The organism is Falsiroseomonas sp. E2-1-a20 (assembly GCF_051433195.1).
Lineage (GTDB): Bacteria > Pseudomonadota > Alphaproteobacteria > Acetobacterales > Acetobacteraceae > Falsiroseomonas.
In genome coordinates this window covers 1-53,949 of the sequence record NZ_JBHMFT010000003.1, presented here as the reverse complement: position 1 = coordinate 53,949, position 53,949 = coordinate 1, and the positions used below count along the sequence as shown (strand labels likewise).

General features: G+C 70.8%; 53 protein-coding genes, 1 tRNA gene, 1 pseudogene and 1 riboswitch (1 of these 56 only partly in view). Of the genes and pseudogenes, 31 read left to right on the top strand and 24 right to left on the bottom strand.

What is annotated here, in order from left to right; all coding sequences use genetic code 11:
- Positions 1-693, top strand: the 3' portion of a protein-coding gene (locus tag ACFHPP_RS04865) for an isochorismatase family protein (RefSeq protein ID WP_437162139.1). Its footprint begins 9 nt before the window's first position; 693 of the gene's 702 nt are visible here — the last part of the coding sequence; its start codon lies off the left edge, out of view; it ends in the stop codon at positions 691-693.
- On the opposite strand, the gene ACFHPP_RS04860 is transcribed toward ACFHPP_RS04865, so the two are convergent.
- Positions 694-1,683 (bottom strand): nitrile hydratase subunit alpha, encoded by a 990-nt coding sequence (locus tag ACFHPP_RS04860; protein WP_437162138.1) that lies wholly within the window; start codon positions 1,681-1,683, stop codon positions 694-696.
- Positions 1,684-1,799: 116 nt separating this feature from the next.
- On the opposite strand from ACFHPP_RS04860, the gene ACFHPP_RS04855 reads away from it, so the two are divergent.
- Complete coding sequence (locus tag ACFHPP_RS04855; RefSeq protein ID WP_437162137.1) at positions 1,800-2,798, top strand: Bug family tripartite tricarboxylate transporter substrate binding protein; 999 nt, start codon at positions 1,800-1,802, stop codon at positions 2,796-2,798.
- Positions 2,799-2,806: 8 nt separating this feature from the next.
- On the opposite strand, the gene ACFHPP_RS04850 is transcribed toward ACFHPP_RS04855, so the two are convergent.
- A tRNA-Pro gene (locus ACFHPP_RS04850) sits at positions 2,807-2,880 on the bottom strand.
- 104 nt (positions 2,881-2,984) lie between these two features.
- Here ACFHPP_RS04850 and ACFHPP_RS04845 point away from each other — a divergent pair.
- Both ACFHPP_RS04845 and ACFHPP_RS04840 read left to right on the top strand, forming a co-directional pair.
- Positions 2,985-4,529 carry a sulfatase gene (locus tag ACFHPP_RS04845; protein ID WP_437162136.1) on the top strand — a complete coding sequence of 515 codons (1,545 nt, stop codon included), beginning with the start codon at positions 2,985-2,987 and terminating at the stop codon, positions 4,527-4,529.
- A 56-nt stretch (positions 4,530-4,585) separates the two neighbouring features.
- Positions 4,586-5,563: a Bug family tripartite tricarboxylate transporter substrate binding protein gene (locus tag ACFHPP_RS04840; protein ID WP_437162135.1), complete on the top strand. Its 978-nt coding sequence runs from the start codon at positions 4,586-4,588 to the stop codon at positions 5,561-5,563.
- A gap of 15 nt (positions 5,564-5,578) precedes the next feature.
- Here the strand turns inward: ACFHPP_RS04840 and ACFHPP_RS04835 are convergent, their stop codons facing one another.
- Entirely contained in the window at positions 5,579-6,061 is a 483-nt protein-coding gene (locus tag ACFHPP_RS04835) for a DUF192 domain-containing protein (RefSeq protein ID WP_437162134.1), read from the bottom strand.
- On the bottom strand, positions 6,058-7,230 hold the full coding sequence (locus ACFHPP_RS04830) for an acetoin utilization protein AcuC (RefSeq protein WP_437162133.1): 1,173 nt from the start codon (positions 7,228-7,230) through the stop codon (positions 6,058-6,060). Before ACFHPP_RS04830 ends, ACFHPP_RS04835 begins: the two co-directional genes overlap by 4 nt.
- Before the next feature lie 78 nt (positions 7,231-7,308).
- A riboswitch (TPP riboswitch) is annotated at positions 7,309-7,417 on the top strand.
- Here ACFHPP_RS04830 and ACFHPP_RS04825 point away from each other — a divergent pair.
- The 4 genes from ACFHPP_RS04825 (at position 7,408) to ACFHPP_RS04810 (ending at position 10,347) form a co-directional block, all read left to right on the top strand.
- Positions 7,408-8,169, top strand: coding sequence for an ABC transporter ATP-binding protein (locus tag ACFHPP_RS04825; RefSeq protein WP_437162132.1), 762 nt, complete (start codon positions 7,408-7,410; stop codon positions 8,167-8,169). It overlaps the preceding riboswitch by 10 nt.
- Positions 8,166-8,924 (top strand): ABC transporter permease, encoded by a 759-nt coding sequence (locus ACFHPP_RS04820; RefSeq protein ID WP_430671310.1) that lies wholly within the window; start codon positions 8,166-8,168, stop codon positions 8,922-8,924. Before ACFHPP_RS04825 ends, ACFHPP_RS04820 begins: the two co-directional genes overlap by 4 nt.
- Complete coding sequence (locus ACFHPP_RS04815) at positions 8,921-9,883, top strand: ABC transporter substrate-binding protein (RefSeq protein WP_437162131.1); 963 nt, start codon at positions 8,921-8,923, stop codon at positions 9,881-9,883. The genes ACFHPP_RS04820 and ACFHPP_RS04815 overlap by 4 nt, the downstream gene beginning before the upstream one ends.
- A complete protein-coding gene (locus tag ACFHPP_RS04810; protein WP_437162130.1) occupies positions 9,880-10,347 on the top strand; it encodes a YaiI/YqxD family protein in 468 nt (155 codons plus the stop codon). The genes ACFHPP_RS04815 and ACFHPP_RS04810 overlap by 4 nt, the downstream gene beginning before the upstream one ends.
- Here ACFHPP_RS04810 and ACFHPP_RS04805 read toward each other — a convergent pair.
- Positions 10,344-11,483, bottom strand: coding sequence for an alpha-D-ribose 1-methylphosphonate 5-triphosphate diphosphatase (locus tag ACFHPP_RS04805; protein ID WP_437162129.1), 1,140 nt, complete (start codon positions 11,481-11,483; stop codon positions 10,344-10,346). The genes ACFHPP_RS04810 and ACFHPP_RS04805 overlap by 4 nt on opposite strands.
- Entirely contained in the window at positions 11,484-12,248 is a 765-nt protein-coding gene (phnF, locus tag ACFHPP_RS04800) for a phosphonate metabolism transcriptional regulator PhnF (protein ID WP_437162128.1), read from the bottom strand. It abuts the gene before it with no gap.
- A gap of 124 nt (positions 12,249-12,372) precedes the next feature.
- Here phnF and phnG point away from each other — a divergent pair, with 124 nt between their 5' ends.
- The 8 genes from phnG to ACFHPP_RS04760 are packed head-to-tail and all read left to right on the top strand — an operon-like array spanning position 12,373 to position 18,720.
- Positions 12,373-12,852, top strand: a complete 480-nt coding sequence (phnG, locus tag ACFHPP_RS04795) for a phosphonate C-P lyase system protein PhnG (RefSeq protein WP_437162127.1) — start codon at positions 12,373-12,375, stop codon at positions 12,850-12,852.
- Entirely contained in the window at positions 12,849-13,415 is a 567-nt protein-coding gene (phnH, locus tag ACFHPP_RS04790; protein WP_437162126.1) for a phosphonate C-P lyase system protein PhnH, read from the top strand. The genes phnG and phnH overlap by 4 nt, the downstream gene beginning before the upstream one ends.
- 3 nt (positions 13,416-13,418) lie before the next feature.
- Complete coding sequence (locus ACFHPP_RS04785) at positions 13,419-14,555, top strand: carbon-phosphorus lyase complex subunit PhnI (protein ID WP_437162125.1); 1,137 nt, start codon at positions 13,419-13,421, stop codon at positions 14,553-14,555.
- On the top strand, positions 14,552-15,403 hold the full coding sequence (locus tag ACFHPP_RS04780) for an alpha-D-ribose 1-methylphosphonate 5-phosphate C-P-lyase PhnJ (RefSeq protein WP_437162124.1): 852 nt from the start codon (positions 14,552-14,554) through the stop codon (positions 15,401-15,403). The genes ACFHPP_RS04785 and ACFHPP_RS04780 overlap by 4 nt, the downstream gene beginning before the upstream one ends.
- Positions 15,404-15,444: 41 nt before the next feature.
- The gene (gene phnK, locus ACFHPP_RS04775) at positions 15,445-16,215 is read left to right on the top strand and encodes a phosphonate C-P lyase system protein PhnK (RefSeq protein ID WP_437162123.1); all 771 of its coding nucleotides are present in this window, start codon (positions 15,445-15,447) and stop codon (positions 16,213-16,215) included.
- Positions 16,212-16,910, top strand: coding sequence for a phosphonate C-P lyase system protein PhnL (phnL, locus tag ACFHPP_RS04770; RefSeq protein WP_437162122.1), 699 nt, complete (start codon positions 16,212-16,214; stop codon positions 16,908-16,910). Before phnK ends, phnL begins: the two co-directional genes overlap by 4 nt.
- Positions 16,907-18,049: an alpha-D-ribose 1-methylphosphonate 5-triphosphate diphosphatase gene (locus tag ACFHPP_RS04765; protein WP_437162121.1), complete on the top strand. Its 1,143-nt coding sequence runs from the start codon at positions 16,907-16,909 to the stop codon at positions 18,047-18,049. The genes phnL and ACFHPP_RS04765 overlap by 4 nt, the downstream gene beginning before the upstream one ends.
- Positions 18,046-18,720: a DUF1045 domain-containing protein gene (locus tag ACFHPP_RS04760; RefSeq protein ID WP_437162120.1), complete on the top strand. Its 675-nt coding sequence runs from the start codon at positions 18,046-18,048 to the stop codon at positions 18,718-18,720. Before ACFHPP_RS04765 ends, ACFHPP_RS04760 begins: the two co-directional genes overlap by 4 nt.
- On the opposite strand, the gene phnN is transcribed toward ACFHPP_RS04760, so the two are convergent.
- The gene (phnN, locus tag ACFHPP_RS04755) at positions 18,659-19,237 is read right to left on the bottom strand and encodes a phosphonate metabolism protein/1,5-bisphosphokinase (PRPP-forming) PhnN (protein ID WP_437162119.1); all 579 of its coding nucleotides are present in this window, start codon (positions 19,235-19,237) and stop codon (positions 18,659-18,661) included. The genes ACFHPP_RS04760 and phnN overlap by 62 nt on opposite strands.
- A gap of 86 nt (positions 19,238-19,323) precedes the next feature.
- Between phnN and ACFHPP_RS04750 the strand changes: the two genes are divergently transcribed.
- The 3 genes from ACFHPP_RS04750 (at position 19,324) to ACFHPP_RS04740 (ending at position 22,971) form a co-directional block, all read left to right on the top strand.
- A complete protein-coding gene (locus ACFHPP_RS04750; protein WP_437162118.1) occupies positions 19,324-21,111 on the top strand; it encodes a gamma-glutamyltransferase family protein in 1,788 nt (595 codons plus the stop codon).
- Positions 21,112-21,204: 93 nt separating this feature from the next.
- A complete protein-coding gene (locus ACFHPP_RS04745; RefSeq protein ID WP_437162117.1) occupies positions 21,205-22,173 on the top strand; it encodes a Bug family tripartite tricarboxylate transporter substrate binding protein in 969 nt (322 codons plus the stop codon).
- 93 nt (positions 22,174-22,266) lie between these two features.
- Complete coding sequence (locus ACFHPP_RS04740; protein WP_437162116.1) at positions 22,267-22,971, top strand: calcium-binding protein; 705 nt, start codon at positions 22,267-22,269, stop codon at positions 22,969-22,971.
- Between the two features lie 38 nt (positions 22,972-23,009).
- Here the strand turns inward: ACFHPP_RS04740 and ACFHPP_RS04735 are convergent, their stop codons facing one another.
- The 3 genes from ACFHPP_RS04735 to ACFHPP_RS04725 are packed head-to-tail and all read right to left on the bottom strand — an operon-like array spanning position 23,010 to position 29,029.
- Positions 23,010-24,683, bottom strand: a complete 1,674-nt coding sequence (locus tag ACFHPP_RS04735) for a thiamine pyrophosphate-dependent enzyme (RefSeq protein ID WP_437162115.1) — start codon at positions 24,681-24,683, stop codon at positions 23,010-23,012.
- A 56-nt stretch (positions 24,684-24,739) separates the two neighbouring features.
- Positions 24,740-27,901 (bottom strand): efflux RND transporter permease subunit, encoded by a 3,162-nt coding sequence (locus tag ACFHPP_RS04730; RefSeq protein ID WP_437162114.1) that lies wholly within the window; start codon positions 27,899-27,901, stop codon positions 24,740-24,742.
- A gap of 15 nt (positions 27,902-27,916) precedes the next feature.
- Complete coding sequence (locus ACFHPP_RS04725) at positions 27,917-29,029, bottom strand: efflux RND transporter periplasmic adaptor subunit (protein WP_437162113.1); 1,113 nt, start codon at positions 29,027-29,029, stop codon at positions 27,917-27,919.
- A 257-nt stretch (positions 29,030-29,286) separates the two neighbouring features.
- On the opposite strand from ACFHPP_RS04725, the gene ACFHPP_RS04720 reads away from it, so the two are divergent.
- Entirely contained in the window at positions 29,287-29,541 is a 255-nt protein-coding gene (locus tag ACFHPP_RS04720; protein ID WP_437162112.1) for an Lrp/AsnC ligand binding domain-containing protein, read from the top strand.
- A 6-nt stretch (positions 29,542-29,547) separates the two neighbouring features.
- On the opposite strand, the gene ACFHPP_RS04715 is transcribed toward ACFHPP_RS04720, so the two are convergent.
- A complete protein-coding gene (locus ACFHPP_RS04715) occupies positions 29,548-30,528 on the bottom strand; it encodes a Bug family tripartite tricarboxylate transporter substrate binding protein (protein WP_437162111.1) in 981 nt (326 codons plus the stop codon).
- 206 nt (positions 30,529-30,734) lie between these two features.
- Between ACFHPP_RS04715 and ACFHPP_RS04710 the strand changes: the two genes are divergently transcribed.
- On the top strand, positions 30,735-31,004 hold the full coding sequence (locus ACFHPP_RS04710) for a hypothetical protein (RefSeq protein ID WP_437162110.1): 270 nt from the start codon (positions 30,735-30,737) through the stop codon (positions 31,002-31,004).
- 15 nt (positions 31,005-31,019) lie between these two features.
- Here ACFHPP_RS04710 and ACFHPP_RS04705 read toward each other — a convergent pair whose 3' ends face one another.
- The 3 genes from ACFHPP_RS04705 to ACFHPP_RS04695 form a co-directional block, all read right to left on the bottom strand.
- The gene (locus ACFHPP_RS04705) at positions 31,020-32,516 is read right to left on the bottom strand and encodes an amidase (RefSeq protein ID WP_437162109.1); all 1,497 of its coding nucleotides are present in this window, start codon (positions 32,514-32,516) and stop codon (positions 31,020-31,022) included.
- Between the two features lie 100 nt (positions 32,517-32,616).
- Complete coding sequence (gene ggt, locus ACFHPP_RS04700) at positions 32,617-34,224, bottom strand: gamma-glutamyltransferase (RefSeq protein WP_437162108.1); 1,608 nt, start codon at positions 34,222-34,224, stop codon at positions 32,617-32,619.
- A gap of 83 nt (positions 34,225-34,307) precedes the next feature.
- Positions 34,308-35,069, bottom strand: coding sequence for an SDR family NAD(P)-dependent oxidoreductase (locus ACFHPP_RS04695; protein ID WP_437162107.1), 762 nt, complete (start codon positions 35,067-35,069; stop codon positions 34,308-34,310).
- A gap of 101 nt (positions 35,070-35,170) precedes the next feature.
- Between ACFHPP_RS04695 and ACFHPP_RS04690 the strand changes: the two genes are divergently transcribed.
- Together ACFHPP_RS04690 and gpt are read left to right on the top strand one after the other, a co-directional pair.
- The gene (locus tag ACFHPP_RS04690) at positions 35,171-35,509 is read left to right on the top strand and encodes a tRNA-binding protein (protein ID WP_437162106.1); all 339 of its coding nucleotides are present in this window, start codon (positions 35,171-35,173) and stop codon (positions 35,507-35,509) included.
- 15 nt (positions 35,510-35,524) lie between these two features.
- Positions 35,525-36,013, top strand: coding sequence for a xanthine phosphoribosyltransferase (gene gpt, locus ACFHPP_RS04685; RefSeq protein WP_430671282.1), 489 nt, complete (start codon positions 35,525-35,527; stop codon positions 36,011-36,013).
- Positions 36,014-36,127: 114 nt separating this feature from the next.
- Here the strand turns inward: gpt and ACFHPP_RS04680 are convergent, their stop codons facing one another.
- Complete coding sequence (locus ACFHPP_RS04680) at positions 36,128-37,429, bottom strand: hemolysin family protein (RefSeq protein ID WP_437162105.1); 1,302 nt, start codon at positions 37,427-37,429, stop codon at positions 36,128-36,130.
- 122 nt (positions 37,430-37,551) lie between these two features.
- On the opposite strand from ACFHPP_RS04680, the gene ACFHPP_RS04675 reads away from it, so the two are divergent.
- From ACFHPP_RS04675 to ACFHPP_RS04655, 5 genes are all read left to right on the top strand, one after another.
- Complete coding sequence (locus tag ACFHPP_RS04675; protein ID WP_437162104.1) at positions 37,552-37,980, top strand: DUF3429 domain-containing protein; 429 nt, start codon at positions 37,552-37,554, stop codon at positions 37,978-37,980.
- A gap of 86 nt (positions 37,981-38,066) precedes the next feature.
- Positions 38,067-38,369 carry a hypothetical protein gene (locus ACFHPP_RS04670; RefSeq protein ID WP_437162103.1) on the top strand — a complete coding sequence of 101 codons (303 nt, stop codon included), beginning with the start codon at positions 38,067-38,069 and terminating at the stop codon, positions 38,367-38,369.
- Position 38,370: 1 nt separating this feature from the next.
- A complete protein-coding gene (locus ACFHPP_RS04665) occupies positions 38,371-39,210 on the top strand; it encodes a MurR/RpiR family transcriptional regulator (protein WP_437162102.1) in 840 nt (279 codons plus the stop codon).
- 49 nt (positions 39,211-39,259) lie between these two features.
- On the top strand, positions 39,260-39,889 hold the full coding sequence (locus ACFHPP_RS04660; RefSeq protein WP_437162101.1) for a bifunctional 4-hydroxy-2-oxoglutarate aldolase/2-dehydro-3-deoxy-phosphogluconate aldolase: 630 nt from the start codon (positions 39,260-39,262) through the stop codon (positions 39,887-39,889).
- Positions 39,889-40,809, top strand: a complete 921-nt coding sequence (locus tag ACFHPP_RS04655; protein WP_437162100.1) for a sugar kinase — start codon at positions 39,889-39,891, stop codon at positions 40,807-40,809. The genes ACFHPP_RS04660 and ACFHPP_RS04655 overlap by 1 nt, the downstream gene beginning before the upstream one ends.
- Here ACFHPP_RS04655 and ACFHPP_RS04650 read toward each other — a convergent pair.
- Positions 40,799-41,248: a GNAT family N-acetyltransferase gene (locus ACFHPP_RS04650; protein WP_437162099.1), complete on the bottom strand. Its 450-nt coding sequence runs from the start codon at positions 41,246-41,248 to the stop codon at positions 40,799-40,801. The two genes, ACFHPP_RS04655 and ACFHPP_RS04650, sit on opposite strands and share 11 nt — an antisense overlap.
- A gap of 108 nt (positions 41,249-41,356) precedes the next feature.
- The gene (locus ACFHPP_RS04645; protein ID WP_437162098.1) at positions 41,357-42,859 is read right to left on the bottom strand and encodes a M81 family metallopeptidase; all 1,503 of its coding nucleotides are present in this window, start codon (positions 42,857-42,859) and stop codon (positions 41,357-41,359) included.
- Between the two features lie 80 nt (positions 42,860-42,939).
- Between ACFHPP_RS04645 and ACFHPP_RS04640 the strand changes: the two genes are divergently transcribed.
- On the top strand, positions 42,940-44,193 hold the full coding sequence (locus ACFHPP_RS04640; RefSeq protein ID WP_437162097.1) for an alpha/beta fold hydrolase: 1,254 nt from the start codon (positions 42,940-42,942) through the stop codon (positions 44,191-44,193).
- Positions 44,194-44,208: 15 nt separating this feature from the next.
- Here ACFHPP_RS04640 and ACFHPP_RS04635 read toward each other — a convergent pair whose 3' ends face one another.
- Genes ACFHPP_RS04635 through ACFHPP_RS04610 form a run of 6 tightly spaced genes read right to left on the bottom strand, consistent with a single transcriptional unit; the run spans position 44,209 to position 51,759 of the window.
- Complete coding sequence (locus tag ACFHPP_RS04635; protein ID WP_437162096.1) at positions 44,209-45,447, bottom strand: M20 family metallo-hydrolase; 1,239 nt, start codon at positions 45,445-45,447, stop codon at positions 44,209-44,211.
- A complete protein-coding gene (locus ACFHPP_RS04630; protein ID WP_437162095.1) occupies positions 45,444-46,733 on the bottom strand; it encodes an ArgE/DapE family deacylase in 1,290 nt (429 codons plus the stop codon). Before ACFHPP_RS04630 ends, ACFHPP_RS04635 begins: the two co-directional genes overlap by 4 nt.
- 7 nt (positions 46,734-46,740) lie before the next feature.
- Complete coding sequence (locus tag ACFHPP_RS04625; RefSeq protein WP_437162094.1) at positions 46,741-48,342, bottom strand: ABC transporter ATP-binding protein; 1,602 nt, start codon at positions 48,340-48,342, stop codon at positions 46,741-46,743.
- Positions 48,339-49,187: an ABC transporter permease gene (locus tag ACFHPP_RS04620; protein WP_437162093.1), complete on the bottom strand. Its 849-nt coding sequence runs from the start codon at positions 49,185-49,187 to the stop codon at positions 48,339-48,341. The genes ACFHPP_RS04625 and ACFHPP_RS04620 overlap by 4 nt, the downstream gene beginning before the upstream one ends.
- Positions 49,184-50,170 (bottom strand): ABC transporter permease, encoded by a 987-nt coding sequence (locus tag ACFHPP_RS04615; RefSeq protein ID WP_437162092.1) that lies wholly within the window; start codon positions 50,168-50,170, stop codon positions 49,184-49,186. Before ACFHPP_RS04615 ends, ACFHPP_RS04620 begins: the two co-directional genes overlap by 4 nt.
- On the bottom strand, positions 50,170-51,759 hold the full coding sequence (locus ACFHPP_RS04610) for an ABC transporter substrate-binding protein (RefSeq protein ID WP_437162091.1): 1,590 nt from the start codon (positions 51,757-51,759) through the stop codon (positions 50,170-50,172). The genes ACFHPP_RS04615 and ACFHPP_RS04610 overlap by 1 nt, the downstream gene beginning before the upstream one ends.
- Positions 51,760-51,846: 87 nt before the next feature.
- Between ACFHPP_RS04610 and ACFHPP_RS04605 the strand changes: the two genes are divergently transcribed.
- Both ACFHPP_RS04605 and ACFHPP_RS04600 read left to right on the top strand, forming a co-directional pair.
- The gene (locus tag ACFHPP_RS04605; protein WP_437162090.1) at positions 51,847-52,878 is read left to right on the top strand and encodes a histone deacetylase family protein; all 1,032 of its coding nucleotides are present in this window, start codon (positions 51,847-51,849) and stop codon (positions 52,876-52,878) included.
- Between the two features lie 31 nt (positions 52,879-52,909).
- A pseudogene (locus ACFHPP_RS04600) lies at positions 52,910-53,020 on the top strand (magnesium chelatase domain-containing protein); the annotation flags it as partial.
- 22 nt (positions 53,021-53,042) lie between these two features.
- Here ACFHPP_RS04600 and ACFHPP_RS04595 read toward each other — a convergent pair.
- A complete protein-coding gene (locus tag ACFHPP_RS04595; protein ID WP_437162089.1) occupies positions 53,043-53,684 on the bottom strand; it encodes a recombinase family protein in 642 nt (213 codons plus the stop codon).
- Positions 53,685-53,949: the final 265 nt, after the last annotated feature.

Sequence of the window (53,949 nt, the reverse complement as noted above, 5' to 3'; positions counted from 1 at the left end):
CCCCTCGAGAAGCTGGAGAAGTGGCGCGGCTTCGTGCCGGATGAGGAGCTGGAGACCTACCGCAAGGGCGGCTTCGCCCGCCGCATCGGCATCGGCCGCCGCCCGGCCCTGCTGAACATCGATACCACCTACATGTTCGTCGACCCCGCCTATTCCCAGTGCGGGCGGGAGGATCCGGCGCTGGTCGCGGCGCTGACGCGGCTGACGGCGCTGTTCCGGCGCCTCGGCCTGCCGATCTACTACAGCCGGCGCGACGACCGCACGCACCCCAGCTACCGCGGCATCTGGAACCTGAAGCTCGGGACCGCCGGGGATTTCCAGTACAGCCGCGACAAGCGGGCCGATGAATGGCCCGAGGCCTATGCCCCGCGCGAGGAGGATCGCGTGGTGATGAAGAACAAGCCCTCCTGCTTCTTCGCCACGCCGCTGGAGGCGTTTCTCCGGTACGACGAGGTGGATACGGTCATCATCTGCGGAGTCTCGACTTCCGGCTGCGTCAGGGCGGGCGCGATGGACGCCTTCTCGCACAATTTCCGCGTCGTGCTGGTCGAGGAAGCCTGCGGCGACCGCAGCCCGAGCGCGCATCGGGCGAACCTGTTCGACCTGGACATGAAGTTCGCCGATGTCGAAAGCCTGGACTATGTCGAGCGCGAATTGCAGGCGAAGTTCGGCCTGGCGCGCGCGGCGGAGTGATCAGGGGCTTCGCGCGAGGGTGACGCCGATCATCGAATCGCGCGTCACCAAATTCGCAAGGCGGGATGCGTCCCAGCCTTCGGTGCCGGCGGGCCGCGCCGGCACCACCAGATAGCGCAGCTCCGCATTGCTGTCGTGCACGCGCAGTTCCGTGCCCGGCGGCAGGGTGGTGCCGAATTCGGCCAGGATGCCGCGCGGGTCGCGCACGGCGCGGGCGCGGTAGGCGCGGCTTTTGTACCAGGCCGGCGGGCGGCCGAGGATGCTGCGCGGGTAGCAGGAACACAGCGTGCAGACCACCAGGTGATGCCGCGCCGGTGTGTTGAACAGCGCCGCAAGCTTCGTCCCCGCCGCATCCAGGCCCAGCTCCGCGGCGGCGGCCACCGCATCCTCCGCCAGCCGCGCGGCGAAATCCGCGTCGGTCCAGGCGCGCGTCACCAGGGCCGCGCCGTTGTGCGGTCCGCGCGCATCCATGCGCTCGATCTCGGCGCGAATCTCCGCCGCCGTCAGCACGCCCTTCGCCAGCAGCAGGTTGCGCACGGCGACGCCGCGCAGGCGCAGCGGCGACAGGGTGTCCTCGGTCGCATCATGGTCGGCCTGGTAGGGATGGTCGTCATGGTCATGGTCGTGGTCATGGTGATGCGCGCCGGCCGGCTCGCCCTCGACCCGGTCGAGACCCTCCGTGCGCAGCCGCGCTTCCTCCGCCAGCAGCGTGGCCTCCGGCAGCAGCCCCTTCTCGACCACCAGGCTGGAGAAGGCGAGGATCCAGCGTTCGTAGTAGGGCATCGCCCAGTAGGTCGCGGCATCCAGCTGTTCCTGCACGCGGCGGCTTTCATCCGTGGTGAACAGGCGGCGCCTGCCGTCCGACAGCAGCATGCGGATCGCATCGGCCTCCTTCTCCCAATGCGCCGCGTCATGTTCCTCGCGCTGCACCGGGCCATCGAAGCGGCCGCCGGCATCGTGCGGCGGATGAGCGTGCGGCAGGTCGGTCATGGCGGCGTGTCCCTCGCGGTGCCCGGCCAAGGCTAGCCGTCGATGCGTGGCCCCGGAAGCCTCGACAGGCCCGGCCGGCTGCGCAAAGCTTTGCGCAACACAGGGAGCAAAACGGCATGACGAACTTTTCCGCCGCCTTCGGGCGCCGCATCCTGCTGGGCGCCGCCGCGGCATCCCTCGCCGCCCCAGCGCTGGCCCAGGCGCCGTGGCCCTCGCGCGACGTGCGCCTGATCGTGCCCTTCCCGCCCGGCGGCACCACGGATGTGGTGGCGCGGCTGGTGGCGCTGGCGATGCGGGACCGGCTCGGCCGGCCGGTGGTGGTGGAGAACCAGCCCGGCGCCGGCAGCACCACCGCCGCCGGCCGCTTCGCGCGGGAGCCGGATGACCACGCGCTGTTCCTGTCGCAGATCGCCTCCCACGCCATCGGCCCTGCGCTGTACCCGACGCTGCCCTACGACCCCGAGGCGGATTTCCGCGCCGTGACGCTGCTGGTGACGGTGCCCAACGTCTGGGTCGCCAATCCGCGCAACGTGCCGGATGGTGATGTGCGCGCGCTGCTGCGCGACGCCCGCGCGCGCCCGGGCATCCGCACCTTCGCCTCCGCCGGCAACGGCACCTCCACCCACCTGACCGGGGAGCTGATCGCGCAGTTGGCCCGCGCGCCGATGCAGCACGTGCCCTATCGCGGCGCCGGCCCGGGCATGGTCGCGGTGATGGGCGGGGAGGTCGACACCTTCATCGACAACCTGCCGACGGCGCTGCCGCAGATCCGCGCCGGCACGGTGAAGGCCCTGGCCGTGACCTCCCCCGCCCGGCTGCCGGACCTGCCCGATGTGCCCGCGATGTCCGAACTCGGCGCCGAATTCGGCATGGCGGGCTTCGCGGCGGAGGCCTGGTTCGGCCTGCACGCGCATCGCACCGCCCCCGATGCGGTGGTGGCGCGGATGGCGGAGGCGGCGCGCGCGGCGCTGGCCGACACAGCGGTGCAGGCGCAGCTGGCGGAACGCGGGACCCAGCCGAAAGGCGGACCCTCGGCGGAATACGCGGCGCTGGTGACGGCGGAGCGGGTGCGCTGGCGCGACGTGGTGCGGGACGGCAACATCCGCGTGCAGTAAAGTCAGGATCGGGGTGCCCGGAATCGAACCGAGGACCTCCTGTACCCAAAACAGGCGCGCTACCAGGCTGCGCCACACCCCGTGGACCGCGTGATTAGCCGAAGCCGCAGGGCAAGGCCAGCCGGATGACCGATCGGACCGCATCACCTGCGGTCGAGCGGCCCGGCCGAGGGAGCGAAAAGAGCCATGCGGGTGATCTACATCCTGTTCGACAGCCTGAACCGCCATGCGCTGGGCTGCTATGGCGGGCAGGCGGTCCCGACGCCGCAGTTCGACCGGCTGGCCGCGCGCAGCGTCAGCTTCGGCACCCACTACGTAGGCAGCATGCCCTGCATGCCGGCGCGGCGGGACCTGATGACCGGCCGCCTGAACTTCCTGCACCGCGCCTGGGGGCCGCTGGAGCCCTTCGACAACGCCTTCCCCGAGATCCTCCGCGCCGAACGCGGCACCCACAGCCACCTGGTCACAGACCACTACCACTACTTCGAGGATGGCGGCGTCGGCTTCCACGGCCGCTATTCGTCCTGGGAGTTCTTCCGGGGCCAGGAGAAGGACAAGTGGAAGGGCGTCGTCGCCCCGCCGATGGAGCGCTGGCGCGGGACCTACCACCCGACGCAGTTCGATGGCCGCACCGACCAGAACGCCAACATGCCCTACTACGTCTCGCGCGAGCGGATGACGGAGGAAGCCGCGTTTCCGATCGCGCTCTGCACCGAGGCTGCGCTGGACTTCCTCGAGACCAACAAGGCGGCTGACAACTGGCTGTTGCAGCTCGAGTGCTTCGACCCGCACGAGCCGTTCTTCGCCGCGGCGCGGTTCCGTGAGGGGCTGCCCACCAACTACCGCGGCCCGGTGCTGGATTGGCCGCGCTACGGCCAGCCCGGCTACGCGCCGGAGGAGGAGGCGGAGCTGCGCGCCAACTACCTGGCCCTGGTCGCCATGTGCGACGACTACCTCGGCCGCGTGCTGGACTGGATGGACGCCAACGAGGCCTGGTCGGACACCGCGCTGGTGGTCTCGACCGACCACGGCCTGCTGCTCGGCGAGCATGAATACTGGGGCAAGAACCGCCCGCCCTTCTTCGACGAGGTCGCGCGGATCCCGCTGTTCATCCACCACCCGGACCACGCGGCGCAGGCCGGGTCGCGGCGGATGGCGCTGACCCAGACCATGGACCTGATGCCGACCATCCTCGACATCTTCGGCGCCACGACGCCGCCGGAAGTGCTGGGCCGGTCCCTGATGCCGCTGCTCGCGCAGGATGCGCCGCTGCGGCCGGGGGTGCTGTTCGGCCAGTTCGGCGGCGCGGTGAACGTGACCGACGGGCGCTTCGTCTACATGCGCCACCCGGAGGGCGCGCAGTCGGCGGTGCCGCTGCACCACTACACGCTGATGCCCGTGCACATGCGCAGCTTCTTCGAGGCGCGGGAGATCCAGGGCGCGACGCTCGCCGGCCCCTTCGGCTTCACCAAGGGCATGCCGGTGCTCAAGCTGCCCCTGGTGGCCGATGCCGCCGCCAACATGATCCACCGCTACCCGCTGCTGGACCCGCACACGGCGCTGTACGACCTGCACGCCGACCCGGCGCAGGCCGCGCCCGTCGATGCGCCGGCGGAGGCCGCGCGCATGGCCGCGTTGCTCACCGCCCTGATGGCGGAGCACGAGGCGCCGCCGGAAGCCTTCGCGCGCCTGGGCCTTCCGGCGCCGCGTTCCAGGGCGGCGGCTGATTGACCAGCCGAGGCCGCCGCCGCCATGCTGGCGGAAAGCCCCCGGAGGAAACCGAAACCATGATCAACCGCCGCACCCTGACGGGCGGCCTCGCCGCGCTGCCCCTCCTCCGCGCCCGCGGCGCCGGCGCGCAGGCGCGCTATCCGGATCGCCCGGTCCGGATGATCGTGGGATTTCCCGCCGGCGGCGGCGTGGACCTGACGGCACGGCCCCTGGCGCAGAAGCTGTCGGAGCGCTTCGGGCAGCAATTCGTGGTCGACAATCGCGGCGGGGCCGGTGGCAACATCGGCATGGACCTGGTCGCCAAGGCGCCGGCCGATGGCTACACGCTGCTGGTCGGCAATGTCGGCATGCTGGCCATCAACCCGGCGCTGTACAGCAACCTGACCTTCGACACCCTGACCGACTTCGCCCCGATCGCGCAGATCGTCGCCGTGCCGCTTGCCGTCGCCGTGCCGGCGGACCTGCCGGTGCGCAACCTGGCGGAGTTCATCGCCATGGCCAAGGCGCGGCCTGGCGCGCTGAACATGGGCTCCGGCGGCAATGGCGGCATCCCGCATCTGGCGTTCGAACTGCTGAAGCGCCGTGCCGGGATCGACGTCGTGCACGTACCCTACCGCGGCAGCGCGCCGGCGTTGCAGGACCTGCTGGGCGGCCGTCTCCAGTTGATGATCGACGGCTACAACCTGATGCGCGCGGCCGCCGAATCCGGCCGCATCCGCATCATCGCGACGACGGGGCGGGAGAGGCTGCCGGCGCTGCCGGACGTGCCGACGGTGCAGGAAAGCGGCGTGGAGGGGTTCGAGGCGGTGGGCTGGCAGGGCATCCTCGCCCCGGCCGCCACGCCCGCCCCGATCCTGGCGCAGCTTGAGGAAGCCATCGGCTGGGCGCTGCGCGACACCGACCTGCTGCGCACCTACCTGGCGCAGGGCCAGCTTCCGATCTTCCAGGGCCGTGAGGCCTTCACCCAGACCGTGCGGCGCGAGCGCGAGCAATGGACGCGGGTGGTGCGGGAGGCGAACGTCTCCCTGGATTGAGGCCGGGTCGCCGGATCAGGGCGCGGTGCCGAAGATCCGGTGCAGGACGCGGTCGCCGACGCGGATATCCAGCTTCTCCGTGATCCCGGCCTGCAATTCCAGCGTGGCGCGGACCGGGCCGCGGCTGTCGATCGGTGTCAGGCTCTGCGGCACGGTGCGTTCGGCGATGCGGTGGATGCGGCCATCGGCGGCGATGAACAGCATGTCGAGCGAGGCCAGGGTGTTGCGCATCCACATGCTGCTCTCGCGCGGCTGGCCCCAGTCGAACAGCATGCCTTCCTCCGCACCCACGGTCGGGCGGAACATCAGGCCGATCATTTGGTGGTCGGGGCTGACCGCCATCTCCACCTGGAAGGTGTGGCGGGTGCCGTTGCGGCCGAGGATGACCAGCGGTTCGGTCGGCAGCTTCGGCTGCGGCCGGTCCACGCCCGGCTGGGCCAGGGCGGCGCCGGCCATGAACAGGCCGAGCGAGGCAAGCACGGGGCGTCTTTTCATCATGGCCCGAGCATAGCACCGGCCGCGAGGCTGGCGAGGGGCGGCTCCGGCAGCCCCTCCAGCGTCCGGGCCGCCAACGCCCATATCTCCGGGCGCACGGGGCCGGGGCGGGGCTCGTCGGCGATGGTGGTGAACCAGTGCTCCGGCGGGTTGCGGCCGGCGGCGCGGTGGAAGGACAGGCCGCGCAGCACGGCCTCCGCTGCGGGCGGGATGCGGGGTGGGATCGGCAGGCGGTTCAGCGTGGCCCAGACCCCGGCCCAGCAGCGCGCCACCGACCACGGGTTGTAGCCGCCGCCACCCAGCACGATCAGCCGCGGCGCCATCCCCATCAGCGCCTGCGCCACCGCGCGATGCGCGCCGTTGGATAGTGCGAGGCGGGAGAGCGGATCCTCCGCGATGGCATCCGCCCCGCATTGCAGCATCACCGCCTGCGGCCGTCGCTGGCGCAGGATGGGCAGGATGGCGTGGCGCAGCAGCACGTCCATCTCGCTGTCGTTGAAACCCTCGGGCACCGGCAGGTTGCGGGCATGGCCGCCGGCGCGGTTCTCGGCCGGGCCGGTGTTGGGCCAGCGCCCGGCCTCGTGCACGGATACGGTGAAGACGCGCGGATCCTCCGCGAAGGCCTGCTCAACCCCGTCGCCGTGATGCGCATCGATGTCGAGGTACAGGATGTTGTCGAGGCCGAGGTCCAGCCAACGCAGCAGGCCCAGCACCGCGTCGTTCAGGTAGCAGAAGCCGCTGGCACGGTCCGGCTGGCCGTGATGCGTGCCGCCGCCCGGCACATGCACGATGCTGGCCGCCGGCCCGGCATCCCGCGTCAGGCCTGCCGCCAGCATCACGCCACCGGCGCCGGTGGCGGGGCGGGAGAACACCTCCCGGTACACCGGGTTGCCATCGGCGCCGATGCGGTGGCGCGCCTTGTGGGCCGGGTCCACCTGCTGCGTCGCCTCGGCGGCCATCAGTGCGGCGATGTAGTCCGGCGTGTGGAAGCGCAGCAGGTCTGCCGGCGTGGCGCGCGGGCTGTCACGGTACTGCGCCGGCGCCACCCAGCCCATGGCGCGCACCAGGTCCAGCATGGTCGAGACGCGCGGGATCGCCAGGGGATGCTTCGGGCCATAGGTGGAACCCCGATAGATCTCGGAGCCGATCAGCAGCGGGCGCGGGTGGATCATCCACCGGGATATGTGGGCACCCGCGGGGTTGCGCCAGCGCCCCTCTTGCGGCGGCCGGCGCCGCACCGCATACATCAGGGCGTCATCGGGGGGAGCCCATTGGGGGCTGAGAGGCGGGGGTGATCCCCGCGACCCCACGAACCTGATCCGGGTCATGCCGGCGAAGGGAACGGTGTCTTGCCTAGCCCGCCCCCGTTGGGCGCTTCCGCGCCCGGATTCCGCATCGCGTTGCCGCATGGCCTGTCGCTCGGCGGCCTGCCCGTGTTGGGGGCGCTTGCCCTCCGCATCGAGGGCGGGCGCACCACGGCGCTGCTCGGTCCCTCCGGGTCCGGCAAATCCACCCTGCTGCGGCTGGTGGCCGGGCTGGTGCCGGTGCCGGGCCACGGCCGCGTGCAGGCCGAGGATGGCGCACCGATCGCCGGCCGCGTCGCCTACATGGCGCAGCAGGACCTGCTGGCGCCCTGGCGGGACCTGCTCGGCAACATCGCCATGGGCGCGCATCTGCGCGGCGAGCGTCCCGACCTTTCGCGCGCCCGCGCCCTGCTCGCCGAAGTCGGGCTGACGGCGGCGGATGGCGCCAAGATGCCGGCGCAACTCTCGGGCGGCATGCGCCAGCGCGCCGCCCTGGCGCGGACGCTGATGGAGGACCGCCCGCTGGTGCTGATGGACGAGCCGTTCAGTGCCGTCGATGCGCCGACCCGCCACCGCATGCAGTCCCTGTCCGCCCGCCTGCTGGCCGGCCGCACGGTCTTGCTGGTGACGCATGACCCGCTGGAGGCGCTGCGCCTGGCGGACCGCATCTTCGTCCTCTCGGGCAGTCCCTCCGTCCCGGTCGAGGTGCAAGTCCCGGAGGGTGCGCCACCCCGACCCGCCGGCAACCCGGCGCTGCTTGCGGCCCAGGCGGCGCTGCTGGAACGGCTGGCGGAGGCGGTGGCATGATCCGCGGGTTCATCGCCGCCGCCGGCCTCGTGCTGCTGTGGCAGGCCTTCGTCTGGGTCACGGAGGTGCCGCCCTTCCTGCTGCCGGCGCCCTCCCGCGTCGCCGCCGCGCTGGCGGATCGCTGGGACATCATCGCGGGACACGCCGCCATCACCGGCACGGAAATCCTGCTCGGGCTGCTGCTGGGCACGCTGCTCGGCTGCTGCACGGCGCTGGTGCTGGCGGCCTGGCCGGGCGGGCGGCGCTGGCTGCTGCCGCTGCTGCTGATCAGCCAGGCCATCCCGGTCTTCGCCATCGCGCCGCTGCTGACGCTGTGGCTCGGCTTCGGCATCGGCAGCAAGGTGGCGATGGCCACCCTCATCATCTTCTTCCCCGTCGCCACCGCCTTCTATGACGGGCTGCGGCGGACGGAGCCCGGGATGCTCGACCTCGCCGCCACCATGGGCGCCTCCCGCTTCGCCCTGCTGTGGCGGGTGCGGGTGCCGGCCGCCCTGCCCTCGCTGGCCTCGGGACTGCGCGTCGCCGCCGCCGTCGCGCCGATCGGGGCCGTGGTCGGCGAATGGGTCGGCGCCTCGGCCGGCCTCGGCTACCTGATGCTGCACGCCAATGGCCGCAGCCAGACGGACGTGATGTTCGCAGCCCTCTTCGTGCTGATGCTGATGGCCCTCGCCCTGTGGTTCGCCACCGACTGGCTGCTGCGAAGGGCGATCCCCTGGCAGCCCGATTCCCTCCTCAGTGAAAAGGTCACGACATGAAGCGCCTGCTCGCCCTTTTGGCCCTGCTGCTGGCCGCCCCCCTCGCGCACGCGCAACCGGCGCGGGAGCCGCTGACGGTGCTGCTCGACTGGTTCATCAACCCGGACCACGCGCCCATCATCATCGCGCAGGAACGCGGCGATTTTGCCCGGGCCGGCCTCGATGTCCGTATCGTGGCACCGGCCGACCCGAACGACCCGCCGCGGCTGATCGGCGCGAAGCGCGGCGATATCGGCGTGTACTACCAGAAGAACCTCTACCTCGCGGTGGACCAGGGCCTGCCGCTGGTGCGCGTCGGCACGCTGGTGGCGACGCCGCTGTCCACGCTGACGGTGCTGCGCGACGGCCCGGTGCGGACGCTGGCGGACCTTCGCGGCAAGCGCATCGGCTATTCCGTCGCGGGGTTCGAGGAAGTGACGATGGGCGCGATGCTGGAGTCCGTCGGCCTGTCGCTGTCGGACATCCGCCTGGTGAACGTGAATTTCGGCCTGTCCTCCGCCCTGATGTCGGGCCAGGTGGACGGCATCCTCGGCGGCTTCCGCAATTTCGAGCTGCACCAACTGGATATCGAGAACCGCCCCGGCCGCGCCTTCTTCCCCGAGCAGTACGGCATCCCGGCCTATGACGAGCTGATCTACATCGCCCACCGCGATCGTTCACGGGATGCGACCCTGAGGCGCTTCATCGACGCGACCGAGGCCGCGACGCATTTCCTGGTGAACAACCCGGAGGAATCCTGGCGCATGTTCATCGCCGGCCCGCGCCGCGAGTTGGACAACGAGCTGAACCGCCGCGCCTTCGCGAGCACCGCCAACCGCTTCTCGCTGAGCCCCGGCGCGCTGGACCGCAACCGCTATGAACGTTTTGCCCGATTTCTCGCCGACCGCCGCATGATCCGCAGCGTGCCGGCGCTGGAAACCTATGCGGTGGAGCTGCCACCCGCTACGCAGGTGCGATGACCGCAACGCCGCGCTTCCTTGTTGACGCCGATGCCTGCCCGGTGCGGGACGAGATCCTGCGCGTCGCCGGGCGGCTCGGCTTCGAGACCATCTTCGTCTCCAACGGCTCACGCCCCATCCGGCCGCCGGGCGGGCGCACGCGGATCGTCATCGTCACCGATGGCGCCGACAAGGCGGATGACTGGATCGCGGAGGAGGCGACGCCGATCGATGTCTGCCTGACGGCCGACATCCCCCTCGCCGCGCGCTGCCTGGCCAAGGGCGCCTTCGCGCTGAACTTCAAGGGCCACCCCTGGACCGAGAACAACATCGGCAGCGCCCTGGCCGGCCGCGCCATCTCCCAGCATTTGCGGGAGATGGGCATGGGCGGCGGCCCGCCGCCGATGGCGGGCGCCGACAAGTCGCGTTTCCTGAACGCGCTGGATACGATGGCGCAGGCGGCGATCCGGCGGGCGAAGGGTTAGCTCACCCTCGCCGCTGCCCCAGCCGCCATCCCCGCCAGCCGCCCCTGGCAGAAGGTCGCGACCGGCGCGCGGCGGTCCGGATCGACCAGCACCACATCGCCGCGCAGCCCCGGCGCGATGCGGCCGCGGTCGTCCAGCCCCGCCGCCTGCGCCGGATTGGCGGAGACCAGCGCCCAGGCCGCCGGCAGGTCCAGCACGCCGCGGCCGGCCATGACGAAGGCGGCCTCCAGCATTGCCGGCCAGTAGTAGTCCGACGCCAGGATGGTGACCAAGCCACGCTCCGCCAGCGGCGCCGCGGCGGACCAGCCCATGTGGCTGCCGCCGCGCACCACGTTGGGCGCGCCCATCACCACGTGCTCCCCCGCCTCGCGCGCCGCCTGGGCGACGGCCTCCGACATCGGAAACTCGCAGACCGCGGCGCCCAGCGCGCGAAACGCGGCGCGATCCTCCGGCGTCGCGTCGTCATGGCTCAGCATGGGAATGCGTAGCGCCCGCGCCGCCGCGGCAAGCTGGGCATGCGCCTCTGCCACCTCGCCGCGCCGGGCCAGCGCGGCCTCGGCCAGCACCGTGAAATCCGAGACGGCGACGCCACCGCGCTGCGCATAGGCCGCGGCCTTGGCCGGGTCCGGCAGGCGCCGGACGATGCCGGGCGTGTGGTCGTTGAAGGCCAGCAGCGCGACGCGGCCGGCCGCCATGTCGGCCAGCAACTCCTCCAGCGCATCCAGGTTGTCCGCCTCGTAGCGGCAATGGATGCGCAGGTCGCAGCCGCCATCGGCACGCACCGCCTGCACGGCCGCCAGCGTCCGGCGCCAGGCCTCGATGCCGCGCAGCCCCGGCTCCCAGGACAGGGTCACGCCGAGGCAGGCGGTGGTGATGCCGGCGGCCAGAAGCTGCGCCGCCGAATCGCGCATCGCGAGGCCGGCCGGGAATCCGATGCCGGGGCGCGGCTGCATCTGCCGTTCATGCGCATCGCCGTGGATATCGACCAGGCCCGGCAGCACCAGCAGCCCGGTGGCATCGAAGCGCCGCGCGCCGGCCGGCGCGGCGGCGGCAACCAGGCCATCCTCCAGCGCCACCGCCGCCGGCCGCAGGGCGCCATCGAGCAGCGCGGTGCCGCCTTCGATCAGCCAGCTCATTCAGGACTCCACGACAAGCTGCGCGCGGCCGGCGGCATAGCGGGCGATCGAGAGGTCCACCACCTCCCCGGCCGGATCGACATTCACCGCCTCCGTCACCAGCACCGGGCGGTTGCGGGATTGCTGCAGGATCTCGGCTTCCTCCGGCGTCGGCAGGCGGGCCGTGATGCGGGTGACCTTGCGGCTGTAGTCCGGCACGCCGCAGGCGGCCAAGGCGGCGCTGATCGACGGGTCCTTGCGCAGCAGCTCCGGAATCCGGCCGAAGCGCGTCGAAGGAAAATGGTGCGTGCCGAGCACCAGCGGCCGGCCATCCGCCAGCGACAGCCGTTCCACCACCACCACCGGCCGCCCGCGCCGGATGCCGAGCTGCTCGGCCAGGCCGGTTTCCGCCGCCACCTCCGCCACGCGCAGGATGCGGCCGCCAGGCTCGCGGTTCTGCCGGCGGATGATCTCGGCGAAGCGCGTACGCGGGCCGAGGCGGTAGTCCACCACATCCTCGGCCACGAAGCTGCCGCGGCCCTGTTCGATGCGGACCAGGCCGCGGCCTTCCAGCTCCTCCATCGCGCGACGCACGGTGTGGCGGTTGACGCCGTACTGCGCCGCAAGCTCCGCCTCGGTCGGCAGGCGGCCGCCGGGCGGGTGGGTGCCGCCGGCGATATCGCGCTCCAGCCGCTGCGCGATCTGCCGCCAGAGCGCGACCCCCTGGCCGCGTGCCAGGGCGATGCCGCTGGCGGGGGCGTCGTTCGGTGCCGGTTCGTTGATCATGGGCCGATGCCTGGGCCTGCATGGTTCGTCATGGAATCTTCAAACCCCTCCCGGTTCGCTTATGCGAGTTTTGCTTGACCTTATCGGGGCGGATGACTAGTTGTCTAGACAATATGAGCATCCCATGAGCCCAGACCCCGACACCCCAACCCCCAACAAGGTTGAGAATAATGCGGAGCGCCGGCGGTGGATGTCCATCCTCGCCCGCGCGGATGCCACGGAGATCGTCGCACGGCTGGAGGCGATGCCGCCGGCGCCGCCCCATCGCAGGCTGCGTGGGCCGGAGACCGGCCTGGTGATGGTGCGTGGCCGCGCCGGTGGCGATGGCGCGCCCTTCAACCTGGGCGAGATGACCGTCACCCGCTGCGCGGTGCGGCTGGAGGATGGCACGGTGGGCCATGGCTACGTCGCCGGCCGCGATGTGCAGCAGGCGGAACTGGCGGCACTGCTCGATGCGCTGATGCAGGATGCGGCGCGGCGCCCGGCGCTGGAGGCCGCGGTGATCGCGCCGCTGGAGGCAGCGCAGGCCGAGCGCCGCGCCGGCCGTGCCCGCCGTGCCGCCGCCACCCGCGTGGAGTTCTTCACCATGACGCAGATGCGATGAGCACGTCGTTCCCCGGCTTTGCCGATCCGGTGCTGGATTCGCAGGCGGCGTTCCGCGCCGTGCTGCAGGCGATGAGCCGCCCCGGCCAGGTGCAGCGCGTGCCGCGGCTGCCGGAGGCGCCGCCGGGCCTGTCCCCCGCCGCCGCCGCCGTGCTGCTGGCGCTGGTCGATGCCGAGACGAAACTGCGCCTCGCCGCGGGGCCGCAGGCCGAGGCCTGGGTGCGATTTCATTGCGGCGCGCCCTCCGCGCCGGCCGGCACCGCCGCCTTCGTGCTCGATCCTGCCGCGCGATTGGCGGAACTGGACCCGGGAACGGAGGATGAGCCGGAGCGTGGTGCGACCTTGATCCTGGAGGTCGACGCCGTCGAGGAAGGCTCGGGCTGGCGGCTGACCGGGCCCGGCATCCGCGACGAGCACCGGCTTCGCGTGCGGGGCGCCCCGCCCGGCTTCCTCGCCAACTGGGCGACCAATCGCCGCCAGGCGCCCTGCGGCGTCGATGTCATCCTGTGTGCCGGGGACCGCCTCGCGGCGCTGCCGCGCAGCGTCGCGATCGCGGAGGGCTGAGGCATGTATGTCGCGACCAAGGGCGGCGAACGCGCCATCGGCGCCGCCCATGCCTGGCTCGACGAGACCCGCCGCGGCGATCCCGCCCTGCCGGAACTGACCGCGGCGCAGGTCGAGGCGCAGCTTGGCCTCGCCGTGGACCGCGTGATGGCGGAGGGTTCCTGCCACGATCGCGGCCTGGCGGCGCTGGCCGTGAAGCAGTCCCGCGGCGACCTGATCGAGGCGGCGTTCCTGCTGCGCGCCTACCGCACCACCCTGCCCCGCTTCGGCGCCAGCCTGCCGCTCGACACCAACGCGATGGCCCTGCACCGCCGCATCAGCGCCACCTACAAGGATTTGCCGGGCGGCCAGGTGCTGGGCTCGACCTTCGACTACACGCACCGCCTGCTGGATTTTTCGCTCGCGGCCGCAGGTGGATCACGGCAGACGCCGCCGGAGGCCGCGGCGAGTGCGGAGCCAACACCGCGCGTGACGGAAATGCTGGCGCGCGAGGGTCTGATGCAGCGCGAGGCTTCGAGCGAGGCGGAGCCGGGCGACCTGACGCGGGAGCCGCTGTCGTTCCCGGCTGACCGTCCCCTGCGGTTGCAGGCGCTGGCACGCGGCGACGAGGGATTTTTGCTGTCGCTCGGCTATTCCAGCCAGCGCGGCTACGGCAACAACCATCCCTTCGTCGGCGAGATCCGCATGGGCGAGGTGGCGGTGGAGTTCGTGCCGCCGGAACTCGGCTTCGCCATCGACCTCGGCGACATCACCGTGACCGAATGCCAGATGGTGAACCAGTTCAAGGGCAGCCGCACGGAGCCGCCGCAATTCACCCGTGGCTACGGACTGGTCTTCGGCCATGGCGAGCGCAAGGCGATGTCCATGGCGCTGGTCGACCGCACGCTGCGCGCCGCCGAACTGGGGGAGGACGCCACGGCGCCGTCTCAGCAGCAGGAATTCGTGCTGTCGCATTGCGACAATGTCGAGGCCACGGGCTTCGTCGAGCACCTGAAGCTGCCGCACTACGTCGACTTCCAGTCGGAACTGGAAAACGTGCGCACCATGCGCGCCAGCGTGCAGCAGAGCCCTCTCCCCCCTGGGGGAGAGGGTTGGGTGAGGGGGTCCGCGCCACAAGATCAGCCGGAGCCGACCACATGACGCACGACCCGGGCTACAACTTCGCCTACCTCGACGAATCGACGAAGCGGATGATCCGCCGCGCCATCCTGAAGGCCGTCGCCATCCCCGGCCACCAGGTGCCCTTCGGCTCGCGCGAAATGCCGCTGCCCTATGGCTGGGGCACCGGCGGCATCCAGGTGACGGCGGCCGTTCTTGGCCCGGCCGACGTGCTGAAGGTGATCGACCAGGGCAGCGACGACACCACCAACGCCGTCTCCATCCGCGCTTTCTTCCGCCGCACGGCCGGCATCGCGACGACGGAAAGCACGGAACAGGCCAGCATCATCCAGACCCGTCACCGCATCCCGGAACGCGCGCTGCGGGAGGATCAGATCCTGGTCTACCAGGTGCCGATCCCGGAGCCGCTGGGGCGGCTGGAGCCGCGCATCGCGGAGACGCGGCGGATGCACGCCATGGCCGACTACGGGCTGATGCATGTGAAGCTGTACGAGGACATCGCCCGCCACGGCCACATCGCCACCAGCTATTCCTATCCGGTCATGGTGAACGACCGCTACCTGATGTCGCCCTCCCCCATCCCGGCCTTCGACAACCCGAAGATGGACCGCATGCCGGCGCTGCAATTGTTCGGCGCGGGGCGGGAGAAACGGATCTACGCGGTGCCGCCCTATACCAGCGTCCGCAGCCTGGATTTCGACGACCATCCCTTCCGCCCGATCCGCGCGCCGCATGCCTGCGAATTGTGCGGCTCCGGCGACACCTACCTGGACGAGGTGCTGACGGATGATGTCGGCGGCCGCATCTTCGTCTGCTCCGACACGGATTTCTGCCGCGAACGCCAGGCGATGAAGGAAGCGGCGGAATGAGCGTCAGCGAAGAGCCCTCGCCCCCCACAGGAGGGAGAGGGTTGGGTGAGGGGGGCACGCCGCCCCTCCTCTCCGCCCAGGACCTGGTGCTGCGCTTCGGCCGCATCGCCGCGCTCGATGGCGTGGCGCTCGACATCTTCCCCGGCGAGGTGGTCGCCATCGTCGGTGAATCCGGCAGCGGCAAGACCACGCTTCTCCGGGTCCTTTCCGGGCTGATGCGGCCGGATGCCGGCGAGGTCCGCTACCTCGGCCAGGACGTGCTCGGCATGACGGAAGCCGCGCGGCGCCGCCTGATGCGCACCGAATGGGGTTTTGTCCATCAGAACCCGCGCGACGGGCTGCGCATGGCCGTCTCCGCCGGCGGCAACATCGGCGAGCGGCTGATGGCGACCGGCGCACGGCACTACGGCAACATCCGCGGCCAGGCGGCGCATTGGCTGGAGCGGGTGGAGATCGACCCCGCCCGCATGGATGACGTGCCCCAAAAGTTCTCCGGCGGCATGCAGCAGCGCCTGCAGATCGCCCGCACGCTGGTGACCCTGCCGAAGCTGGTCTTCATGGATGAGCCGACCGGCGGCCTCGATGTCTCCGTCCAGGCGCGGCTGCTCGACCTGATCCGCGCCCTGGTGGCCGACCTCGGCCTCGCCGTGCTGATCGTGACGCACGACATCGCCGCCGCCCGGCTGCTGGCGCACCGGATGCTGGTGATGCGGCATGGCGTGGTGGTGGAGGCTGGCCTGACCGACCGGGTGCTGGACGACCCGCAGCACCCCTACACGCAACTCCTGGTCTCCTCGGTGCTGGCGGCATGAGCTTCGCGATCCGGACGGAGGGGCTGGCGAAGGAGTTTCGCCTGTTCCTGCAAGGCGATGTCCGCATCCCGGTGCTGGACGCCGTGGATTTCAGCGTGGCGCCCGGCGAATGCGTGGCCCTGGTCGGACCCTCGGGCGCCGGCAAATCCACGCTGATGCGCTGCCTCTACGGCAATTACGGCGCCGGTTCCGGCCGCATCCTGCTGCGCCACGCCGGCGAGGTGGTGGACCTCGCCACCGCCGATGCGCGGCTGGTGCGGGAAATCCGGCGCGAGACGCTGGGCTATGTCAGCCAGTTCCTGCGGGTCATCCCACGCGTCGGCGCGCTCGACATCGTGGCCGAGCCGTTGCGTGCCCGCGGCGTGCCGGAGGATGCGGCCAAGGCCCGGGCCTCGGCCCTGCTCATGCGGCTCAACCTTCCGTCAAGGCTGCACAACCTGCCGCCCTCCACCTTTTCCGGTGGCGAGCAGCAGCGTATCAACCTGGCACGCGGCTTCGCCGCGGACTACCCCGTGCTGCTGCTGGATGAGCCGACCGCCAGCCTCGACCCCGTGAACCGCCAGGTCGTCGTCGCCCTGGTCGCGGAGGCCAAGGCGCGCGGCGCGGCGCTGATCGGCATCTTCCACGACACCGAGATCCGCGACCAGGTGGCCGATCGCCTGTTCGAGGTTCTGCCCATCCAGGACGCCGCATGAATTCCGACATGATCCTGACCAATGCGCTGCTGGTCCTTCCGGACAGCGTGGTGCCCGGCACGCTGGTCCTCCGCGGCGACCGCATCGTCGAAATCCAGCCCGGTCGCAGCCACGCGCCCGGCGCGATCGACCTGGACGGCGACCACCTGATCCCCGGCATCGTCGATGTCCACACCGACAATCTCGAACGCCAGGTGCAGCCGCGCGCCACCGCGCGCTGGCCGTCACGCTCCGCCATGCTGGCACATGACAGCCAGACGGCGGCAGCCGGCGTCACCACGGTGCTGGATGCGCTGTGCCTGGGTGACCTCGGCTTCGACACCGGGCGCACGCAGACCTTCAAGGACGGGCTGGCGGATCTCGATTCCCTCACCCACACCGGGCTGCTGAAATCCGACCATTTTCTCCATCTGCGCTGCGAATTGCCGGCCTCGGACATGCCGCAACTGGTTGACCTCGCCGCCGATCATCCTTTGGTCCGCATGGTCAGCCTGATGGATCATTCCCCCGGCGTCGGCCAGTACCGCGACCTGGAACGCTACCGCACCATGCGGGTCCGCCAGGCGCAGATGAACCTGGCGCAGGTGGACCAGCGCATCGCGGAACTGCTGGACCAGCGCGCCCGCCTGCGGGAGCCGCAGCGCCGCTGGCTGCTGGACCGCGTGGCGCATCGCCACCTGCCCCTGGCCAGCCACGACGACGACAACGAGGACGACATCATCCGCAACGCCGCGGATGGCATCACCATCAGCGAATTCCCGGTGACGCGGGATGCGGCGCTGGCGGCGAAGCGGATCGGCGTGCAGGTCATCGCCGGCGCGCCCAACATCGTCCGCGGCGGCAGCCATTCCGGCAACGTCGCCGTCTCCGACCTGATGCATGACGGCGCAGTCGACGTGCTGGCCAGCGACTACGTGCCGCCCGCCATGGTGGAGGCCGCCTGGCTCGCCGCCGGGCAGGGCCACGCCACGCTGCCGGCCGCGATCGCGATGATCACCGGCACGGCCGCCCGCATGGCCGGCTTCACCGACCGCGGCTGGATCCAGGCCGGGCTGCGCGCCGACCTCGTGCAGATCCGCCCCTTCGAGGGCCATGCCGTGGTGCGCAAGGTCTGGCGCGCGGGCGAACGCATCGCATGATGCGCGCCGCCATCTACTGGGCGCCGCGGCTGGAAGACAGGCTGCACGCGCTGGGCTCGCAGTGGCTCGGCCGCGACACCGAGACCGGCGCGACGCTGGCGCAACCTGCCCTGCCCGGCCTCGACATCGCGGAGGTCACCAAGGATGCGCGGCTGTACGGCCTGCACGCCACGCTGAAGCCGCCCTTCCGCCTGGCCACCAGCTGGGCCGCGCTGCGCACCGATGCGATGGCGCTGGCGGCCCGCACCCGGCCCTTCGCGCTGCCGCCGCTGCACCTGGCCGAGCATCACGGCTTCCTGGCGCTGCTGGAGACGGAGCGCAGCGCCGAATTGCAGGCGCTGTGCGATGCCGCCGTCGCCGGCCTCGACGTGCATCGCGCGCCGCCGACCGAAGCCGAGATCGCCCGCCGGCGGCCGGAACGCCTGACGGAGCGCCAGCGGGAGAATCTGCACCGCTGGGGCTACCACTACGTCTTCGAGGATTGGTGGTTCCACGTCACCCTGTCCCGCCGCCTCGACGCCGCCGAGATGCAGGTGGTGCGGCCGGCGCTGGGAGCCCATCTCGGCGAGGTGCCCGCCACCAGGCGCCGGGTGACAGAGCTGTGCCTGTTCACCCAGGCCGGGCCGGGCGCGCCTTTCCTGCTAGCCGAGCGTCTGCCGCTGCTCGGCTGAGCGCCGCGAGGACGCGGGCGACGCCTTCCTCCCGCGTCGCATCGTTCAGCACGGTCTCGACCTCCAGCCCCTCCGGCAGCGGGGCCTCACGCGCCAGCCGGGCCTCGATATCCGCCGGCGCCTCGCGGCCACGGGCGGCGAGGCGGCCGGCGAGGACCGGCAGCGGCGCGGTGATGAACAGCACGCGCACCGGCCAGCGCATCGCGGCCTCCGTCAGCACGGTCCGGGACAGGTTGGCGATGACGACGCGGCCGGCGGCCAGCGCCTCCTCCACCTCGCGGGCGATGCCATAGAGCAGGCCATGCGCCTCCCACCACAGCGCAAAGCCGCCCGCATCCCGCACTACGCAGAAGGCCTCCCGCGTCATTGGCAGGTGGTCCTCGCCGCCGGCCTCGGCGGGGCGGGTGATGCAGCGGCGGGCGAACAGGAAGCGCGGGTCATCCGCCAGGCGTGCCTGCGCCGCCGCCATCAGCGTGTCCTTCCCCGCACCGGAGGGTCCGACGACCGGAACAAGCATCGTGGTTGCGCACCGCAATATTGACCCCGACGCTTCTGCCTGCGCCTATCGAAGGTCTCAAGACGCCATACGGAAATCGTCCCAGAATGTTCACGACGCGCCCCGAGATCGCCGGCACCTTCGGTGTCGTCGCCTCCACCCACTGGATCGCCTCGCAGGTCGGGATGGCGGTGCTGGAGCGCGGTGGCAACGCCTTCGACGCGGCCGTGGCCGCGGGTTTCACCCTGCAGGTGGCCGAGCCGCATCTGAACGGCCCGGGCGGCGACTGCCCCATCATCATCCATGATGCCAAGGCCGGCGCGCAGCGCGTGATCTGCGGCCAGGGCGTGGCGCCGGCCGGGCTTTCCGTGGCCCACGTCAAGGGCGAGCTCGGGCTCGACCTGATCCCCGGCACCGGCTTCCTGCCCGCCATGGTGCCCGGCGCCTTCGATGCCTGGGCGCTGATGCTGCGCGACTACGGCACCTGGTCGCTGCGCGACGTGATGTCGTACGCCATCGGCTACGCGCATCGCGGCATCCACTACGTCCCGCGCGTCATCGCCACGCTGAACACGGTGAAGCCGCTGTTCGAATCGGAATGGCCGACCTCCGCCGAGATCTGGCTGCGCAATGGCGGCCCGGTCGCCGGCGGGCTGTATGCCAACCCGACGCTCGGCCGCACCTGGGAACGCGTGCTGCGGGAGGCCGAGGCGGGCGGCCACGATCGCGTCGCGCAGATCGAGGCGGCGCGCAACGCCTGGTATGGCGGCTTCGTCGCCGAAGCCATCGGCGATTTCTTTGCGAAAACGGAAATCCTCGACAGCTCCGGCCAGCGCCATCGCGGCGTGCTGAGCGCGCAGGACATGTCGCATTGGCGTGCCAGCACGGAGGCGCCGCTGCGGCGCGACTACCGCGGCCACACCGTGTTGAAATGCGGCGTCTGGAGCCAGGGGCCTGCCATGTTGCAGACCCTCGCGCTGCTCGAGGGCTTCGACATGGGGGCCATGGACCCGATGGGCGAGCGCTTCGTGCACACCGTGGTCGAATGCATGAAGCTGGCCTTCGCCGACCGCGAGGCGTTCTACGGCGACCCCGATTTCGTCGACGTGCCGATCCACCATCTGCTGTCCGAGGAATACGCCGCCGAGCGCCGCAAGCTGGTCGGCGAACAGGCCTCCCTCGACCTGCGCCCCGGCACCTTGCCCGGCATGGCGACCCCCTGGGTGGACCATGATGCGGCGAGCCGGGTCGAGATGCTGACCCGCGCGCCGGGTGTCGGTGAGCCGACTGTCGCCCGCCTCGGCGTCTCCTCGGCCGACACCTGCCACATCGACATCATCGACAGCCAGGGCAACATGGTCTCCGCCACGCCGTCCGGCGGCTGGCTGCAATCCTCGCCGTCCGTGCCGGGCCTGGGCTTCTGCCTCGGCACGCGCGGGCAGATGTTCTGGCTGGACGAGAGCCTGCCGAACGGCCTGAAGCCGGGCAAGCGCCCGCGCACCACGCTGTCCCCGGCGATGGCGCTGAAGGATGGCCGCCCCTGGATGAGCTTCGGCACGCCGGGTGGCGAACAGCAGGACCAGTGGCAGCCCATCCTGTTCTCCCGCATGGTCGACCATGCGCTGAACATCCAGCAGGCGATCGACGCGCCGGCCTTCCACACCGAACACTGGCCGAGCAGCTTCTGGCCGCGCGTCGCCCGCCCCGGCAAGGTGGTGATCGAGGGCCGCTACGCCGCCGATGTCGCGCCCGCTTTGGCGGCGCGCGGCCACCTGGTGGAGGTCGGCGGCGAGTGGTCCGAGGGCCGGCTATCCGGCGCGCGCCAGGAGACCGACGGCCAGTTGTTTGCCGGCGCCAATCCGCGCGGCATGCAGGGCTACGCCGTGGGCCGATGAACGGCGGCCGATGAACGGCGGAAGATGAAGCTTGCGGTCGGCCCTGTTCTTGCATTGAATTGTTTCATTGCACGCCCTCCAGGAGCCCGACCGATGATTCGCCGCCGTAGCCTGCCCTTTCTCGCGGCAGGCCTGCTCGCCACGCCGGCCCTGGCGCAGGCCCCCTGGCCGTCGCGCCAGATCCGGCTCGTGGTGCCCTATCCGCCCGGCGGCGCCAGCGACATCGCCGGCCGCCTGCAGGCGCAGGCGCTGACGGAAGGGCTGGGCGTGCAGGTGGTGGTGGACAACCGCGCCGGCGCCGGTGGCACCATCGGCACCGCGCATGTCGCGCAGTCCGCACCGGATGGCTACACGGTGATGATGGCGAGCCCCTCCTCCCACCTCGGCGCGCCCCTGCTGTTCAAGACGCCGGGCTACGAGGGCGTCGACGACTTCACCGCCATTGCCACCTTCGCCACCGGCACGGCGATGGTCTGCGTCAATCCGCGCCTGCCGATCAACAATATCCAAGAGTTGGTGGCCTATGCGAAGGCCAATCCGGGCAAGCTGAACTACGGCTCGGCCGGTGCGGGCGGCGCCAACCACATGCTCGGCGTGCTGTTCATGCAGCGCACCGGGACGGAGCTGACGCATGTGCCCTACCGCGGCGCGGCACCGGCGCTGGCGGACCTCATCGCCGGCAACATCCAGGTGGTGTTCGACAGCTACTCCGGCGTCATCGGCTCGGTCCGGGCCGGCCAGGTGCGGGCGCTGGCGGTCACCAACCCGACGCGCTGGCCGCTGGCCCCGGAATATCCGACCGTGCAGGAACAGGGCGTGCCGAACTACGACCTGCCGAGCTTCTCCGCCGTCATGGGTCCGAAGGGCATCCCGGAGCCGATCGTGGCGCGCATGAACGCCGCGATCAACGAGGGCCTGAAGAAGCCGCAGATGATCGAGCGCCTGGCCGCCAACGGCAATGCGCCCTACCCCAGCACGCCGGCGGAGTTCACCACGCTGATGCGCACCCAGCGCAGCCTGTGGCAGGAGTTGGTGCGCTCCACCGGCCTGCAACCGGAGTAGCGATAGGCGGCGCCTGTCGTCGTGACAGGCGCCGCGCAACTGGCGCGGTGGCATCGCGACCCTGTAGCTATCCCACGGAGCAGGAGGATGGCGATGCCAACTGAGATTCCCCGCGGCAAGCGGCCACTGGACGATGTGGATCTGGTGCGCGTGGCTGGTGGAGCGGGGTCGAAGGATCCGCCAGCCCAGCAGGAGCCGGACCCCGGCCAGTACCATCTCGATCAAGGCGACGCCGGTGCCAGCTTCACCGGCGGGTCCGGCCAGGACACCATCCGCATGGGCCAGGGCGATGACAGCGCGGCCGGCGGCGCTGGCAACGACATCATCCATGGCGACAATTTCCTGGCGGCCCAGGCGATCGCCGGCGATCCGGGTGAGCTTCTGTACACCGGCCACGACACGCTGGATGGCGGCGACGGCCAGGACACCATCTACGGCGACAGCGCATCCCACCCCGGCATCGGCGGCAACGACGTGATCAGCGGCGGCACCGGCGACGGCGCGGCGGACCGCGTGTTCGGCGGCGCCGGGGACGACGTCTACACCTGGCGTCCCGGCGATGGCAGCGACCGCTTCGACGGCGGCACGGGCCTCGACACGCTGCACCTGCCGGGGATGCCGGAGGAGGTGCTGCGCATGGGCCTGATGGTCACGGGCGGGCTGGAACTGCGCAGCCTGGGCCAGGGCCTCCATGGCTTCTTCGACGCCGCCGGCAACCCGGCGACCGCCAGCGGGCAGGTCACGGTAAAGGGCGAGACGATGAGCTTCGTCGGGCTGGAGTACATCCGGCTGACATAGCCATTCGGGGGGGAGGTGTTCCCTCCCCCGGCAAGCTGTCAGGCCTTGGTGGCCTGCGCCCGCAACTGCGTGATGGTCGCGCGGTTCGTCACCTGCTCCGGGTTCATGCGGATCTCGATGATCGCCGGCTTGCCGCTGGCCTTGGCCCGCTGGAAGGCCGGCACCAGTTCATCGGTGGCCGAGACCACCTCCCCATGCCCGCCGAAGCTCTCGATGAAGCGGGCGAAGTCGGGGTTGGTCAGCGCGGTGCCGGAGACGCGGCCGGGATAGGCGCGTTCCTGGTACATGCGGATGGTGCCGTACATGCCGTTGTTGAACACCAGGATGATCGGCGCGGCCCCGGCGTGGAAGGCCGTCGCGATCTCCTGCCCCGTCATCAGCGCGCCGCCGTCGCCGACGAAGCAGACCACGGTGCGGCCGGGATTGGTGATCGCGGCGCCGATGGCCGCCGGGATGCCGTAGCCCATCGCGCCGTTGGTCGGGCCGAGAAACTCCTGCTTTTCCGAGATGTGCATGAAGCGGTTCGGCCAGGTGGCGAAGTTGCCTGCGTCGCTGGCGAAGATGGTGTCGTCCGGCAGCACCTTCTCCAGCGCCTGCAACGCCTCGGCCAGGTTCAGCGGCCCCTCGTAGCTCGGCGGCTTCGCCTGCGCCTCCCGCGCCGCGCGCACGTCGCGCCGCCAGCCGGACCAGCGCGGGTTGGCGATGCGGGGCAGCGCGGCGGCAGCGGCGGCGAAGGCATTGACGTCGGCGGTGATGCCGAGCGCCACGCGATGCACGCGGCCGATCTCCGCCTGGTCCTGGTGGACCTGGATGATCGGCTGGCGCCCGGCGAAGTCGAACAGCGTGTAGCCCTGGCTCACCGGCTCGCCGAGGCGGGTGCCGAAGGCCAGGATCAGGTCGGAGTCGCGCGCCTTGGCCACCAGCCCGGCATCGGCACCGACCCCAAGATCGCCGGCGAAATGCGCGGAGGTGCCATCGAACAGGCCCTGGCGTCGGAAGGAGACGGCGGTCGGGATGTCGTTGCCGACGAGGAAGTCGCGGATGGCGGCACGGCCCTCCGCGCTCCAGCCGCTGCCGCCGAGGATGGCCAGCGGACGCTCCGCCTTCTCCAGCATCGCCATCATGCGCGGCAGCGCCTCCGGCGCCGGATGCGCCGGCAGCACGGCGCCGCGGCCGATATCCGGCACGCTGGCCAGGTGCTTCTGCATCTCCTCGGACAGCGCCACCACCACCGGGCCGGGGCGGCCGCTGGTCGCGACGTCGAAAGCATGCGCCATCAGCTCCGGGATGCGCGAGGCCTCGTCGATCTGCGTCACCCACTTGGCGATGGGCGAGAAGAAGCGGCGGTAGTCCACTTCCTGGAAGGTCTCGCGGTCCGTCTCGTTCTGCGGGATCTGGCCGACCAGCAGCACCAGCGGCGTGCTGTCCTGGAAGGCCACATGCACGCCGATGGCGGCGTGGCAGGCGCCCGGGCCGCGGGTGACCACGGCGACGCCGGCACGGCCGGTCAGCTTGCCATGCGCTTCCGCCATGTGGACGGCCCCGGCCTCGAAGCGGCAGGTCACCAGCTCGATGCGGTTGCGCTGCGCGTACAGGCCGTCGAGCAGGTCGAGGTAGCTTTCGCCCGGTACCGCAAAGACATGGGTCGCGCCATTGGCGACCAGTGCATCGGCCAGCAACTGGCCACCCGTCCGAGCCTCGACATCCGCCACGCTGGTCGCTCCCCTGTCCATGCCGGGGAGGATTTAGCGCGGGTCGCGCCGCGCGCCTACTCCGCCGGCGCCGGATGCGGCACGGGCTGGCGCTTCTCCAATTCGGACAGCTTCGCCGCCACCGCCCCGATCGGCTTGGTGAAGGGTGCCAGCAGAAGGTACAGCGCCGGCACCGCGTACAGCGTCAGGAAGGTGGAGAAGGTGACGCCGCCGACGATGACCACGCCCAGCGCCTGCCGGCTTTCCGCACCCGCGCCGGTCGCCATCGCCAGCGGCAGGGCGCCGAAGGCGGTGGCGATGGAGGTCATCAGGATCGGCCGCAGCCGGGTGACCGAGGCCTCCAGCACCGCGTCATGCACGGAAAGGCCCCGGTCGCGCAGCTGGTTGGCGAATTCCACCACCAGGATGCCGTTCTTGGCCATCAGCCCGATCAGCAGCACCAGCCCGATCTGGCTGAAGATGTTCAGCGAAAGGCCGGTGAATTGCAGCGCCAGCAGGCCGCCCGTCACCGCCAGGGGCGTCGACATCAGGATGATGAAGGGGTGGATGAAGCTTTCGAACTGCGCCGCCAGCACCAGGAACACCACCAGCAGCGCCAGGGCGAAGGTGACGTACAGCGCGCCGGAGCTTTCCTTGAACTCCAGGCTCTGGCCGCGATAGCTGATGCGCGCCTCCGGCGGCAGCACCTCCCGCGCCACGCTCTCCATGAAGCCGAGCGCCTCGCCCAGCGTGTAGCCGGGGGCGAGGGAGGCGCTGATGGTGATGGCGCGCACCCGGTCCTCCCGCGCCAGCGACTGCGGCCGGGCGCGTTCGGACAGCGTCACCACGTTGGACAGCGGCACCAGCCCGCCCTGGGCGGACCCCGCCCCGGCGATCAGGCCAAGCTGGCCGCCATTGCTGGTACGCACGAAGATGTTCTGCAGGTCGTAGGGGCTGGCGCGGTCTTCCTCCCGCGCCTGCAGCAGGATCTTGTACTCCTGGCCCGCATCGACATAGGTGCCGACCTCCCGCGAGCCGAGCATGGTCTCGATGGTCCGGCCCATGGACTGGATCGAGACGCCGAGTTCGGCGGCCTTGCGGCGGTCGATTTCGACACGGATCTCGGGCTTGGTCTCGCGGTAGTTGCTGTCGAGGTTCAGCAGCCGCGGATTCTCCCGCGCCCGCGTCAGGAAGGCGTCACGCCACTGCACCAGCGTGTCGTAGCTGGTGCCGCCGATGACGAACTGCACCGGCGGCTGGAAGCCGCGCTGGCCGAGCGAGGGCGGGTTCAGCGCGAAGGCGCGCACGCCCGGAATCGCCAGCAGGCCCGGCATGATCTGCGCCGCGATCTCCTGCTGCTTGCGGTCTCGCTGGTCCCAGGGCGCGAGCCGCATGAAGATGTTGGCGACGTTCGCCTGCGCCGGCCGCTGGAAGCCGCCGACGGTGGCGAACAGGGAGGCGATTTCACCGCTGGCGACGAAGGGCTCCAGCACCCGCTCCACCCGCAGCACATGTTCCTGCGTGTAGGTAAAGGAGGCGCCTTCCGGCCCGGTGGTCGGGATGATGATGACGCCGCGATCCTCGGTCGGCGCGAATTCCTTCGGCAGCGTCAGGAACAGCAGCACGCCGAGCCCGGTCAGCGCCGCGACGCCGCCCATGGTCAGCAGCGGCGCGGCCAGCGCCCGGCGCAGCGTGGTCCGCAGCACCCAGTTCATGCCGAGGAAGAACGGCTCCGTCCAGCGCACCAGCCGCGACTCGCCCTCATGCGCCTTGAGCAGCTTCGAGCACATCATCGGCGTCAGGGTCAGCGCGATCAGGCCGGAGAACAGCACCGAGGCCGCCAGGGCGAAGCCGAATTCGGTGAACAGCCGCCCGGTGTTGCCGCCCATGAAGGACAGCGGCACGAACACCGCGATCAGCACCAGCGTGGTGGCGATGACCGCGAAGGCGATCTCCCGCGCCCCGCGGATGGAGGCCAGCAGCGGCTCCTCCCCCTCCTCGATCCGGCGGTGGATGTTCTCCAGCACCACGATCGCGTCGTCCACCACCAGGCCGATCGCCAGCACCAGCCCGAGCAGGGTCAGCACGTTCAGCGAGAAGCCCAGCGCGCCGAGCGCGATGAAGGAGGCGATGATGGAGACCGGGATGGCGACCGCCGGGATGATGGTGGCGCGCCAGGAGCGCAGGAAGAAGAAGATCACGACGACCACGAGGATCAGCGCGATCATAAGCGCGTGCTCCACCTCGTAGATCGACTGCGCGATGAAGGTGCTTTCGTCGTAGCCGATGACGACATCGACGCCGTCCGGGATGCCGGTGCGGATGCGCTCCACCTCCGCCTTCACGCCATCCGCGACGGACAGGGTGTTGGCGGTGGATTGCCGCAGGATGCCGAGGCCGATGCCGGGCTTGCCGTTGATGCGGTAGCCGCCGCGGGTATCCTCCGGCGCCACCTCGATCCGCGCCACGTCGCCGAGCAGCACCTGGCCGCCGCCGCTGCGCGCCAAGACAACTTGGCGGAACTGGTCGGGATGGCTGATGCGCGTGTCGGTGCGGACGGTCAGCTCCCGCGCCGAACCCTCGATGCGGCCGCCCGGCAGCTCGATGTTCTCGCGCCGGATCGCGTCCTCCACGTCCTGCACCGTCAGGCCGCGCGCCGCCATGGCCTGGCGGTCGAGCCAGATGCGCATGGAGGGCTTGCGCTCGCCCAGCACCAGCACCTGCGCCACGCCCTCCACGATCGCAAGCTGGTCGGCGAAGCGGCGGCGGGCGAGCTCGGTCAGCTCCATGCCGGACAACTGGTCCGAGACCAACGCGACCCACAGGATGGGCCGCGCATCGCCATCCACCTTCTGCACCACCGGCGTATCCGCCTGGTCCGGCAGCCGGGCGAGCGCGCGGGCCACGCGGTCGCGCACGTCGTTGGAGGCGGCATCGACGTCACGCGAAAGCTGGAACTCGATGGTGACCTGGCTGCGCTCGTCGCGGGAGGTGGAGGACATCACCTTGACGCCCTCGATCCCCGCCACCGCGGCCTCGATGATCTCGGTGATCTGGGTGTCCACCACGCCGGCGGAGGCGCCGAGATAGGTGGTGGTGATGGAGACCACCGGCGGGTCGATCGCCGGGTATTCCCGGATCGGCAGGTTGATGAGGGACGCCATGCCGAGGACGATCAGCATCAGGCTGATGACGGTGGCGAAGACGGGCCGCTTGATGGAAACGTCCGAGAGCACCATGGCGCGGTTTTCCCCTCAGGAGGTCGGGCGGACCATGGTTTCGGTGACGCGCACCGGCGCATCGTTGCGCAGGCGCTGGATGCCGCGGACCACCACCGGCTCGCCGGCCTCGATGCCCGACAGGACCTCGACCTCGCCCCGCAGGCGCTGGCCGAGGCGGACCTCGACGCGCTTGGCGCGGTTGTCGCGCACCACATAGACGAAGCTGCGGTCGCCGAGCGGGTCGATCGCCTCCTCCGGCATCAGGAGCGCGTTGGCGCGCGTTGCCAGCACCAACTCGACCGTCATGAACAGGCCGGGCTTCAGCGCCTCATCCGGGTTGTCGAATTCGCTGATCACGCGGACGGTGCGGGTGTTGGCGTCGATGCGGGTGTCGATCACGGCGACGGTGCCGGTGAAGCGCCTGTCGCCGAAGGCGCTGCTGCGGGCGGTGACCTGGCTGCCAACGCGGACGCGGGCCAGGAACACCTCCGGCACCGAGAATTCCACCCGGACACGCTCGATGTCGTCGAGCGTGGTCACCACCGTGCCGGGCTGCAACAGCGCGCCGACGCTGACCTGGCGCAGGCCGACACGGCCGGCGAAGGGCGCCGCGATGCGGGATTCCTCCAGCCGTGCTGCGGTCTGGCGCACGCGGCCCTCCGCCTGGCGGGCCTGCGCCTCCAGCGTTTCCAGCCGCTGGGCGGCGATGGACTGGCCGGGCTGCAACTGCCGGGCGCGCTGCGCCTGGCTGCGGGCGTCATCGTACTGGGCACGGGCCTGGTCGAGTTCGGCACGCAGCGCCGCGGCCTCCAGGTCGACCAGCTGGTCACCCTCCCGCACCGCCTGGCCTTCCTCGAACCGGATGCGGGTGACGATGCCGCTGACCTTGGCGGTGATGGCGACGGCGTTGCGTGCGCGGACGGTGCCGACCGATTCGGTGCGGTCCACCACGGTGCCGGTGCGCACCGGCGCCACCACGACCCCCACCGGCCCGCCGCCGCCACGCTGCTGCACCGTCGGCGCCGCCGCCTCCAGCCCCACCAGGGCGAGCGGCCGCGGCAGCCCGATCTGCTCGCCATACACGTGCCAAGCCGTTCCCACCCCGATCACGGCGGCGAGGACGGCTAGCTGGGAGGTTGTGCGCATGCGACCCCAGTTCTGACAGCGATTCTTCTGGCCCAGCCCGGAACAGCGGACAAGATACCGTTACCGTTCGTCACTGTCCGGAACCGCCAGAAAGTCGGCACCGGTCCGCAGCAAATGACCCACGTTCCGCAATTTTACAAGCAATGCTTCTTCATCAGCAGCCGAGTGCCATGCAATCGCCGTGCCCCCGCCGCGGCCCCTTCCCGCCCCGCCCCGCCCGCGCCACTCTGCGGGTCGCAGTCCGGGAGTCCGAAGCGATGCGCGCGATCTTCGTCATGGTGAAATGCGAGATGGGCCAGGCCTATCGCGTGGCGCGGGAGATGGCGGACAGCATCCCCGAATTGTCGGAGATGCATTCGACCAGCGGCCAGTACGACCTGCTCGGCAAGTTCTACCTGGAGCCGGACGACGATATCGGCCTGTTCGTGGTGGAGCGCATCCAGAGCGTGCCGGGGGTGAAGGACACCTACACCCTGCAGACCTTCAATGCCTTCTCCGGCGGCAAGGCCTGAACCGCCTCAGTTGATCTTCTGGATGCGGCCCTGCTGCAACGCATCTGCCCAGCGCGCGTCGTCGGTGGCGAGGAATTGGGCAAAGGCCGCCGGCGGGCGGAGGTCCATCTCCAGCCCCAGGGTCTGGAAGCGCTGCACCAGGGCGGGGTCGCGGTAGGCGGTGGCGACCGCCGCATGGATGCTCTCGGCCACCGAAACCGGCAGCGTCTTCGGCCCGAACATGCCGACCCAGCTCGATATGTCGTAGCCCGCGACGCCGGCCTCCTGCGCGCTCGGCACATCCGGCAGCAGCGGGGTGCGCTGCGCGGTGGAGACGCACAGCACCCGCACCCGGCCGGTGGACAGATGCGGCATGGCACTCGCGGTGCTGGTCCAGCCGCAGGGAAGGTGCCCGGCGACGATGTCGTTCATCATCAGCCCGCCGCCGCGATAGGGCACGTCCACCATCTGCACGCCGGCGAGCCGGGCGAATTCGGTGCCGGCGAAGCGGGTCACCGCCTCCGTCTGGCCGAAGCCGATGGCACCCGGCCGGGCGCGGGCCGCGGCCAGCAGCCCGGCGACATCGGCGAAGGGCTGCGAGGTGCCGGAGACCATGACCAGCGTCTGCGTCGTCATCTTCGCGATCGGCTGGAAGTCGCCGATCGGGTCGTAGCTGAGGTTGCCCATCACGTATTTGTTCAACGTGTGGGTGGAGGTCACCATGCCGATGGTGCTGCCGTCGCCCTCCGCCTTGGACAGGGCGTCGCTGCCGATGGCGCCGTTCGCGCCCGGGCGGTTCTCCACCACGATCGGCTGGCCCACCGCCGGGCGCATCGCCTCCGCCACCGCCCGCGCCAGGATGTCCGTGCCGCCGCCGGGCGGATAGGGCAGGATGACGCGCACCGGGCGGCCGGGCGCCCAGGGCTGCCCCTGGGCACGGGCGGCACCAGCCGGCAGGGCGAGCAGGGCGGGGGCGGCCAGCAGGGCGCGCCGTGTGGCGAGGGTCATGGGACGTCTCCGGTCTGGCGCGCCGTGTCCGGTTGGCCGGCGCCCTTGCGGCAACCATAGCCCGCAATCGGCCGGGCGCGAGCCCTGGCGTGAAACCCTCTGAAATGCCCGCCATGGCAGCGCCATGTTCTGGTCGCGCCTGCCCTGACGCTGCCTTCACCTCGCCGCAACGACCTGCGCAAATGGTCGTCACGGAGGATCAGACCATGCGCGTGCTTCCCGGCTTCGCCCTCGCCACCGCCCTGCTGCTCGGTGCCTGCCAGAATCCGGATGGGTCGGTGAACGTCCCGGCGACACTCGCCCTGGGCGCGGGCGCGGCGATCGCAGGCGTGGCGATCGCGTCCGCCAACGACAACAACCACCGGCACTATGACAACCGCCGCTACTACGGCCGTCCGTCCTATGGCTACAGCCGGCCCTATTATGGCCGGCCCGCCTATGGCTACGGCCACGGCCGGCCGTACCGCCGCTGGTAGCGTTCTAGCCCCCCGTCAGCCCCAGGTCTTGAACTGGGGCATGCCGGAGATCGGCGGCGCCGCCTTCAGCGCCGCGATGTCCGGCACCGGCCGGACCAGGCTGGCATCGCCGGCCACCGCCGCCTCGATCGCGGCCGCGACCGCCAGCACCAGCGCATCGCCACCGCGTGGGCCGACGATCTGCAATCCGAACGGCATCCCGGCACGATCGACGCCGAGCGGCAGGCTGACGGCCGGATGGCCCACCAGCGTCACCGCATAGGCCAGCGACAGCCAGTGGAAATAGGTGCGGGTCGGCGCGCCGTCGATCTCGGCCGGGTACAGCTCCGTCCAGGGGCGCGGGCTGATGGTGATGGCCGGGCTGATCAGGATGTCGTGGTTCTGGAAGAAGCCCTGCCAGCCGCGATAGATGCGGGTCTGCTCGCTGGCGGCGCGGGCGTAGTCGGCCAGGGTGTAGCGCAGGCCTTCCTCGACATTGGCGATGACGTTGGGGCCGACATCCTGTGGCCGAGTCCGCACCTTCTCGGCGTGTGACGCGATGAAGCTGGCGGCGCGCAGCACCTCGAAGGCCTCGTCGGTGCCGGTGCAGCCGGGCGTCGCGTCCTCCACCCGGCCGAACAGCGGGGTCAGGGCGGCGACGCGGCTGGCGAAGATCTCGCGGATGTGGCGCTCGGTGGGTGCGATGCCGAAATCCGGCGTGGCGGCGACCCGCAGCGTGCCGAGGTCGATGGCCATCGGCGGATACAGGTCGCGGTCGCCACCGCGCACGCGCCGGCCCGGCAGGGTGTAGGCCAGCGGGTCCACCGCATCGTCATCCGCCATGGCGGACAGCATCAGGGCGCAATCGCGGGCGTTGCGCGCCATCGGGCCGAGCACCGGCAGGGCGGACCAGCCATGGCCGCGCCGTTCCGCCGGCACCAGGCCCGGCGAGGGCCGGTAGCCGACGATCCCGTTGAAGGCCGCCGGGTTGCGCAGCGAACCACCGGTATCGCTGCCCGAGCAGATCGGGAACATCCCGCAGGCCAAGGCGACGGCGGAGCCGCCGGAGGATCCGGCCGCGGACTTCGTGGGATCGAAGGCGTTGCCGGTGGCGCCGTAGACGATGTTGCGGGTGTTGGCGCCGGCGCCGAATTCCGGCGTGTTGGTCTTGGCCGTGACGATGGCACCCGCGTTCCGCAGGTTGGTCACCATCGCCTCGTCGCGGGTCGGGATGTGGTCGGCGAAGATCGGGCTGCCCCAGGTGGTGCGCAGGCCCTTCACTTCCTCCAGGTCCTTGATGCCGACCGGCAGGCCGTGCAGCGGGCCGAGCCTGCCGCCGGCCATCACCTCCGCTTCCGCCTGCTTCGCCGCGGCGCGGGCGCGGTCCTCGTCCAACGCCACCACGGCGTTCACGGCATGGTTCACCGCGGCGATCCGGCCGAGGCAGCTTTCCAGCAGTTCCACCGGCGACAGCTTGCGGGCGCCGATCAGGCGGCGGGCTTCCACGGCGGTCAGGTCGCAGGCCTCGGTCATGTTCGGAATCCCGTGTCACGCAGTCTGCTGAAGCCCTCTCCCCCGAAGGGGGGGAGAGGGTTGGGTGGGGGGGGGCGCGGCGCCGGTCAAGCCCTGCGCGTCAGTACCCCATGGCACAGCCATCCTTGCGGGGGTCGGAGCCCCCGACAAGGCAGCCGCGCTCGCGGTCGATCAGGATGGCCTGGCCGCCGCCATGCGGCTTCTCGATCAGCGTGACCTCGTGGCCCAGCCGGTTCAGCCGGTCGATCACCGCCACCGGAATGCCGCGCTCGGCCTGCACCTTGCCGCCGGTCGGGAACAGCCGCGGGGCGTCCAGCGCCTCCTGCACGTCCAGGCCGTATTCGAACATGTTGGCCAGGAACAGGGACTGGCCCATCGGCTGGTAGTGCCCGCCCATCACGCCGTAGGGCATGATCGCCTCGCCGTTCTTCATCACCATGCCGGGGATGATGGTGTGCATCGGCCGCTTGTCGGGCGCGATGCAGTTCGGGTGGCCTTCCTGCAGGCGGAAGCCGTAGCCGCGGTTCTGCAGCATCACGCCGGCGCCCTCGGCGAAGATGCCGGAGCCGAAGCCCTCGAACAGGGAGTTGATGAAGGAACAGGCGTTCCCGTCCTTGTCGACGACGGACAGGTAGACCGTGTCCTTGTGCTTCTGCCAGTCGGCGTGCCCGGCCTCCGGCAGTTCCGCCATCGCCTTCTGGTCGGAGATCAGCTTGGCCAGGTCCGTGATGTAGCCTTCGGACAGCAGGCGCTCGACCGGGACTTCGACCTGCGAAGGATCGGCCAGGAAGGCGTCGCGGTCACGATAGGCGAGCCGGGCGGCCTCGATGTGGCGGTGCAGGCGCTCAGTGGACAGAAAGCCCTCCGCGGCGGTGCCGAGCTTGTCGATCATGCCGAGGATCATCAGCACCAGCAGGCCGGAGCCGTTCGGCGGGCACTGGAACACCTCCATGCCGCGCCAGGCCCGGCTGATCGGGTCGACGAATTCGGCGACCGTGGCGCCGCGGGCGAAATCCTCCGCCGTATGGGTGCCGCCGGCGGCGCGCAGGGTCGCCACCATGTCGGCGGCGATCTCGCCCTCGTAGAAGGCGCGGGCGCCGTGCTTGCCGATGGCGCGCATGGTCTTGCCGAGCGCCGGGTTCAGGAAGCGATCACCCAGCGCATAGGCCGCGCCGTTCTTCAGGAAGTGCTTCGCGGCCCCCGGGTGGCCCGCCAGCTTCCCGGCGGAGCTTTCCCAATCCATCGCCACGCGCCCGGACAGGTGGAAGCCTTCCTCGGCATAGCGGATGGCCGGCGCCAGGATCTCGTCCAGCCCCTTGCTGCCATGCGCCTTGTTCAGCGTCTCCCAGGCCGAGATCGCGCCTGGCACCGTCACCGAATGCGCGGAAGTCGGCATCATGGCGGTCAACCCGGCCGCCCGCAGCGCCTCCGGCGTCGCACCGCGCGGGGCGCGGCCGGAGCCGTTCAGCGCGATGACCTTGCCCGTGCCGGCCGGGGCATACAGGCAGAAGCAGTCGCCGCCGATGCCGGTGGATTGCGGCTCCACCACGCCCAGCACCGCCACCGCCGCGATCGCCGCATCCATCGCATTGCCGCCGGCCCGCAGGATGTCGAGCGCAGCCAGCGTCGCCTGCGGCATGGAGGTGGCGGCCATGCCGCGCTCGGCATAGACGGCGCTGCGGCCGGGGGCGTGGAAGTCGCGCTTCATTCTGGGCAGGTCCTTCGGAACGTCGGGGAAGCGATGCAACGGCAAGCGCCCGGGTGCAACCCGCCCAGGCCGCCGAAAGGTCGCTACTGGGTCAGGAAACCGCCATCGACGACGAGCGAGGTGCCGGTGACCATGCGGCTGACCGGCGCGGCCAGGAAGACGATGGCGCCCATGATGTCCTCCACCGTCATGATGCGGCCGAGCGGCATGCGGCGCACCTGGCTGGCCCGCACCTTCTCATCCGACAGCAGGCCGCGGGTCAGCGGCGTCTCGACGAAACCGGGCGCGATGGCGTTCACCCGAATGCCCTGCGGGCCGAGCTCATAGGCCATCGCCTTGGTCATGCCCTCCACCGCGTGCTTGGTGGCGGTGTAGACGGTGCGGTTGGCGCCGGCGACGTGGCCGTTGACGGAGGACATGTTGATGATGGCCCCGCCTCTCCCGGCCTCCACCATCCCCTTCGCCACCGCCTGGGCGACCGTGAACATCGCCCGGATGTTGAGGTCCAGCAGCCGGTCCAGCGCCGCATCCTCGACCTCGAGGAAGGGCTGGCGGATGTTGGTGCCGGCGTTGTTCAGCAGGATGTCGAAGGGACCGGAGGCTTCGACCAGGGCGCGCACGGCGTCGCGGTCCGTCACGTCGAGCTGCGCGGCGCGGGCGGCGTGGCCGGCTTCGCCGAGCGCCGTCGCGGTCTCCTCCAGCTCCTCGATGGTGCGGGCGGCGAGCACGACCTCCGCCCCGGCGGCGGCCAGCGCCACGGCGCCGGCCTGGCCGATGCCCTTGCTGGCGCCGGTGACCAGGGCGCGCAGCCCGTCCAGGCGGAAGGTGGGGGTGGTGGGCAGCATGGCAGGTATCCTCCGGCAGGAGGCCCAGCGTCCTGCGCCGCGCCGTCGGATCATGCAAGAGGGTGGCTTCCGCCGCGCCGCGGCGCGGGGTAGGACACCGCATGGACCAGATCGATTTTGCCGACTTCGACAAGGTCGACATCCGTGTCGGCACCATCATCGACGCGCAGCCCTTCCCGGAGGCGCGCAAGCCCGCCATCCAGCTCTGGGTGCAGTTCGATGACGGGCTCGGGGTGAAGACCTCCTCCGCCCAGCTCACCGTCCACTACACGCCGGACCGGCTGATCGGGCGGCAGGTGATGGCGGTGGTGAACTTCCCGCCGCGCCGGATCGCGGGATTCGAAAGCCAGGTGCTGGTGCTGGGCGTGCCGGATGAAAACGGCGCGGTCGTGCTGCTGAAGCCGGACATCAAGGTGCCGGACGGCGGCCGGATGTTCTGAGGGAAGACGACGAAGATGGCGCCGCGCTACTACACCGTGACCTGGGACCAGCTGCACCGGGACGCCAAGGCGCTCGCCTGGCGGCTGGTGGAACGTGGCCCCTGGACGGGCATGGTCGCGATCACCCGCGGCGGGCTGATCCCCTCCGCCATCATCGCCCGCGAGCTGGATTGCCGGCTGATCGAGACGGTGTCCGTGGTGACCTATGACGAGGAACACCGCGGCGAGCCGCAGGTGGTGAAGCCGCCCGCCGCCGCCCTCGAAAGCCAGGGCGAGGGCTGGCTGCTGATCGACGACCTGGTCGATACCGGCACCACCGCCCGGCTGGTCCGCGCCATGCTGCCGAAGGCGCATTTCGCGACGGTCTACGCCAAGCCGCACGGCAAGCCGACGGTCGACACCTTCATCACCGAGGTGAGCCAGGACACCTGGATCCTGTTCCCCTGGGACACCGAGCCGCAGTTCATCGCGCCCATTTCAAAGGTGCATGCGAACGGGAAGTAGACAAAGCCCTCTCCCCCCGCTTGGGGGGAGAGGGTTGGGTGAGGGGGGCCGCGCAAGTCGCGCAGGCCGGTCCAGGTTCACGGCACACCCCCCCCAGGGGGGAGAGGGTTCTTCTCAGAACGAGGGAATCTCCTCCCGCGCCACCAGCACCTTGTCGACCCGGCGGCCGTCCATGTCGATGATCTCGAAGCGCCAGCCGGCCCAGGAAATCCGGTCGCCCTCCTTCGGCACGCGCTGCAGCAGCGCCAGCATCAGGCCGGCGACGGTGTGGTAGGTACCTTCCTGCGGCAGGTCCGGCAGGTCCAGACGCGCCTTCAACTCGTCGGAGGGCATCATCCCCTCCAGCAGCAGGCTGCCATCGTGCCGCACCACGGCATTGGCACCATGGTCCGCCGGCGGGGCGCCCAACTCGCCGACGATCGCCTCCAGCAGGTCGGAGGCGGTGACCACCCCCTCGAAGCTGCCATATTCATCCATCACCAGCGCCATGCCGATGGGGTCGCCGCGCAGGCGCTCCAGCGCGTCCAGCGCGCTCAGCGTATCCGGCAGCACCGTCGCCTGCCGCATGGCGCGGGCCACCGACATCGGCGCGCCCTCCAGCAGCTGGTCCAGCAGGTCCTTCGCGGCGACCACGCCCACCACATTGTCCACCCGGCCATCGGAGACGACGAAGCGGGTGACGGAGGAGGCGCGCAGCCGGGCCGCCACATCCTCCGGCGGCGCGGTGCGGTCCAGCCATTCCAGCTCGTTGCGCGGCGTCATCAGCGCGCGCACCGGCTTGTCCGCCAGGCGCAGCACACGCTCGATCATGTGGCGTTCCTCGGTCTCGATGGCGCCGGAGGTCGCACCCTCCGCCACCACCGCCTTCACCTCCTCCTCCGTCACCTGGTTGCGGCTGACGTCGTGCTTGCCGAACAGGCGCAGCACGAGGGCGGAGGAGGAGGACAGCAGCCAGATGACGGGCGAGGTCGCCCGCGCCAGCATCGCCAGGGGGCGGGAGACGACGACCGCCACCATCTCCGGATTGCGCAGCGCCAGCTGCTTCGGCACCAGCTCGCCCAGGATCAGGCTGAGATAGGTGATCAGCACCACCACCAGCGTGAAGGCGACCTCATTGGCCGCGGCACCGATCAGCGGGATCTCGGCGAGCCACGGCGCCAGGGTCGCGGCCAGGCGCGCGCCGCCGAAGGCGCCGGCCAGCACGCCGACCATGGTGATGCCGACCTGCACGGTGGGCAGGAAGCGCTGCGGGTCGTCGGCCAGGGCCATCGCCGCGGCGGCCCCGGGACGGCCGCGGCGCTGCAGCGCCTGCAGCCGCGCCCGGCGCGCAGAGACGATCGCCAGCTCGCTCATCGCGAAGACGCCGTTCAGCAGGACCAGCAGCAGGATCAGCAGGATCTCAAGGCCGATCGCCATCTTCTCACGGACTCCGGGATACCCGCGCGGATGTAGCGGCGTCAGGTGCCCGAGGGAACCGATGGCGGGCGAAAACCGCCGGTGGCCCTTCCCCTGGCACGAAGCCGACGCACATCGGCGGGATGACCCCGACCCTCCCCCTCCCAGCCGCCCTCCTCGGCGCGGCCGGCCTGCTGCCCTTCCTGGGCCTGGCGGCGCTGGCCGGCTTCGGCGTCCCGCAGGCCGCCCCGGCGCTGGCGGCCTATGGCGCCACCATCCTCGCCTTCCTCGGCGCCGTGCATTGGGGCCTGGCGTTGGCCGGCCCGTCTCCGGCCAATGTCGCGCGGCTGGGCCTCGGGGTGGTGCCGTCCCTGATCGGCTTTGCGGCTCTGCTGCTGCCGGTGCGCCAGGGGCTGGCCGTGCTGGCCGTGGCCACCCTGGCCACCGCGGCGGTGGAGACTCTGGCGGCCCGGCGCGGCCTGGTGCCGTGGGACTACCTGAAGTTGCGCTGGCTGCTCTCGGCAGGGGCCGCCTGCTGCCTCGGCATCGGCGCCTGGGTGGCCATGGGTTGAAATGACGCGCCGTGCGCGAATCCGATTGTTTCATTTCTGGGATTTGTTAAGGTTGCAGCAACCTAATCCCATGGCGGAGGCACTTCATGCCGGAAGATGAACAGCAGCACGACGCCGCCATCGTGGCCTTCCCCAACAGCAACGAGCGCCGCCTGCGCATCGCGCTGCGCAACCTGGACGCGGCGCTGGAGGAACAGCGCCAGGCGGTCGCCGCCTTCCGCGCCGAACTGGCGCAGCTCGGCAGTGCCATGCAGGGCCTCGGCGCAAGCGCCCAGGGGCTGCAGGACCGCCTGTTCGAGGTGGCGGAGGACAACGCCCTGGCGCACCAGGCCGCGCAACGCCTGCAGCAGACCGCGGCGGCGATGGACCGCGTGACCTGCGACGCCTGAGTTGCGAGACCGCCTCGCGGCGCTCCACGGCCGGCTGAGCCCGGCCGAGCAGAAGGTGGCCGCCCTGGTCGCGGCCGATGCCGGTGCCGTGACGCGGATGAACCTGGCGGCCGTCGCCAAGGCCGCCGGGGTCTCGGAGCCGACGGTGATCCGCTTCTGCCGGACCCTGGGCCTCGACGGATTCTCCGAACTCCGCCTGGAACTGGCCCGCGCGGAGGGCCACGGCGCCACCGCACCCCGGCGTACCGTCACCGCGGACACGCGGGTTGCGGAGGCCCTCCATGCCGGCTGCGGTACCGCCATCGCCAGGCTTGCGGTCCTGCGCGACGGGTTGGACCATAAGGCGATCGAGGACGCCGCGCGCCGCCTGCTCGCCGCCCGGCAGGTCGAGATCTGGGGGTTCGGGGAGACCGCGCCGCTCGCGGAGGCGATGGCCGGGCGGCTGTTCGGGCTCTGCCGCGGCGTCGTGGCGCGGGGCGAGGCGCGGATGCAGGCGATGGCGGCCGCCGGGCTGGAAGCCGGCACCGTCGTGCTCTGCCTCTCCGCCCTGCCCGACGCCTGGCAGGCGGCGGAGGCGGCGGCCTTTGCCGGGGCGCCGCTCATCGCGCTCGCGCCGGCCGGATCGCCGCTGCTGGCCATGGCGACGGTCGGCCTCGGCATCGCAGCCGGCGACGAGGCAGGGCTGGCCGGACCGATGATCGAACACCTGGCACTGGTGGCGCTGGCCGAGTCCCTGGCGCTGGCCGTCACCCTGCTGTCCTCGCCGGCGGCGCGGGAGCGGGCGGCGCGGATGCAGGCGGATGGCGCCGCAGGATGGCAAAGCCCCCGTCGCCCGCTATGAGGATGCGACGAGCCGCGCGAAGCGGGCGCCATCTCCGGGAGTGACCGCCGTGACCCATCCCCTGCTGCCCGTCCTGCGCCAGGCCCGCATCATCCCGGTCGTCCGCACCAGCAGCGCGGCCCTCGCCGCCCGCGCGGTGGATTGGCTGCGCGGCGCCGGCATGACGGTGTTCGAGATCACCATGACGGTGCCGGATGCCACCGCCCTGATCCGCGACCTGTCCAGCGACCCTGCCCTGCTGGTCGGCGCCGGCACGGTGCCGGACCGCGCCACCGCGGAGGCCTGCCTCGCCGCCGGCGCCCGTTTCCTGGTCGCGCCCTGGGTCGATGCGGAGGTCGCGGATGCCGCCCATGCGGCGGATGCCATCGCCATGCTCGGCGCGCTGACGCCGACGGAGGTGCGTGCCGCACTGGCTGCCGGTGCCGATGTGGTGAAGATCTTCCCGGCGAGTTCCGCGGGCGGCCCGGCGCATATCAAGGCGCTGCGGTCGGTGTTCCCGCAGGTTGCCTTCTGCCCGACCGGCGGCGTCGATGCCCGCACCGCGCCGGACTACCTGGACGCCGGCGCCGCCTTCGTCGGCATGGGCGGCCGCCTGGTGGATGAGGCTCTGCTCGCGCGCGGCGACCGCGCGGCGGTGGAGGCTGCGGCGCGCGACGCGCTCGGCCAGCGGCAAGCCTGATGGTGGACATACTCTGCCTCGGTGAGCCGATGCTGGAATACAACCAGCAGCCGACCACGCCGGATGGGCGCAGCCTGTACCTGGAAGGCCATGGCGGCGACGCCTCCAACGCCGCCATCGCCGCCGCGCGCAGCGGCGCCAGGGCGGGGATGCTGGCGCATCTCGGCGATGACCGCCCCGGCCAGGCTTTCCGCGACCTGTGGGCGGCGGAGGGCGTCGATGCCGGCAGCGTCCGCACCGATCCGGATGCGCCGACCGGCATCTATTTCGTCAGCCACGGCCCCCAGGGCCACGACTTCACCTTCTACCGCCGCGGCAGCGCCGCCAGCCGGATGGCGCCGCGCGACGTGCCGGAGGACGCGATCCGCCAGGCCCGCTTCCTGCACCTGTCCGGCATCAGCCTCGGCATTTCCGACAGCGCCTGCGACGCGGCCTTCCACGCCATCGCGGTGGCGCGGCAGGCGGGCGTGAGGGTGTCCCTCGACACCAACCTGCGCCTGCGCCTGTGGCCGCTGGCGCGCGCGGCCGCCTGCATCCATGCGGCGGTGGCCATGGCCGACATCGCCTTCCCGTCCTTCGACGATGCGAAGGCGCTGACCGGGCTGGACCAGCCGGAGGCCATCGCGGATTTCTACCTCCGGCTCTGCCCGCTGGTGCTGCTGAAGCTGGGGGCGGACGGGGTGATGGTGGCGACGCGGAATGGCCGCCAGCACATCCCGGGTTTCGTGGTGCAGGCCGTGGACGCGACCGGCGCGGGCGACACCTTCGCCGGGGCCTTGCTGGCCCGGCTGGCCGCCGGCGATGCGGTGGCCGACGCCGCGCGCTACGCCAATGCCGCCGCGGCGCTGTCCACCCTGGGCTACGGTGCCGTCGCGCCCATCCCGCGCGAGGCCGCGGTGCGGACCCTGCTCAGCCGGTGACCAGCGGCCGGGAGTGGGTGGCGGCAGGCTCGCCAACCGCGCGCAGAAAGCCGCAGGCTTCGTAGAAGGCGAAGGCGGACACCGGTGCCCGGACCCGCAGGCGCGGATAGCCGCAGCCCAGGGCCTGCGCCGCCAACGCTTCCACCAGCGCGCGTCCCGCGCCGGCCCGCCTGGCCGCGCGCCGCACATAAAGCCGCCGCACGCGCCCCACCCGGTCCTTGGGCAGGTAGGGATCGCGCGTCAGCCCGCAGACGCCCACCAGCGCCTGGCCGACATGGGCGGCGAACAGCGCCTCGCCCCAGCCATCGAAGCGCAGCGTCCCGGCGTGCCAATCCTCCCGCAGCACCTCCAGCATCCGGTGCCCGGCGGCCGTCGCATCGGCCGCCAGATCCTCGAAGCCGTCAGGCAACGCCACGATGCGCTCCACGCGAAGCGGCACGGGCGACGCCGGGCGATCGGTTCGGCTGGGTCGGAGCAAGTCTCAAATGCCTCGGCCGGTGAGACTCCGCACATAAGCGGGAAGGGCGCCGCGCGCCAGGGCCGGAAATCACTCGGTCCGGCGATTATCCCCCGGGCGAAGCCGCAGGCCGGGGCGGAGCCGCGTGAAGGGCAGCGTCGCCGGGTCCGCCACCACCGGCCCCGGCGCCGCGACAACCAGCACGGCCTCCGCGATCGGCTGGAAATCGGCGCGGAAATGCACGCTCGACTTCAGCGCGAGGATGCGCTGCTCGGCCGGCTCCACGCCCACATGGCGGAACAGCGCCTGGTCGTAGGCCTGCATCTTGCGGGAGGTCACGATGACGCGAACGCCCGGCTGCGGCGTGATCAGCGCGGTCGGGCCGAGATCGGCCTGGTTGCCGCCGGCCATCGGGCCGGTGCAGGTGAAGCGGCCATCGGTCAGCTTCAGCACCCGCGCCACCACGGCGAGCGGCGCGCCATCGGACCTGCCGCCGAGGGACAGCGTCACCTCCGCCCCCTCCCCGGCCGCGTGGCAGGCGCGGGCGCTTTCGGCATCGTTGATCAGCGCCAGCACGGCGCCTTCCGCCTTCTGCCGGATGAGTTCCGCCAGCAGACCGGTGGTGTCGCCATGGCCGCCGCCGCCGGGATTGTCCTGCGTATCCGCCAGCACGATGGGGCGCTGCGCCAGGCGCGCGAGGCCGATCGCCTTGGCGACGCCGGCCGCCGCCTCGTGGATGTCGGGCGCGAAGGCCGCCTCGCGCGCCGCGAGGTCCGCGATCATCGCCTCGGCGGCGGCATCGGCTGTGGCCTGGTCGGCGGCATAGGCGCAGATGGCGGCGCCGCAATCGGCGAAATCGGCGTAGGGAAAGCCGAAGCACAGGCCGAGTTCGGCGGCACCGGTCCGCGCCGCGATCTCCGCGCGCGCCGCCATCGCATCGGCCATCGGCGGCACCAGGGTGCACTGGCCGGTGATGGGGATGAGGTAGTCGAGCTGGCGGAAGGCCTTGGCGAAGGGGCGGCCGAGGGCGATGCGGTCGAACAGCAACTGCATCGCGCGACCGCCGGCCTCCTTCATGTCCACATGCGGATAGGTGCGGAACGGCGCCAGCGCATCGGCGTACTGCACCATCGCCGCCGTCAGGTTGCAGTGCGGGTCGAGGCTGGCGGTGATCGGCACGTCCGGGCCGAGGATGGCGCGGGCGCGGCGCAGCAGCTCGCCTTCCGCATCCGGGAAATGCTCGGCCACCATGGCGCCGTGCAGGTCGAGATACAGGCCATCCAGCGGGCCCTGGTCGAGTGCGGCCTGGAGGTCGTGGAAGATCAGCGCGGCGAGCCGTTCGAAGGCCTCCGCCGTGACCGGGCCGGCGGGGTTGGCAAAGCCCCAGGACAGCGGCGCCAGCGTCACGCCCGCCTGTTCGGCCACGCGGATCGCGCCGGCGGCAGGCACGGCGGAAGGCCGCAGCGTGTCCAGCAGCGTCGCCGGGCGCTGCACCGGGGGCCAGCCGCCGGGGGCGAGAAAATCCGCCCAGCGCGTCGGGATCGGCGCGAAGGAATGGCTTTCATGCAGGAAGCCGCCGATGGCGATGCGCATCAATGTCCGCTCCGTGTTGCGGCGCGAGGGTGGCAGGCGGGCGCGGCCATGCGAAGACACTGGCGCAGGAGAATCCCGCCATGACCGCCACCAGCCCGCCGCAAATTCGCCAGGCCAGCATCGGCGGCGCGCCGATGGCGTATTGGGACACGGGCGGCGAAGGTTCGCCGGTGGTCCTGCTGCATCCAGGCACCGGCAGCCATGCCGTCTGGGACCTTCAGCGGGGCGTGCTGGCGGCGGCGGGGTATCGCGTCATCGCCTATTCCAGGCGTGGCCACATGGGGTCCCCGGCGACGCGGGAACCTGGCTTCGCCGTCGACGACCTGGCGGCGCTGCTGGATCATCTCGGCGTGGCGCGGGCGCATCTGGTCGGCTGCGCGCAGGGGGCGATCGTGGCGCTGGATTTCGCGCTGTCGCATCCCGGGCGGGTCGACCGCATGGTGCTGGCCTGCACGCATATGGGGCTGGAGGATGCGGACCACGTGGCGCGCAGCGCAGCCCTGCGGCCACCGGGCTTCGCCGCCATGCCGGCCGCGTTCCGCGAGCTGGGCCCGGCCTATCGCGCGGCCAACCCACAGGGCGTGGCGCGATGGCTGGCGCTGGAACATGCGGCGATCCCCGGGCCCAAGGTGGTGCAGCCCTGCCGCAACCGGCTGGACCGCGCGGCGCTTGGCCGGCTGGCGATGCCGGTGCTGCTGATCGGCGGCGACGCCGATCTGTGGGCGCCGCCGCCGGTGTTCCGCGATTTTGCGCGCTCGATCCCGGGCAGCAGGCTGCTCATCCTGTCGGAATGCGGCCATGCGGCGCAGTGGGAACAGCCGGAGGCCTTCAACGCGGCGGTGCTGGACTTCCTGGCCGGGTCCGAGGCCGGCGACGCCCAGTCCACACTGTCGGTGACGATCCGCACGGCCGGGCCGGACGACCTGCACGGGATGCTCGATCTTCTCCGGCATCTCAACGACGAGCGCGCGATCAGCGCCGAGGCCGCGGAGGAACCCTGGCGCGCGCTCCTCGAATCATCCGATGCCACCGTGTTCGTGGCCGAGGCGGAGGGAGGCCCCGTCGCCTCCTGCACGCTTGTCATCGTGCCCAACCTGACGCGCGGGGGCCGGCCCTATGCGCTGATCGAGAATGTGGTGACCCACGCCAGACATCGCCGGCGCGGCCTGGGGCAGCGTGTCCTGCGGGCGGCGCTTGAGGCGGCCTGGGCTGCCGATTGCTACAAGGTCATGCTGGCGACGGGTTCGCGGCAGGAGGCCACCCTGCGCTTCTATGAAAGCGCCGGCTTCACGCGCGGCGGCAATACGTATTTCGAGGCGCGGCGCCGGCATTGACTACTGGACCGCCTTCTACGCCCTCGCCACCCCCGCCGTCGCCAGCACCGCATCCGCCATCACCAGCAGCCCGGCCTCGGCCCATTCGGGCGTGATCGATTCCGCCTCGTTGTGGCTGATGCCGCCATGGCAGGGCACGAACACCATCACGCTCGGCACGCGGCGCGCGCAGTAGACGGCGTCGTGGCCGATGGCCGTCGGCATTTCCTGGAACCTCGTGCCGCGCGCCACCGCCGCCTCCCGCAGCCGCGTCACCAATGCGGAGTCAAAGGGCGTGGCGGGGGAGATCCAGAAATCCTCCACGGCGATGGCGATGCCGCGCCGCGTGCCGATGGCGGCGGCCTCCGCACGCAGGGTTTCGGCGAGGGCCGCCAGCTTGTGCTCGTCGTCGTGCCGCGTATCCAGGCTGAACCAGATGCGGCCGGGCACGACGTTCCGGCTGTCCGGATGCACGGTCAGGCGACCGACGGTGGCCCGCGCGCCGGCGGCCAGCGCGGCACGCTCGATCGCCAGCATCATCTCCGAAGCCCCCATCATGGCGTCGCGGCGGCCGGCCATGGCGCTGCCGCCATGCGCCTCGTCGCCGGTGACGGTCACCTCGAACCAGTGCTGCGCCAGGGCGTGGGTGATGATGCCGACATCCAGGCCGAGCTTTTCCAGCACCGGGCCCTGTTCGATATGCACCTCGAAATAGGCTTCGAGATCCTGGAGAGCCGCCGGGTCGGCCGTGCCGGCCCAACCGATACGGGAAAGCTCACCGCCGAAGGTCGCGCCGGCGCTGTCCGTCTTCGCCAGCACCTCGGCCTCCGGGAAGATGCCCATGGCGGCGCCGCTGCCCATCATGGGCGGCGAGAAGCGGGCGCCCTCCTCATTGGTCCAGTTGACCAGCGCGATCGGCGCCTCCGTCTCGATCCCCGCCTCGTCCAGCGCGCGCAGGATCTCGAGGCCGGTCAGCACGCCGAGCACGCCGTCGAATTTCCCGCCGGTGGGTTGCGTATCGAGGTGGCTGCCGATGGCGACGGGTTTCCGCCCGGGATCGCGACCCGGACGGGTCAGCACCATGTTGCCGACGCGGTCCAGCGTCAGCGTCGCACCCGCTGCCTCGGCTTGGCGTTGCAGCAGGGCGCGCGCCTCGGCATCCAGGTCCGTCAGCGTCTGCCGATTGTTGCCGCCCTTCGCCGTGGCGCCAATTCGGGAAAATTCCATCAGGCTGTCCCACAGGCGCGCGCCCGAGGGCCGGAAATTGCTGGTCATGCCGCAGCCTCCACGCCACACCATTCGGCCATGGTGATCGCGATGGTCCGGGTGATGTCGTTCATGCTGTCCATGCCGACGTTTTCGTCGATGCCGTGGATATCCTGCGCGTCCGGCCCGAAGCAGGCGACCGGCGTGGACTGGTACAGCGCGAAGAAGCGGCCATCGGTCAGGCCGGTGGCCGGGTATTTCCGAAGCTCGTTGCCGGTGAGGTCGGCGAAGTTACGCATGCTGGCCTGCACGATCTCCGCGGAGAGGTCGAAGACGCAGGGGTCGGCCATGAAGCCCTTGAATTCCAGCTTGACCTTGGCGCCCTTCATCGCCGGGTCGTTGCGCGCCTCGCCGACGATCTGCTCGATATCGTTGCGCACGGCGGCGGCGGTGTTGCCCATCATCACGCCGACGCGCAGGCCGAGCGTGGCGCGCGTCGGCACGGAGGAATTCCACTCGCCGCCGGTGAAGGTGCCGAGGTTGACGTTCACCGGGTGGTTCACGCCGCGGAAGCTCGGGTGGATCAACTCGCCACGGTTCATGTCGCGCTCATAGGCCTCGAAGCGCGTCCAGATGGACATGGCGGCTTCCACCGCATTCACGCCCGCCTGCTTGTCCCGCACATGCGCCGGTCGGCCGGTGACGGTGACCCAGGCCCAGACCACACCGACCTCCGCCGTGTACAGCGCCGGCAGGCCGGGGCCGGGTTCCGGGATGATGACGGCGTCGGCCTTGGGCATCGCCAGCATCACGGCGAGTGCGCCGTTGCCGGTGCATTCCTCCTCGATCACCGACTGCATCTGCACCTCCGCCGCCGGCTGCAAGCCGGCCAGCTTCAGGGCGCGGAAGGCGGTGACGTAGCTCATGATGCCGGCCTTCATGTCGCCCGCGCCGCGGCCATACATGCGGCCGCCGCGGATTTCCGGCGCATAGGGCGGCGTGGTCCATTCATCCTCGGCACCTTCCGGCACCACGTCGACATGGCCCTGCAGGGCCAGGCTGCGGCCCTTCGTCTCCCGCGGTCGATGCGTCGCCACCACATTGTCGCGGCCCTCATAGCCGATCAGCGGCGGGGAGAAGCCGGGATGGCCCGCGAGCGCGGCCGGGTCGGTCGGAACGTGCACGGGCGCGAGGCCCAGGCTTTCGTACACCCGCGCCATCTCGTTCAGCGCCGACTGTTCGTTGCCGAGCGTGGAGGGGCAGCGCACCAGCCGCATCAGCGCCTGCTCGCCTTCCGCGCGCAGCGAATCGCAGGCCTCCAGGATGGCGCGGCGGGCGCCAGGGTCGAGCTTCATGCGGACCTCACGAAATGGTCGGCGGAGTCCAGCCCCTTCCGGGGATGCTGTCCAGAAGCTGCCGTGTATAGGCGTGGGCGGGCGCGCCGAACACCTCCCCGGTCGGTCCCATCTCCACGATCGCGCCGCGCTGCATCACCGCGATGCGGTCGCAGATCTGCGCGGCGACACGCAAATCATGGGTGATGAACAGCATGGTCAGGCCGAGCCGGCGGCGGATCTCCGCCAGCAGTTCCAGCACCTGCGCCTGAACCGAAACGTCCAGCGCCGATACCGGCTCATCGGCGATCAGCAGTTCCGGCTCCATCGCCAGCGCACGCGCGATGCCGATGCGCTGGCGCTGGCCGCCGCTGAATTCGTGCGGGAAGCGGTCCATGGCACCCGCATCCAGTTGCACCAGCCGCAGCAGGTCCCGCGCACGGTCTAGCGCGGCGGCGCGCGGCGTGCCGTGGGTGATGGGGCCTTCGGCGATGATCTCGCCCACCTTGCGGCGCGGGTTGAGCGAGGCGTAGGGGTCCTGGAACACCATCTGGATACGCTTGCGGAAGGGCTTGCGGGCGGCGCGCGACAGTGGCCGCAAATCCTGGCCGTGGAACAGCATCTGCCCGGCTTCGGGATGCACCAGGTCCACCACGCAGCGCGCCAGGGTGGATTTGCCGCTGCCGGATTCGCCGACCAGGCCGAGCGTCTCGCCCTGGTGCAGCACGAAATCCGCGTCGTGCACCGCCCGCACCGTCGCCTTGGCACTGAACCAGCCGCCGCGGCTGTAGGTCTTGGACACGCCCTTGCCTTCGAGCACCACGGTGCCGCCGACGGCCGGCCGCGCGGCGGGCGCGCCATGCGGCACGGCGGCGATCAGCGCCTGGGTGTAGGGATGCTGCGGGCGGTTCAGGATTTCCGCCGCCGGCCCCTGTTCGACGATGCGGCCAAGCTGCATCACGGCGACGCGGTCGGCCACTTCCGCCACCACGCCGAAATCATGGGTGATGAACATCACGCCCATGCCGCGGCGCGACTGGATTTCCCGGATCAGCCGCAGGATCTGCATCTGCGTGGTGACATCCAGCGCCGTCGTCGGCTCATCCGCGATCAGCAGCGCGGGCTCCAGCGCCAGCGCCATGGCGATCATCACGCGCTGCCGCTGGCCGCCAGAGAGCCGGAACGGGTAGGCCTGCGCCAGCGCCGCCGGGTCCGGCAGGTTCACCGCCGCCAGCAGCGCCGTGACGCGGTCCCGCGCGCGCCGTCCCTCGCCATGCACCGCGAGCGCCTCCGCGATCTGGTCGCCGACGCGCATGAGCGGGTTCAGCGCCGTCATCGGCTCCTGGAAGATCATCGCCATGCGGCTGCCGCGCAATTCGCGCAGCTGTTCCGGCGACTGCGCCGTCAGCTCCGTGTCGCCCAGCCAGATGCGCCCGGCACGGCGCGGCAGGCCGGGCGGCAGCAGGCCCATCACGGCATTGGCGGTGATGGACTTGCCGGAGCCGGATTCACCGACGACGCAGAGGATTTCGCCGGCATCGACATGCAGGGATATGTCGGTGACCGCATGCGCCCGGTCCGCGCCGGCCGGCAGCGCGACGGTCAGCCCCTCGACCCGCAGCAGGCTCATGCGGGCACGGTCCCGCGCTTGCGGGCCAGGCGCGGGTTCAGCGCGTCCGACAGCCCCTCCCCCACCAGGTTCAGCGCCAGCACGGTCAGGAAGATGGCGACGCCGGGGAACACGCTCATCCACCAGGCCAGGCGGATGACGCTGCGGCCGGAGCCGATCAGGAAGCCCCAGGTCATCAGGTTCGGGTCGCCCAGGCCAAGAAAGCTCAGCGCCGATTCCAGCAGGATGGCGTTCGCCACCATCAGGGACGACAGCACGATGATCGGCGACAGCGCATTGGGCAGGATGTCCCCCACCACGATGGCAATGCGCGACTTGCCCAGCACCTCCGCCGCCTGCACGAATTCGCGCGACCGCAGCGACAGGAACTCCGCCCGCACCACCCGCGCGACCGGCGGCCAGGAGACGACGGCGATGGCGAAGACGACGCTGCCGATGGTCGGCGTGAAGATGGCGACCAGCAGGATCGCCAGCACGAAGCTCGGGATGGTCTGGAAGAATTCGGTGAAGCGCATCACCACGTCGTCGGCGATGCCGCCGAGATAGCCGGCGATGGCGCCGAGCGAGACGCCGACCGCCAGCGCCACCACGGTGGAGACGGCACCGACCATCAGGGAGATGCGCGCGCCATGCGCGATGCCGGCGGCGACGTCGCGGCCGAGGCTGTCGGAGCCCAGAAGCATGTCCATCTCGCCCGGCGGCATGAAGGGCGCGGCCACCATGTCCCACGGGCTGTCCGGGTAGATCAGCGGCGCGCCGACCGCGATGGCGAAGACCAGCAGCAGGATCACCAGCCCGACCACCGCGCCGTAGTTGCGGGCATAGCGCCGCCAGAAATCCATCATCCGCTGACCTCCACGCGCGGATCGATGACGGCATACAGAAGATCCGTCACCAGGTTGAACAGCACCACCATGACGGAGGTGGCGAAGAACACGCCCATCAGCACGGGATAGTCCCGCGCCAGCAGCGCCTCGAAGGCCAGCCGGCCGATGCCGGGCCAGGCGAACACCGTCTCCACCAGGATCGAGCCGCCGATGAGCTGGCCCGCCTGGATGCCGGCGAAGGTGATGACGGGCAGCAAGGCGTTGCGCAGCACGTGGCGGCGGATCACCTGGCCCTCCGGCACGCCCTTGGCGCGCGCGGTCTTGACGAAATCCTGGTCCGCCACTTCCAGCATCGTGGCGCGCGTCAGCCGCGCATAGACCGCCATGTAGAACAGGCCGAGCGTCAGTGCCGGCAGCAGCAGGTGCTTCGCCACGTCAAGCACCGCGGCAAGCCCCGTGATGTTGCCGCCCACCGTCATCATGCCGAAGCTCGGCAGCCATTCCAGCCAGACGGAAAACACCAGCACCAGCATCAGCCCGACCCAGAAGATCGGCGTTGCGTAGAAGGTCAGCGCCAGCACGGTGATGACGGTGTCCGCCCAGCGCCCGACCCGCTGCGCCGCCAGCGTGCCGAGCGTGACGCCGAGCCCGACGGCGAAGATGAACGCAGCCCCGGTCAGCAGCAGCGTCGCCGGCAGCCGTTCCAGGATCAGCGTGGAGACCGCCACCTGCTGCCGGTGCGAGAATCCGAGGTCGAAGGACAGCACGCCCTTCACATAGATCCACAGCTGCACCAGCAGCGGCTCGTCCAGCCCGAACTGCGCGCGCAGTTGCTGGATGAACCGTTCATCCGCCGCGCCCGACTGCCCGGCGATGACGCTCGCCGGGTCGCCAGGTGCGGCGTGGATCAGGAAGAAGTTGCAGACGATGATGGCGAGCACCACCATCACCGCCTTCACGCCCCGCCGCAGCAGGAAGCCCGGCAGGTGCGAGGCCTGCATCAGGCGGTCAGGAACACGTCGTCGTAGCTGCCATGCACGCCGGTGCCGAGCTTCACCGGACCCTGCACCTTCTTGTCGTGGATCGTCGGGAAGGCCATTTCCATCAGCCAGATCTGCGGCACTTCTTCGACCAGGATCTTCTGTACCTCGCTGAACGCAACGCGCCGTTCCTCCGCCGTCTGCGCATCCCGCGCCGTGGTGAACAGCGCATCGACGCGCGGGTTGGAATAGCCGCCGGTGTTGGTGAAGGTCACCTTCTGGATGTTGGTCGAGACATAGGTGCGCTCCACGCCCAGCGTCGGGTCGCCGAACTGGTAGACGAAGTTGATCGAGGTTTCGTACTCCCAGGCGCCGATGCGCCGCGCCCAGGACCCGGCATCGGTGCTTTCCAGCTCGAGGTTGATGCCGACCTGCCGCAGCGACTGCCGCAGGTACTCCGCAAGCCGCGTCCACACCTCGCCATAGGGCAGCACCAGGTGCTTCAACGTGGTGCGCACGCCCTGGGCATTCGGCCGCAGGCCGGCGGCATCCAGCAACTGCGTCGCGGCGCGCGGGTCGAAGCCGGCCAGCTTCACGTTGGGGTCATGGAAGCGCGTCGTGCTGGCCACCGGGTTGGTCGCCGGCTTGCCGACGCCGAACCACAGCCGCTGCGCGATGAACTCGCGGTTCACGGCGCGCGAGATCGCCTGCCGCACCCGCACATCGGCCAGCGCCGGCACGCGGTGGTTGGTCTCGATCCATGACACCGGGGAGAAATATTCCCAGCCATCCGTGCGCACTTCCAGGTTCGGACGCGCGCGCATCGCCGGCACGTCGAACGGCTCGATGTCGCCGGCCGCCGTCATCATCACCTGGCCGGTTTCCAGCGCGAGGCGACGGGATTGGCTGTCCGGCACGATGCGGTAGATGATGGCGTCGAGGTAGGGCTGGCCGGGCTTCCAGTACTCCTCGAAGCGCTCCAGCCGGATGAAGTTGCCGCGCTGCCACTCGGCAAACTTGAAAGGACCCGTGCCGATCGGGCGCTGCACCGCAGGCGCCGTGCGGTAGTCCTGGCCGTCGAACAGATGCTTCGGCACGATGGCGCAGGCGGTGACGTCGAACATCAGCAGGAACGGCTCGAAGGGCGCCTTCAGCGTCAGCGCGACGGTGTGCGCATCCGGCGCCTCCGCCTTGTCGATGCGCGCGAAGATGGCGCGCGCGCGGGGCGCGACTTCGGGGTGGAACTTGGTGATCGAGAAGATCACGTCCTCCGCCGTCATCGGGCGGCCGTCGTGGAACTTCACATTGTTGCGCAGCTTGAAGGTGTAGGTCAGCTTGTCGGCGGACAGGGTCCAGCTTTCCGCGAGTTCCGGCATCGGCTCGAGCGTCGGGCTGAACTTCAGCAGCCCCTGGAAGATCTTGCTCGCCGCGATCAGCGTCGGGCCCTGGTTGTTGACGCCGATCTGCAGCACCGGCGGTTCCGGCTGCAGGATGCTGGTCAGCGTGCCGCCGCGGCGCGGTGCGACGCCCTGGGCGCGGGCGTCCGCCACGCGCATCAGGACAGGTGTTGCGGCGGAGGCGGCCAGCAGGCCGCGGCGCGTCATGTTCATTTTTCGGAAGCCCCTTGTCGGACTCAAACGCTAACCCTCCCCGGGCCGCATGGACAAGGCGGCATTCACGCCCCTACCGTTCAAGCCATGAAAACCTTCGCCCATCCTGCCCAGGAACTGCACAGCCCGCGCTTCTTTTTGCAGCGCGGCCAGGTCCGTTCCAACTTCGAAGTGCCCGGCCGCGCCGCCTCCCTCGCCGAGGGCCTCACCCGCCTCGGCCTGGTCGCGGCCACGCCGCCCCCCGCCCCGCGCGCGGCGCTGGAGGCGGTGCATCCGGCGCCGTTCCTGGATTTCCTGCGCGACGCCCATGCCGAATGGATGGCGCTGCCCAACCCGGGGCCGGAAATCGTCGCCAACATCCACCCGACGCCGGAGATGATGGCGCATGGCGCGCCGGTGCCCACCGGCCTGATCGCCCGCGTCGGCTGGTACACCGCCGATGCCGGCTGCCCGATCGGGCCCGGAACCTGGGAGGCCGCCCTTGGTGCTGCCGCCTGCGCCCTGGCCGCCGCCGAGGAAGCCGCCGCCGGACGCAGCGCCTACGCGCTGTGCCGCCCACCCGGCCATCACACCTATGCGGCGCGGGCCGGCGGCCATTGCTACCTGAACAACGGCGCCATCGCGGTGGAGGCGCTGCGCCGCGCCGGCGCCGCGCGCGTCGCGGTGCTGGACATCGACAGCCACCACGGCAACGGCACCCAGGGCATCTTCTGGGACCGTCCAGACGTGCTGACCGTCTCGGTTCATGGCGACCCCAGCGGCTACTACCCCTGGTATGTCGGCCATGCCGGCGAACGGGGTGGCGGCGCCGGCCTCGGCTGCAACCTGAACCTGCCGCTGGCACAGGGCAGCGGCGATGCGGCGTGGCTGGCCGCCATTGAAACCGGGCTTGCCGCCATCCGGCAATTCGGCGCCGAGGCGCTGGTGGTGTCGCTCGGCTTCGATGCCAGCGAGCACGAACCGCTAAATTTCCTCTCGGCCACCGAGGACGGTTTCGCCCGCGCCGGGGCGATGATTTCCGCCGCGGGCCTGCCGTCCGCCATCGTGCAGGAGGGTGGCTACAACGTGGACCTGCTCGGCACGCTGCTGGCGCGCTTCCTGGGCGGATGGAATGGTTGATTTAAACCCGGAATGAATCAACCCTGGGTTCGTGAGCCCGATCGCCCGAATCCAGACCTTCGCCTTCTCCGGCATCGAGGCGCTGCCCGTCGAGGTCCAGGTGCAGATCGCGCCCGGCCTCCCTGCCTTCCTGATCGTCGGCCCGGTTACAGCGACCACGGTGTTCAGGTGCTCGCCTGAGAGGCGGGTAACGGCAACATCCCGCGCCTGACCTCCACCACCTTCGCCGCGCTGACCTTCAGCAACCGCGCAGTCTCGCGAACACCCCGACCATCGGCGATCGCTTGGCGGATGCGCTCGATCCGTATTGGCGGCAGTGGCGGCCTACCCAGACGCTTGTTCGACGAGCGTGCCCGGTCCAGCCCGGCCATCACGCGGTCCCTAATCATTGCGCGTTCGAACTCACCGAACAGGCCCAACATCCCAAACAACATGCGTCCGGCGGGCGTGCCTGTGTCGAGGGCTTGCTGATGAAGAAATAGGTCTACGCCCTTGGCTTGTAGCTCCCCTAGGAGTCCGAGCAGATCAGGGAGTGATCTGCCCAACCTGCACACCGACCATGCCGCCACGACATCGTACTCACCCCTGGTCACCCCTTTGAGCATCGCGTCGAGGCCGGGCCGCTTGTCGCGGCCCCTGGCTCCCGAGATGCCCTCGTCGCGGTGGACCGCCACGATCGTCCAGCCCAGTCGAGCGGCGGCCTCCTGCAAAGGCAGGAGTTGGTTCTCGACCGTTTGGCCACGATCAGCCGTGCTGATCCTGACGTAGAGGGCGGCGCGCTTGGCGGGGTGAGTGTTTGACGACATGCTGCGACCATCGCGATAGGTCGCGATCTGTCAACGAAATCGCTGCGCCTGAAATCGGATGGTTGTCGAACACCATCCCGGCGAATGCCGACCCAAGGTCAGAGGCCGGTTTCAAAGGGGTTGCGGCGGAGGGGGTTTCTGAACACCCGCCGTAGAGGCAGTACCGCCGAGGAGAAGGGGCAACCGGCAAACATCCGCCCGACGCCAGAGGAGGAGGCATAGGTGTCCAAGGCGAGGTTCAGTGGACTGAACCAGCGAGGCGACC

What these genes read in the sequence shown, in the direction of transcription:
- phnH (WP_437162126.1), top strand. Translation starts at nt 12,849, where the DNA reads ATGAGCACGTCGTTCCCCGGCTTTGCCGATCCGGTGCTGGATTCGCAG.
- ACFHPP_RS04740 (WP_437162116.1), top strand. Translation starts at nt 22,267, where the DNA reads ATGCCAACTGAGATTCCCCGCGGCAAGCGGCCACTGGACGATGTGGAT.
- ACFHPP_RS04820 (WP_430671310.1), top strand. Translation starts at nt 8,166, where the DNA reads ATGATCCGCGGGTTCATCGCCGCCGCCGGCCTCGTGCTGCTGTGGCAG.
- phnL (WP_437162122.1), top strand. Translation starts at nt 16,212, where the DNA reads ATGAGCTTCGCGATCCGGACGGAGGGGCTGGCGAAGGAGTTTCGCCTG.
- ACFHPP_RS04625 (WP_437162094.1), bottom strand. Translation starts at nt 48,342, where the DNA reads ATGAGCCTGCTGCGGGTCGAGGGGCTGACCGTCGCGCTGCCGGCCGGC.
- ACFHPP_RS04855 (WP_437162137.1), top strand. Translation starts at nt 1,800, where the DNA reads ATGACGAACTTTTCCGCCGCCTTCGGGCGCCGCATCCTGCTGGGCGCC.
- ACFHPP_RS04760 (WP_437162120.1), top strand. Translation starts at nt 18,046, where the DNA reads ATGATGCGCGCCGCCATCTACTGGGCGCCGCGGCTGGAAGACAGGCTG.
- ACFHPP_RS04635 (WP_437162096.1), bottom strand. Translation starts at nt 45,447, where the DNA reads ATGACCAGCAATTTCCGGCCCTCGGGCGCGCGCCTGTGGGACAGCCTG.
- ACFHPP_RS04595 (WP_437162089.1), bottom strand. Translation starts at nt 53,684, where the DNA reads ATGTCGTCAAACACTCACCCCGCCAAGCGCGCCGCCCTCTACGTCAGG.
- ACFHPP_RS04645 (WP_437162098.1), bottom strand. Translation starts at nt 42,859, where the DNA reads ATGCGCATCGCCATCGGCGGCTTCCTGCATGAAAGCCATTCCTTCGCG.
- ACFHPP_RS04705 (WP_437162109.1), bottom strand. Translation starts at nt 32,516, where the DNA reads ATGACCGAGGCCTGCGACCTGACCGCCGTGGAAGCCCGCCGCCTGATC.
- gpt (WP_430671282.1), top strand. Translation starts at nt 35,525, where the DNA reads ATGGCGCCGCGCTACTACACCGTGACCTGGGACCAGCTGCACCGGGAC.
- ACFHPP_RS04695 (WP_437162107.1), bottom strand. Translation starts at nt 35,069, where the DNA reads ATGCTGCCCACCACCCCCACCTTCCGCCTGGACGGGCTGCGCGCCCTG.
- ACFHPP_RS04620 (WP_437162093.1), bottom strand. Translation starts at nt 49,187, where the DNA reads ATGATGGATTTCTGGCGGCGCTATGCCCGCAACTACGGCGCGGTGGTC.
- ACFHPP_RS04630 (WP_437162095.1), bottom strand. Translation starts at nt 46,733, where the DNA reads ATGAAGCTCGACCCTGGCGCCCGCCGCGCCATCCTGGAGGCCTGCGAT.
- ACFHPP_RS04725 (WP_437162113.1), bottom strand. Translation starts at nt 29,029, where the DNA reads ATGCGCACAACCTCCCAGCTAGCCGTCCTCGCCGCCGTGATCGGGGTG.
- ACFHPP_RS04860 (WP_437162138.1), bottom strand. Translation starts at nt 1,683, where the DNA reads ATGACCGACCTGCCGCACGCTCATCCGCCGCACGATGCCGGCGGCCGC.
- ACFHPP_RS04605 (WP_437162090.1), top strand. Translation starts at nt 51,847, where the DNA reads ATGAAAACCTTCGCCCATCCTGCCCAGGAACTGCACAGCCCGCGCTTC.
- ACFHPP_RS04655 (WP_437162100.1), top strand. Translation starts at nt 39,889, where the DNA reads ATGGTGGACATACTCTGCCTCGGTGAGCCGATGCTGGAATACAACCAG.
- ACFHPP_RS04640 (WP_437162097.1), top strand. Translation starts at nt 42,940, where the DNA reads ATGACCGCCACCAGCCCGCCGCAAATTCGCCAGGCCAGCATCGGCGGC.
- ACFHPP_RS04675 (WP_437162104.1), top strand. Translation starts at nt 37,552, where the DNA reads ATGACCCCGACCCTCCCCCTCCCAGCCGCCCTCCTCGGCGCGGCCGGC.
- ACFHPP_RS04690 (WP_437162106.1), top strand. Translation starts at nt 35,171, where the DNA reads ATGGACCAGATCGATTTTGCCGACTTCGACAAGGTCGACATCCGTGTC.
- ACFHPP_RS04670 (WP_437162103.1), top strand. Translation starts at nt 38,067, where the DNA reads ATGCCGGAAGATGAACAGCAGCACGACGCCGCCATCGTGGCCTTCCCC.
- ACFHPP_RS04845 (WP_437162136.1), top strand. Translation starts at nt 2,985, where the DNA reads ATGCGGGTGATCTACATCCTGTTCGACAGCCTGAACCGCCATGCGCTG.
- ACFHPP_RS04765 (WP_437162121.1), top strand. Translation starts at nt 16,907, where the DNA reads ATGAATTCCGACATGATCCTGACCAATGCGCTGCTGGTCCTTCCGGAC.
- ACFHPP_RS04680 (WP_437162105.1), bottom strand. Translation starts at nt 37,429, where the DNA reads ATGGCGATCGGCCTTGAGATCCTGCTGATCCTGCTGCTGGTCCTGCTG.
- ACFHPP_RS04830 (WP_437162133.1), bottom strand. Translation starts at nt 7,230, where the DNA reads ATGATCCACCCGCGCCCGCTGCTGATCGGCTCCGAGATCTATCGGGGT.
- ACFHPP_RS04610 (WP_437162091.1), bottom strand. Translation starts at nt 51,759, where the DNA reads ATGAACATGACGCGCCGCGGCCTGCTGGCCGCCTCCGCCGCAACACCT.
- ACFHPP_RS04715 (WP_437162111.1), bottom strand. Translation starts at nt 30,528, where the DNA reads ATGACCCTCGCCACACGGCGCGCCCTGCTGGCCGCCCCCGCCCTGCTC.
- ACFHPP_RS04815 (WP_437162131.1), top strand. Translation starts at nt 8,921, where the DNA reads ATGAAGCGCCTGCTCGCCCTTTTGGCCCTGCTGCTGGCCGCCCCCCTC.
- phnG (WP_437162127.1), top strand. Translation starts at nt 12,373, where the DNA reads ATGAGCCCAGACCCCGACACCCCAACCCCCAACAAGGTTGAGAATAAT.
- phnN (WP_437162119.1), bottom strand. Translation starts at nt 19,237, where the DNA reads ATGCTTGTTCCGGTCGTCGGACCCTCCGGTGCGGGGAAGGACACGCTG.
- ACFHPP_RS04785 (WP_437162125.1), top strand. Translation starts at nt 13,419, where the DNA reads ATGTATGTCGCGACCAAGGGCGGCGAACGCGCCATCGGCGCCGCCCAT.
- ACFHPP_RS04840 (WP_437162135.1), top strand. Translation starts at nt 4,586, where the DNA reads ATGATCAACCGCCGCACCCTGACGGGCGGCCTCGCCGCGCTGCCCCTC.
- ACFHPP_RS04745 (WP_437162117.1), top strand. Translation starts at nt 21,205, where the DNA reads ATGATTCGCCGCCGTAGCCTGCCCTTTCTCGCGGCAGGCCTGCTCGCC.
- ACFHPP_RS04720 (WP_437162112.1), top strand. Translation starts at nt 29,287, where the DNA reads ATGCGCGCGATCTTCGTCATGGTGAAATGCGAGATGGGCCAGGCCTAT.
- ACFHPP_RS04750 (WP_437162118.1), top strand. Translation starts at nt 19,324, where the DNA reads ATGTTCACGACGCGCCCCGAGATCGCCGGCACCTTCGGTGTCGTCGCC.
- ACFHPP_RS04835 (WP_437162134.1), bottom strand. Translation starts at nt 6,061, where the DNA reads ATGATGAAAAGACGCCCCGTGCTTGCCTCGCTCGGCCTGTTCATGGCC.
- ACFHPP_RS04805 (WP_437162129.1), bottom strand. Translation starts at nt 11,483, where the DNA reads ATGAGCTGGCTGATCGAAGGCGGCACCGCGCTGCTCGATGGCGCCCTG.
- ggt (WP_437162108.1), bottom strand. Translation starts at nt 34,224, where the DNA reads ATGAAGCGCGACTTCCACGCCCCCGGCCGCAGCGCCGTCTATGCCGAG.
- phnF (WP_437162128.1), bottom strand. Translation starts at nt 12,248, where the DNA reads ATGATCAACGAACCGGCACCGAACGACGCCCCCGCCAGCGGCATCGCC.
- ACFHPP_RS04710 (WP_437162110.1), top strand. Translation starts at nt 30,735, where the DNA reads ATGCGCGTGCTTCCCGGCTTCGCCCTCGCCACCGCCCTGCTGCTCGGT.
- ACFHPP_RS04810 (WP_437162130.1), top strand. Translation starts at nt 9,880, where the DNA reads ATGACCGCAACGCCGCGCTTCCTTGTTGACGCCGATGCCTGCCCGGTG.
- ACFHPP_RS04730 (WP_437162114.1), bottom strand. Translation starts at nt 27,901, where the DNA reads ATGGTGCTCTCGGACGTTTCCATCAAGCGGCCCGTCTTCGCCACCGTC.
- ACFHPP_RS04780 (WP_437162124.1), top strand. Translation starts at nt 14,552, where the DNA reads ATGACGCACGACCCGGGCTACAACTTCGCCTACCTCGACGAATCGACG.
- ACFHPP_RS04615 (WP_437162092.1), bottom strand. Translation starts at nt 50,170, where the DNA reads ATGCAGGCCTCGCACCTGCCGGGCTTCCTGCTGCGGCGGGGCGTGAAG.